The following is a 53,685-nucleotide window of genomic DNA, read 5'->3' as shown; positions in this document are numbered from 1 at the left end:
TTGCCACGCTTGTGGATGTGGCCCGGCATGATGCCGATCTTGCACTCGTCCGGCGTGATGATGCCGGGGCAGTTCGGGCCGATCAGGCGGGTCTTGGAACCGTCCAGGGCGCGCTTGACGCGGACCATGTCCAGCACCGGGATGCCTTCGGTGATGCAGACCACCAGCGGGATTTCGGCGTCGATGGCTTCCAGGATCGCGTCCGCGGCGAAGGGCGGCGGCACGTAGATCACGCTGGCGTTCGCACCGGTCTTCTCCACCGCTTCCGACACGGTGTCGAAGATCGGCAGGTCGAGGTGCTTGGCGCCGCCCTTACCCGGCGTGACGCCGCCGACCATCTTGGTGCCGTAGGCGATGGCCTGCTCGGAGTGGAAGGTGCCCTGGGCTCCGGTGAAGCCCTGGCAGATCACCTTCGTGTTCTTATCGACGAGAACAGCCATGTTACGCGGCCTCCTTCACGGCCTTGACCACCTTCTCGGCGGCATCGGCGAGGTTGTCGGCCGAGAGGATCGGCAGGCCGGATTCGGCCAGGATCTTCTTGCCCAGATCGACGTTGGTGCCTTCCAGGCGCACCACGAGCGGAACGTGCAGGTGCACTTCGCGGGCCGCAGCGACCACGCCCTCGGCGATCACGTCGCAGCGCATGATGCCGCCGAAGATGTTGACCAGGATGCCTTCGACGTTGCTGTCGGACAGGATCAGCTTGAAGGCCGCGGTGACGCGCTCCTTCGTGGCGCCGCCGCCGACGTCGAGGAAGTTGGCCGGCTCGCCGCCATACAGCTTGATGATGTCCATGGTGGCCATCGCCAGACCGGCGCCGTTCACCATGCAGCCGATGTTGCCGTCGAGCTTGACGTAGTTGAGGCTGTGCTTGGCCGCCTCGATCTCCGCCGGGTCTTCCTCGGCCTCGTCACGCAGCTCTTCCACGTCCTTGTGACGGAACAGCGCGTTGTCGTCGAAGTTCATCTTGGCGTCGAGCGCCAGGATGTCGCCCGAACCGGTGACGATCAGCGGGTTGATCTCGACGATGGCGCAGTCCAGGTCCACGAAGGCCTGATAGGCGGCCTGGATGAACTTGGCGGCGGCACCGACCTGCTTGCCTTCCAGGCCCAGCGCGAAGGCGACCTTGCGGGTGTGGTAGCCCTGGATGCCGGTGGCCGGGTCGACGGCGACCTTGACGATCTTCTCCGGCGTGTTGTGGGCGACCTCTTCGATCTCCATGCCGCCTTCGGTCGAGGCCATGATCGTCACGCGGCCGGTGGCGCGGTCGATCAGCATGCCGAGATACAGCTCGCGCTTGATGTCGGCGCCTTCCTCGATATAGAGGCGCTTCACCTCGCGGCCTTCCGCGCCGGTCTGCTTGGTCACGAGGACGTGGTTCAGCATCTCGGACGCGTTCTTGCCGACTTCCTCGATCGACTTGACGACGCGGACGCCGCCCTTGCCCTCGGGGTTGTCCTTGAAGCGTCCGGCGCCGCGGCCGCCGGCATGGATCTGGGACTTCACCACCCAGACCGGACCGCCGAGCTCGCGGGCGACCGTCTCGGCCTCCTGCGGGGTGTAGGCAACGCCGCCGCGGGGAACCGCGACGCCGTACTTCTTCAGCAGGCTTTTCGCCTGGTACTCATGGATGTTCATCGGGCGTCCATCTGTTTTTTGGTTCGGCTGACGAGAACGGGTCGACTGAAGGACAAGACGGGCGCACCACCGGCGCCGCCCCGACCCGGAAAATGGGCCGGGACAGCGCCGGAGAACGCGCAGTCCGCCTTAGGAAGCGGACTTCTCGGCGTCCAGCTTCTTCACGACGTCGACCAGCGTCTTCACCGCGTCGACGGAGTTCTGGAACATCGCCTTCTCTTCGTCGTTCAGCTCGATCTCGATGATCTTCTCGACGCCGCCGGCGCCGATGATCGTCGGGACGCCGACGTAGAGGTCGTCCTGGCCGTACTGGCCGCTCAGGTGGGCGGCGACCGGGAGAACGCGCTTCTGGTCCTTCAGGTAGGACTCGGCCATCTGGATGGCGGACGCGGCCGGGGCGTAGAAGGCCGAACCGGTCTTCAGCAGCTTGACGATCTCGGCGCCGCCGTCACGGGTGCGCTGAACGATGGCGTCCAGCTTCTCCTGCGTGGTCCAGCCCATCTTGACCAGATCGGGCAGCGGGATGCCGGCGACGGTGGAGTAGCGCACCAGCGGGACCATCGTGTCGCCGTGGCCGCCCAGCACGAAGGCGGTGACGTCTTCGACCGAGACGTTGAACTCTTCGGCCAGGAAGTAGCGGAAGCGGGCCGAATCGAGCACGCCGGCCATGCCGACCACGCGCTCCGGCGGCAGGCCGGACGCCTGCTGCAGCACCCACACCATCACGTCGAGCGGGTTGGTGATGACGATGACGAAGGCGTTCGGGGCGTATTTGCCGATGGCCTCGCCGACGGTCTTGCAGACGCCGCTGTTGATGCCGATCAGGTCGTCGCGGCTCATGCCCGGCTTGCGCGGGATGCCGGCGGTGACGATCACGACGTCGGCACCCTCGATGATCGAGTAGTCGTTGCCGCCGGTCAGGCTGGCGTTGAAGCCCTCGACCGGGGAGGTTTCGGCGAGATCCAGCGCCTTGCCGGCCGGCATGCCTTCGGCGATGTCGAACAGGACGACGTCGCCCAGTTCCTTCTGAGCAGCGAGCAGAGCCAGCGTGCCGCCAATCTGGCCGGCACCGACGAGCGCAATCTTCTTGCGAGCCATGGAGCGTTCCCTAAAACGTTTGAGCGTCCCCCATTCAGCGGGAGACTAGAACCGTTGGTCATTCTAACGTCTTAGGGATCCAGCGCCCCGAGATTTCGGAAGCGTAGGTAGCGCGTTTTGTCGCGGAGGGCAAGCATCACCGCAAGCGGGGCATTGCAGCTTTGCGTCGCACCCCCGATGATCCTTTCCAACAGCCGGAGCGTTCGGCTTTATACGTATGGTTCGCGTCCGGTCCTTACCTTGTTCGAATATGGTCGAAGGAGAGCGCTTATGGCCAAGCTCGTGGCCCGTTTCATTCCCGGTCTGACCATGTCGCTGGCGCTCGGCGCCGGCATCGCCGGTGCCCTGGTTGCCGGTGGCGCCCAGGCGCAGACGGTTGGCGATTATGGTGCCGCCATCGCCGCCGCGCCGATCACCGACGCCGCGGCGGAAACCAGCGTCGCCTATTGCCAGCCGCTGACCAACTACGTCTACACCTCGATCGCCGCCGACCAGCGGTCCAGCTGGGTGCTGCCGCTGGTGGCGCTCGACGGCTCGCAGTCGCCGGAGATGGCGGCCAAGCGCGAGGCCTGCCTGAAAGTCCGCCAGCAGGCGCTGATCGCCTTCGATGCCGGCACCGGCGAGCAGATCGTCACCCCGGCCGAGGCGATGGAAGGACCGACCGACCGCGGCCCCTATTACAAGGAGGTCTCGCCCGACACCCCGGTGCCGCAGACCGGCCGCGCCACGCCGCGCCAGCCGATGCCGCGCGGGGGCGTGCAGTAAGGGGGGCTTTTGCCCCCTCCCTCCCACGGCTTCGCCGCGGGTCCCTCCCTTCCCCTCTTCGAGGGAGAGGGAAAGCTCGCAGTACAGCGGCAGTCCCCTCTCCCTCGAAGAGGGGGAGGGCTAGGGAGGGGGCATAACGCGCCTACGGCCCGATGCCGTAGCGTTCCAAATGGCGGGCCATCTCGGCGGGGGACAGCGGGAAGCCGCTGCCCTGCCGGGCGTTCAGTATGGCGCGCGGGTGGATGCCGGCGGCGCGGGCCTGGATCTGCATGGCGCAACGCATCGACAGGCCGGCACGCCAGACCAGCGCGGTGACCGCCTGCGGATCGTGGGAGTCCAGGATCAGTTCCACGACCTCCGGCGCCACGCGGGCGCGGAGCGTCAGCGCCGCCCGAACGAATCCGGCCTCGTTCCACGACATCGCGTCGCCCAGGGCGGTTTCGTCCAGCTTGCCCAGCCGGTGCATGCGGACGGCGCGACGTTCCGGCGACTCGGAGGCTTCCGGGGCTTCGACCCAGTCGATGCGACGGCGGGTGGTGGCGGCGATCTCCGCCACCGTGGCGTCATCGAAATCGGGACGGAGGCGCAGATGCTCCACCACCGCCAGATCGACGAAATCCGCCAGCCGCAACGCCAGCCGGCGGGGCAGGGCGGGGCGGCGGGCCAGCTTCTCCCGCCAGTCGGGATGATGGGCGGATTGCTCCACCAGCGTTTCCAGCGTCGGTTCTGCGATCACCGCCCCGCTGTTGTCCAGCAGGATGCCGGTCGCTTCGGCATGGCCGCTGCCGGCGATGGCGTCGGAGAGGGCGGCACCGATGCTGTGGCGCCGGGCGATGGCCGACAATGCCCAACCGGCTGGGGCGGCGGCGACGATGTCCAGCAGATCCTCATCGCTGAGCGCGGCGCAGCAGCGCAGAACCGGCTCGGCCACCGATTGCTCGACATCGCGTGCCAGCGTCGCCACCACCGACGGGGGCGCGCAGGCGATGTCCTTGATCGCGGTCGCCAGCGCCTCGCGCACGCGGACGATATGGTCGCGGGCCAACTGTTCCAGTGCACGCACGGCGACGGTGCTGACGGTGTCGGCCCCGCCCGGCGGCAGGTCGGGCAACAGGCGGCAGAGCTTGCGGGCCAGCGTGGAGCGAACATCGGCATCGCCCATGCCCGCCAGCCGCGATTCGACCAGCACGTCACCGACCTGACGGGCGACGCTGCGGCCGGGCTGTGCGGGCGGTGGTGTGGTGTCCGGCGAATCGGCGAACAGGTAGTCCATCAACTCGGGCGCGACTCCGCCGTCCGTCTCCGGCGGGAGATCGGGGGAGGGGCGGGGTGGGGAGCGCCGGGCTGTCACCGGACCATGGACCTTCGGTTTGCGCCGCCGCTCGACAGGGGCGAGGGCGGTGGTGGGAGCATCCACGCTATCGAAGCGCCGCCCTAGTTAACGGGTCCCTAATACGGCTACGGTCGAGCCCGTGACATCCTGCGCGCTGGTGGAGGCGGGCATTGCGGATGGAAAAAAAAAGGGCCGCAGCCCGTACGGGCGCGGCCTTTAGTCTAGGGAGGAAACGCACTGCAAAATGCAGTAACGAGGCGGAGTGTACGGTCACAGCCGTGTTAGCGGTACCACGGATTTCGAATTGGTGCGGTGCGATGACCGCATAGCGCGGTATGGAATAAGGCTTGGTTCGCACAGCGGATGGGCGGAAATGCAGTATTCCGCCCATTTCATGAGCAGAGTGGGAGTCGCACGTCAGACGAACGATCAATTTGGAAAATAATAACGTTCGCAATGGTTCGTAAACGAAAAAGGGAGCGCCTTTCGACGCCCCCTTTTCATCCGAATGGAAAGGACGGGATCAGGCCGCCAGCTTCTCGCGGATCAGTGCCTTGGTCTCGTCGATGCCGTAGAGCTGGATGAAGGAGCCCATGCGCGGACCGGTGGTCTGCCCCAGCAGCACCTCGTACAGCGCCTGGAACCACGCCCGCAGTTCGGTGAAGCCGTGCTCCTTGCCAACGGCGAACACCTCGTTCTGGATGGTGTCGGCGCGGGCGTCGGCCGGCAGGCTGTCCAGCTTGGCCAGCAGGTCCTGCAGGGCGGCGCGTTCGGCATCGGTGGGCGCGCGGAACTGCTTGGTCGGCTTCACCTGATCCTGGTAGTAGCGCACGGCATATCCGACCATGCTGTCCAGGAAGGGGCTGTTCTCCGGCGTGGCGTCCGGCGCGTAGCGGCGGATGAAGCCCCACATGGTGTCCTTGGTCTCGGCATTCGCCGCACCCGCCAGATTGAGCAGCAGGTTGAACGACACGTCGGACCGCACAGTCGGCGGCTTGCCGTTGTGGATGTGCCAGGCCGGGTTCTCCAGCTTCTTCGCCGGCTCCTCGCCATGGACCTTGTCGACGAAGGTCAGATATTCGTCGACGGCGCGCGGGATCACGTCGAAGTACAGGCGCTTCGCCGACTTCGGCTTCTGGAACATGTAGAGGGCGAGGCTTTCCTGCGGCGCGTAGGCCAGCCATTCCTCCATCGTCAGGCCGTTGCCCTTCGACTTGGAGATCTTCTGGCCCTTGTCGTCCAGGAACAGCTCGTAGTTGAAGCCTTCCGGCGGGGTGCCGCCGAGGATTTTGCAGATCTTGCCGGCCAGCTCGGCCGAGGGGATCAGATCCTTGCCGTACATCTCGTAATCGACGCCGAGGCCGAACCAGCGCATGCCCCAGTCGGGCTTCCACTGCAGCTTCACATGGCCGCCGGTGACGGGAAGCTCCACCTTCTTGCCGTCCTCGTCCTGGAAGACGATGGTGCCGGCATCGACGTTGCGCTCCAGCATCGGAACCTGCAGCACACGCCCGGTGGAGGGCGAGACCGGCAGGAAGGGGCTGTAGGTCGCCTGACGCTCCGCGCCGAGCGTGGGCAGCATCACCGCCATCACCTCGTCGTAATGGCGCAGGATGCCGAGCAGCGCCTCGTCGAAGCGGCCGGACTTGTACCAGTCGGTGGAGGACTGGAACTCGTACTCGAAGCCGAAGCTGTCGAGGAAGGCGCGCAGCCGGGCGTTGTTGTGGGCGCCGAAGCTGTCATGGGTGCCGAAGGGATCGGGCACCTGGGTCAGCGGCTTGCCCAGGTTGGCCGCCACCATCTCCTTGTTGGGGATGTTGTCGGGAACCTTGCGCAGCCCGTCCATGTCGTCCGAAAAGCAGAACAGCTTGGTCGGAATGTCGCTCATGGTCTGGAAGGCGTGGCGCACCATGCTGGTGCGCGCCACCTCGCCGAAGGTGCCGAGATGCGGCAGGCCCGACGGACCATAGCCGGTCTCGAACAGGACATAGCCTTTGGCGGGCGGCGCTTTCGCGAAGCGCGCGACCAGTTTGCGCGCCTCCTCGAACGGCCATGCCTTCGCCTGCAACGCCAGATCCCGTTCGCCGGTCATCGTCGGACCCTTTCGAAACCAGATAGATAAAGTCAAGGAATGAGGGCAAAGACCCTAGGGCCCGCCGGGCGTGGCGTCAACCGTGGGTGTCTGGCGTGGGGCTCTTGCAGCGTGCCTGCGCGCGGTCCATCCTGCGCCGCCTGCGGGATCGGCTTTGCGGGTATGGGCGGGGTGTCGAGGCGATGAGTTGGCTGTATCTGGCGGTGGCGATCCTGTTCGAGATCGTCGGCACCTCCGCGATGAAGATGTCGGACGGCATGACGCGGCTCGCCCCCGCGGCGGTGGTGGTGCTGTGCTATGGCGTCGCCTTCGTTCTGCTGGCCAAGGCGCTGCGCAGCATCGAGGTCGGCATCGCCTACGCCATCTGGTCGGCGGCGGGAACGGCGGCCATTGCCGCCATCGGCGTGCTGGTGTTCGGGGAATCGTTGACGGTGATGAAGGTGGTGGGCATCGCCCTGATCGTCGCCGGGGTGATCAGCCTGCATGTGGCGAACGGGGCGGCCTGATCACGATAGTTAGGTGTTGACCTAAGTGTTGATCGCCGGTAGGGTGCCCTCATGGATGCGGCACTCGACATGACTTTTCGCGCTCTGGCGGACCCCACGCGCAGGGCAGTTATTCAGGCGCTTGGACGCGGTCCGGCGTCGGTCAGCGATCTTGCGAGACCCTTCGAGATGGCTCTGCCGAGCTTTCTTCAGCATTTGAAGATGCTGGAGGACAGCGGACTCGTGGAAACGCGGAAGGTCGGTCGGGTGCGCACCTGCACGCTGAAGCCGGAGGCGCTGGCGGCGGCGGAAAGCTGGCTTGAAGCCCAGCGCAACCTCTGGACCAAGCGGCTCGACCAACTGGACGGCCTGGTGCTGGATCTGAACAAACGGGAGGAAGGGACCCCATGACCGCTTACAGCGCAACGGACTTCAATCCGCAGCTCGACCTTGAACTGAAGCGTGAGGTCGCGGTTCCGCCGAAGCTCGTCTGGCGGGCCTGGACCGAACCGGAACTTCTGATGAAGTGGTTCACCCCCGCACCCTGGCGGACCACCGCCTGCGAGATCGACCTGCGGCCCGGCGGCAAGTTCCGCACGGTGATGGAGGGGCCGAATGGCGAGAGGAACGACAGCACCGGCTGCTTCCTGGCCGTGGAGCCCGAACGGCTGCTGGTCTTCACCGATGCGCTGGGTCCGGGGTTCCGTCCCACCGGCGGCGGATTCATGACCGCGTCGGTGACCATAGAGCCGACGGCCGGCGGCACGCTCTATACCGCCATCGCCTTCCACAAGGACGAGGCGGCCAAGACACAGCATGAGGAGATGGGCTTCCACCAGGGGTGGGGGACCGCGCTCGACCAGCTTGTCGCGCTGGTGAAGGGACTGTAAGGGGACTGCCCGTTCAGGCCCCGACCCTGAACGGGTTCACCTGCCGGGCGGCGCGTTCCACCGCGTCGGCCGGGCCGGGGCGGCCGAGGAAATAGCCCTGGGCGATGTCGCAGTTCAGTTGGCGCAGGGCCTCCAGCGTTTCGGCATCCTCCACGCCCTCCGCCACGGCGGTCAGGTTCAGGCCGTGGGCCATCTGGATGACGGCGGCGGTGATCTTGGCGCTGTCGTGGCTGCGGGTGAGGTCGGCGACGAAGCTGCGGTCGATCTTCAACTTGTCCACCGCTAGGCGGCCGATATAGGACAGGTTGGAATAGCCGGTGCCGAAATCGTCGATCGACACCTGCACGCCCATCGCCTTGATCCGGCGCAAATTGTCCATCACCACGTCGGTGTTCTGGATCAGCATCGATTCGGTCAGCTCGAGTTCCAGCAGCAGCGGGTCCAGGCCGCTGTCGGCCAGCGCCCCGGTGACGGTGCGGACGAGGTCGCTGCGCTGGAGCTGCAGGGCCGACAGGTTGACCGCGACCGACAGCGACAGGCCGCGGGCGTGCCATGCCGCCGCCTGCCGGCAGGCTTCCGCCAGAACCCAGGCGCCGATGGGGACGATCAGGCCGCTGTCCTCGGCGATGGGGATGAAGGCGCCGGGCGGGACCATGCCCTTTTCCGGATGGTTCCAGCGCAGGAGAGCCTCCGCACCGACGACGGCGCCGGTCTCCAGGCTGACCTGCGGCTGGTAATGGACCAGGAACTCCCCCCGTTCCAGCGCGCGGCGCAGGCCGCTGCGGGTGGACAGATGGGCGACCGCTTCGGCGTTCATCGCCTCGGCATAGAAGCGGTGGGTGTCGCGGCCGGCGGCCTTGGCGTGGTGCAGGGCGGTGTCGGCGTTCTTCAGCAGGGTGGCGAAGTCCTTGCCGTCGGCCGGAGCCAGCGCGACGCCGGAGGATAGGGTGACGGTCAGCTCGTGCCCGTCGATCTGGAAGGGGGCCGCCATGGTCTCGTGCAGGGAGGCGACCGTCTCCACCACCGCGTCGGCGTCGGGCAGGCCGGACAGCAGCAGGATGAACTCGTCGCCGCCGCTGCGGCTGACCGTGTCGGTATCGCGCACCGCGGCCTTCAGCCGTTCCGCCGTGGCGCGCAGCAGGGCATCGCCCACGGCGTGGCCCAGGCTGTCGTTCACCGTCTTGAAGCGGTCGAGCCCGCAGGCGACCAGCGCCACCAGCCGGCCGCTGCGTTCCGCCCGCGCCAGCGCCTGTTCGGTCCGGTCCTGCAGCAGCAGCCGGTTGGGCAGCAGGGTCAGCACGTCGTGGCGCGCCAGATACTCCACCCGTTCCTGCGCCGCCTTGCGCTCGGTGATGTCGCGGGCGACGACCAGCAGGCGGCGGTCGTTGCCGTCCACCGTGGCGCGCCGCATGCTGACCTCCACCCAGAACAGGGTGCCGTCCAGCCGGCGGGCATGCCATTCGAACAGCTGCGGTTCGCCGCCGGACGCTTTGCGGATCCAGGCCGCCGCCTCGTCCCGCGTATAGGGCGGAACGCCGGAGCTGAGCATCCCGACATGGATGTCCGTCAGTGGCGTGTCGCCGATGCGGTACATCTCCGCCATCCGGCGGTTGACCTCCAGGATGGCGCCGCTGTCGATGTCGTGGATGAAGATGGCGTCGGTGACGCTGTCGAAGATGGTGCGGACGCGCTCCTCGCTGGCGGTCAGGGCGGCGACTGCGGTGCGCAGGCTCTCCGTCTTGTTTTCCACCTGACGGCGCAGCAGCAGCACCCAGACCAGTGCGCCGATGCCCAGCACCGCGACCCCAGCCAGCAGCTTGAGCAGCAGATCGATCAGTCCGGGGCTCACCCCGCCCAGGCTGCGGCCGATCCAGCGCTGCTCGATCGCCTTGCGTTCCTCCGGGGCGATGCGGGCGAAGCCGTCGGTGATGAGGCGATGAAGCGCCACGTCGCCCTTGCGGACCGCCCAGTGCAGTTCGCCGGTGTAGAGCGGATCGGTGTAGCGGAAGCGCCCCTGCACCCCGCGCTTGGTCATGTAGTAGGTGGCCGACGGATCGTCCATGCAGAAGACCCGCGTCTCCTGCCGGGCGGCGGCATCCACCATCGCTTCGAAGCCGGGATAACGCTGGAAGGCGGTGATGCCCTGGTCGGTCAGCCATTCGACGCAGAAATCGCCGTCCTTGACCCCGACGGTGAAGGCGCGCAGCGACTCCACCCCGATGATCCCGCTGAGGTCGCTGCTGAACCAGATCGGCACGTCGACGCGGGCGTAGGGGGTGGAGAAGTCGTAGAGCGCATCGCGCGCGCCGTTGCGGAAGATGGTCTCGATCACGTCGGCGGCGCCGGTGTCGACCGCCTGCCGCGCCAGATTCCAGTCGCTCGGCATCATCCGCACCGCGATGCCGGTCTTTTGCGACCACAGCGCCCACAGGTCCTTCACGATTCCGACATGGGTGCCGTCGGCGTTGCGGAAGCTGTAGGGCGGGTAATTGTCATCCAACGCCACCCGGACCTCGGCCGGCCGCGGTCCCGCCTCCGGCGCCGGCATGGCACGCGGTGGCGAGTTGATCGCCACGGCCGGGCCGCCGACCAGCATCGGCAGCAGCAGGACCGCAAGCAGGCGCAGGGCGACCAGCCCGCCGGCAAGGCACCGGCCCCCCAGGTGCCGGCTCCCGAAGGGCCGGCCCGCAGATCGTCCATGATGGGCGGCCCGCGGATCGAGGCTCATCCTCGGGTTCCAGTGCGGATGGCGGGCGGGAGGCGGTGGACGGACATTGACATCGCTCTGGCCGGGGGCTCTTGCCGGGGGCGCACGTGGCGATGGCGCAACCGGGCGCCGTCATCCGGTGGCCACCGCCCCGCTCTCCCCATCTCGCCGGAGAGGGTAGCCCGTTCGCCCAGCCTCGGCAACGGGGGGTTCTCCTTACCCCGTGACAAACACCCGCTTCGAGGGAAGGCGTTGTCAGGTGGGGCGGTCGGGGGATTGAGCCGCGTCAGACGTGTCCTTCGACCGGGCGCGCAGGGCGTCGCGGATTTCCTCCAGCAGCTGCTCCTGCCGCGGCGGCGTCTTCGGCACTTCCCTGTGCAGGATGTGCAGCCGGTTGACCTGCCGGACGATCATGAACAGGGCGCCCGACACGATCAGGAAATTGATGCAGGCGTTGATGAAACGGCCGTAGTTGATGGTGGCGACGCCTGCCGCCTCGGCCGCCTGGAGCGAATCGTAATGGCCGCCGGACAGGCTGAAGAAATAGTTGGAGAAATCAATGCCGCCCATGAGCCAGCCGATCGGCGGCATCAGGATGTCCTTGACCAGGGAATTGACGATTCCCGTAAAGGCGGCGCCGATGATGATGCCGACGGCCAGCTCCACGACATTGCCGCGGCTGATGAATTTCTTGAACTCTTCCAACATGGCGTTCCGTTTCCCTGTAGTGACTCAGGGGAAACGGGGTGGGGAGGGGTTGGTTTCAATGGGAGGCTTTTGCCCCCTCCCTAACCCTCCCCCGCTCGCAAGAGCGGGAGGGTGGGGGCACCCGCAAGGCCCCCCGCCGATTACCCCTTACGCCATGCGCCCGTGGCAGTGCTTGAACTTCTTGCCGGAGCCGCAGGGGCAGGCGGCGTTGCGCGGAGTGTTTTCCATCACCTCCGGCGGCAGCGGCTGGTCTTCCGGCGTGCCGGCGAGCGACGAGGCGCGGACCATGCCGTCCGGCAGGGCTTCGCCTTCGCCAGTACCCATGGCGCCAGCTCCCATGCCCGCCATGGCCAGCGCCGGGTCCATGCGGCCCTCGTGCATCTCCTGCATCTGGCGGGCGAACAGTTCCTCCTGCGACGGGGCCATGCGGATTTCGACATGCATCAGGATGGTGGTGACCTGCTCGCGCAGCGCCATCAGCATGGTGTCGAACAGTTCGAAGGCCTCGCGCTTGTATTCGTTCAGCGGATCCTTCTGGGCATAGGCGCGCAGGTTGATGCCCTGGCGCAGGTGGTCGAGCTGGAGGAGGTGGTCCTTCCATTCCTGGTCCAGGATCTGGAGCAGGATGCTCTTCTCCACATGCCGCATCGTCTCGGCGCCATAGGCCTCCTCCTTCTCCGCATATTTGCGGTCGGCGGCCTCGCGCACGCGCTCCTCGATCTCCGGCTCGGCGATGCCCTCTTCCTTGGCCCACTCGTGAACCGGCAGGTCCATGCCCAGCACGCGGTTGACCGCCTCGTGCAGGCCGTCGATGTCCCACTGCTCGGAGTAGCTGTTGGCCGGAATGGCGGTCGACACCATGTTGGCGATGATCTGGTGGCGCATCTCGCGGATTTCCTCCGCGATGTCCTCGCTCTCCATCACCTCGTGGCGCTGCTCGTAGACGACCTTGCGCTGGTCGTTCATGACGTTGTCGAACTTCAGCAGGTTCTTGCGGACCTCGAAGTGGTGCGCCTCGACCTTCTGCTGCGCCTTTTCCAGCGCCTTGTTGATCCAGGGATGGATGATCGCCTCGCCTTCCTTCAGGCCGAGACGCTGCAGCATGCTGTCCATCCGCTCCGACCCGAAGATGCGCATCAGGTCGTCTTCCAGCGACAGGAAGAACTTCGAGGTGCCGGGGTCGCCCTGGCGGCCGGAGCGGCCGCGCAGCTGGTTGTCGATGCGGCGGCTTTCGTGGCGCTCGGTGCCGACGACATAGAGGCCGCCGGCCTGCTTGACCTTCTCTCGCGCCTCGGCGATCTCGGCTTCGATCTGCTTGATCCGGGCCTCGCGCTCCGGGCCTTCGGGCACATCGGCCAGTTCGACCTCGATCCGCATCTGGAGGTTGCCGCCCAGCTGGATGTCGGTGCCGCGGCCGGCCATGTTGGTGGCGACCGTCACCGCCCCGGCGCGGCCGGCCTGGGCCACGATGTAGGCTTCCTGTTCGTGGTGGCGGGCGTTCAGGACGTTGTGCGGGATGCCGCGCTTGGTCAGAAGTTCCGCCAGCAGCTCCGACTTCTCGATCGAGGTGGTGCCGACCAGCACCGGCTGGCCGCGCTTGCGCGCGTCCTCGATCAGGTCGATCATCGCGTGGTACTTTTCGGTCGCGGTGCGATAGACCTCGTCGTCATGGTCGATGCGCTTGACCGGGACGTTGGTCGGGATGTCGACCACCTCCAGCCCGTAGATCTCGCCGAACTCCGCCGCCTCGGTCAGCGCGGTGCCGGTCATGCCGGCCAGCTTCGGATAGATGCGGAAATAATTCTGGAAGGTGATGGAGGCCAGCGTCTGGTTCTCGCGCTGGATCGTCACCTTCTCCTTGGCTTCCAGTGCCTGGTGCAGGCCTTCGGAGAAGCGGCGGCCTTCCATCATGCGGCCGGTGAACTCGTCGATGATGACGACCTTGTCGTCCTTGACGATGTAGTCCTTGTCGCGCTGGAACAGCATATGGGCGCGCAGCGCCTGCTGCGAATGGTGGACCAGCGCCACGTTCTGGATGTCGTAGAGCCCGCCGGTCTTCAGCAGCCCGGCCTGGCCCAGCAGCTGCTCCATATGCTCCTGGCCGGCTTCGGTGAAGCTGACGGTGCGGTGCTTCTCGTCCTTCTCGTAATCCTCGGGCACCAGCATCGGGATCAGCCGGTCGACCTGGACATACATCTCGGACGAGTCGGTGGACGGGCCGGAGATGATCAGCGGCGTGCGCGCCTCGTCGATCAGGATCGAGTCGACCTCGTCGACGATGGCGTAGTTGAAGGGCCGCTGGACCAGTTCCTCCAGCCGGAACTTCATGTTGTCGCGCAGATAGTCGAAGCCGAACTCGTTGTTCGTGCCGTAGGTGATGTCGGCGGCGTAGGCGGCGCGGCGCTCGTCGTCGTCCAGTCCGTGGACGATGCAGCCGGTGGTCAGGCCGAGGAAGCCGTAGACCCGCGCCATCCAGCCGCTGTCGCGCGAGGCGAGATAGTCGTTCACGGTGACGACGTGAACGCCCTTGCCTTCCAGCGCGTTCAGGTAGACGGCCAGGGTGGCGACCAGCGTCTTGCCTTCGCCGGTGCGCATCTCCGCGATCTTGCCGCTGTGCAGCACCATGCCGCCCATCAGCTGCACGTCGAAATGGCGCTGGCCCAGCACGCGCTTGGCCGCCTCGCGCACGGTGGCGAAGGCGTCGGGCAGGATGTCGTCCAGCGTCTCGCCCTTGGCCAGCCGGTCGCGCAGCCAGTCGGTGCGTCCCTTCAGCTGGTCGTCCGACAGCGCGGCGACCGACGGCTCCAGCGCGTTGATCTGAGCCACGGTCTTGTGCAGCGCCTTGACCGCGCGCGTGTTGGCGGTGCCGAAAATCTTGCGGGCGAGAGCGCCGAACATGAAAACCTCGGGAGTAAAGCGGAATGCGGGCCAGTCTATCGACGGGTCTCACATAGGACTATGGCAAGGCCCTGTCAACGAGACCGGGCAGGTGGAGCCTCCCTGCGGCATTCCGCGAAGCGGGCAGGGCCGGCGCCATTCCCGGCTCGGGTGCCCGCTGCGGGCATGACGGAACCATGAAATCGCATCCAGAAAGCGGGAAGGCGGCTGACGGGAGGGGGCGAGGCTGGTATTGCCGGACGCGGGGCACAGGTCGTTGGAGAGGCCCATGGCCGCCGGATCCGCAGCGGGATCCCAAGCGCACCCCTTGCCCCGCGCGGGCTAGCCATGCTTAATCCCCTGCGGAATCGGGCGCGGAGCGGCGGATGGCTCCGATGCCGCAGGCCATGCGAACCGGGCTCCGACCCATCGGCCGCCCTCTTGTCGCAAAGCATCCGCCGGAAGGAAACAGACACGCCATGGTTCAACGAGTGTTCCGCACCGCGCTCCTGTCGGTTGCCGCCTGTGGCATCGCGCTGGCCGCCAATGCCCAGACGCCGGCTCCCGCCACCCCTGTGCCGGCCACGCCGGCCCCGGCCGCCTCGGCTCCGGCCACGCCTGCCGCTCCGGCCGATCCGGTGGTCGCCCGCGTCAACGGCGAGGAGCTGCACAAGTCGGACGTCTCCCGCATGGTCTCGCAGCTGCCGCCCCAGGTGCAGCAGATGCCGATCGAGATGATCTATCCGGCGGTCATCGACCAGCTGGTCAGCGGCAAGCTGGTCTCCTCGGCCGGCTACAAGGCCGGTCTGGCCGATTCGGCCGAGGTCAAGGACGAGATCAAGCGCGCCGAGGAGCGCGCGGTGCAGCGCGCCTACATCCAGAAGGAGATCAAGGCCCGCATCACCCCCGACACGATGCAGAAGGCCTATCAGGATTTCCTGAAGGAGAACCCGGCGCAGGAGGAGGTCAAGGCCGCCCACATCCTGGTCGAGAAGGAAGACGAGGCCAAGGCCATCATCGCCCAGCTGAAGAAGGGCGGCGATTTCGCCAAGCTGGCCAAGGAGAAATCCAAGGATGCCGCCGCGGCGGCCCAGGGCGGCGACCTCGGCTACTTCACCAAGGACGCGATGGTCGAGCCCTTCGCCAACGCCGCCTTCGCCATGAAGCCGGGCGAGATCAGCAAGGAGCCGGTCAAGACCCAGTTCGGCTATCACATCATCAAGGTCGAGGATAAGCGCACCCAGCCGCAGCCGACGCTCGACGAAGTGAAGCCGCAGCTGGAGCAGACGCTGTCGAAGGACATCGTCACCGCGCTGGTCGAGGAACTGCGCGGCAAGGCGACGATCGAGACCTTCCAGCTGGACGGCTCGCCGATGCCGAAGGAAGAGCCGGCCGCCGCCCCGGCGACCCCGGCCCCGGCCACTCCCGCCGCTCCGGCGGAGCCGGCGAAGAAGTAAGGGGGACGGGGGCGCCGTATTGCCCCCACCCTAACCCTCCCCCGCTGGGCGGGGGAGGGGACTGCCGCCGCTCTTCCGCATCAGCGCCTACTCCCTCCCCCGCCCAGCTCTCGCACAAAGCTCCGCTTTGTGCTGACGCGGCAGGCGGACCGGAGGTCCGCTGAGAGCGGGGGAGGGTCGGGGTGGGGGCAAGAGTCCGCGCTCCGACAAGCAACAATCACCACACCACCACTCCCCACCACGGGAATCCCCTCCATGGCCACGACCCTCTCCCCCTTGGCTCCCGCCAGCTTCCCGACGCTGCCGCCCATCGCGGGCGTGCGCATCGCCACGGCGAACAGCGGCATCCGATACAAGGGCCGCGACGATCTGCTGCTGGCCGTGCTGGATCCCGGCACCAGCGTGGCGGGCGTGCTGACCCGGTCGCTGACCTGCTCGGCCCCGGTGATCTGGTGCCGCGACAGCCTGCCCAAGGGTTCGGCCCGCGCCGTGGTGGTGAATGCCGGCAACGCCAACGCCTTCACCGGCAAGGCGGGCGACGCCACCGTGCAGGCGACCGTCAGCGCCGCCGCCGAACTGGCCGGCTGCGCCCCGGACGAGGTCTACATCGCCTCGACCGGCGTGATCGGCATCCCGCTGGCCGCCGACTCCATCGGCAAATGCCTGGCGCCGATGGCGCCGAGCCTCGCCGCCGATTCGGCCGCGTGGGAAAAGGCCGCCCGCGCCATCATGACCACCGACACCTTCCCGAAGGGCGCGGTGCGCACCGCCACCATCGGCGGCACCACGGTGACCATCGCCGGCTTCGCCAAGGGCTCCGGCATGATCGCGCCGGACATGGCGACGATGCTGGGCTTCGTCTTCACCGACGCCGCCATTGCCGCCACCGCGCTGCAGGACATGCTGTCGGAATTCACCGAGCGCACCTTCAACGCCATCACGGTGGACGGCGACACCTCCACCAGCGACACGCTGCTGCTGTTCGCCACCGGCAAGGCGGGCAACGCCCCGGTGTCGAGCGCCGATGCCGCCGAGCTGGCGGAGTTCCGCGCCGCTCTGGAGGATCTGCTGCTCGATCTGGCGCTGCAGGTGGTGCGTGACGGCGAGGGGGCGACCAAGTTCATCGCCATCACCGTGCGCGGCGCCGACAGCGATGCCGCCGCCAAGCGGATCGGCATGACGGTGGCGAACTCGCCGCTGGTCAAGACCGCGGTCGCCGGCGAGGACGCCAACTGGGGCCGCATCGTCGCCGCCATCGGCCGTGCCGGCGAGCGCGCCGACCGCGACCTCATCAAGATCACCGTCGGCGGCACCCTGATCTGCGCCGACGGGATGGAAGTCCCCGGCTATGACGAGACGCCGGTCGCCAATCACATGAAGGGCAAGGAGATCGACATCGACATCGACCTGGGCCTGGGCAAGGGCACGGCGAAGGTGTGGACCTGCGACCTGACGCACGGCTACATCGACATCAACGGCAGCTATCGGAGCTGACCGCCATCGGAGTCGAGTGATGACCGCCTGTTTCGATCCCAGTTCCACCCCCGCGCCCGGCTCGCTGCCGGTGCTGCTGGTCGTCGCGGTGGCACTCGTCGATGCCGACGGGCGCGTGCTGCTGGCCCAGCGCCCGCCCGGCAAGTCGCTGGCGGGGCTGTGGGAATTTCCCGGCGGCAAGGTGCATGCCGACGAGACGCCGGAGGCAGCGTTGGTGCGCGAACTGAAGGAGGAGTTGGGCATCGACACGGCGGCCAGCTGCCTTGCCCCCTTCACCTTCGCGTCCCACAGCTACGAGAGCTTCCATCTGCTGATGCCGCTCTATGTCTGCCGGGTGTGGGAGGGCGACGTGATGGCACAGGAGGGGCAGAAACTCGCCTGGGTCTACCCGAACCGGATGGGCGATTACCCGATGCCGCCGGCCGACGTGCCGCTTGTGGCGATGCTGCGGGATCTGCTGTAGGAGCCAATACCGCGCGTTGAAAATCGGGCCGCGCGGCTGTATATTTTTCGGAGGTGGCCGGCGGGTGCTGCTACACCCGCCGGCACGCTCCCGATGCTTAGCGGTGGATCAGGCGGATTTCGATCCGCCATCTCCGCCACCGGAGCACCAGGAAGAACGGCATTTTGCTCATGCCACCTTCCTCCTTCTGAAACGGCGGATGGACCACCCATCCGCCGTTTTCAGTTTACACGCGGACGATGAGCGGTCGCCACCTTTTCACACCAATGTGTGGTGGAGCCGGCGAGGGTCCGACCTTTGTTCCCGGGTGTGGCCCTTTGCGGCTTTGCCCCGGGGGCGATCTGTGCCACATGATGGGGCGTTGAGACGACAAGCCGGATCTCCGGCACCACTTTCCTGAACCGCATCGGCGTGGATTCGTTGTTTTCCTACAGCAACCGGGATGCGTCGGACGATGCCCCCGGTCAACGGCCGGCCACGGCGCTCGACGCGCTGCGGACGGTGTTCGGCTACGACTCCTTCCGCGGCCAGCAGGCCGACATCATCGACCATGTGGTGCGCGGCGGCGACGCGCTGGTGCTGATGCCGACCGGCGGCGGCAAGTCGCTGTGCTACCAGATCCCGGCGCTGGTGCGCGACGGGGTGACGGTGGTGGTCTCCCCCCTGATCGCCCTGATGCGCGATCAGGTGACGGCGTTGCGGGAGCTTGGCGTGCGCGCCGCCTTCCTCAACTCCTCCCTCGGACCGGCGGAGGCGCGGGAGGTGGAGCGGGCGATGGTGCAGGGCGAGATCGACCTCGTCTATGTCGCGCCGGAACGGCTGGTGACGCCGCGCTTTCTCGACCTGCTCGACCGCACCCGGCTGGCGCTGTTCGCGCTGGACGAGGCGCATTGCGTGTCGCAGTGGGGGCATGATTTCCGCCCCGAATATCTGCAGCTGTCGATCCTGCACGAACGCCACCCGATGGTGCCGCGCATCGCGCTGACCGCCACCGCCGACGTGCAGACCCGCGCCGAGATCAAGGACAAGCTGGGCCTGACCGACGCCCGCGTCTTCCTGTCCAGCTTCGACCGGCCCAACATCACCTACCGCGTGGTGCCGAAGAAGAGCGAGCGTCAGCAGATGCTGGCCTTCCTGCGCGAAAACCACCCGGAAGACGCCGGCATCGTCTATTGCATGTCGCGCAACAAGGTGGAGGAGGTCGCCGCCTGGCTGAACCAACAAGGTCGCGAGGCTCTGCCCTACCATGCCGGGCTGCCGGCCGACGTGCGCGAGGCCAACCAGGACCGCTTCATCAAGAGCGAGGGTCTGGTGATGGTCGCCACGGTGGCCTTCGGCATGGGCATCGACAAGCCGAACGTCCGCTTCGTCTGCCACCTCGACCCGCCCAAGAGCCTGGAAGCCTATTACCAGGAGACCGGCCGCGCCGGCCGCGACGGCCTGCCCGCCAATGCCTGGATGGCCTACGGCATGGCCGACGTGGTGATGCTGCGCCAGATGCTGGAGCAGTCGGAGGCCGGCGACAGCCACCGCCGTGTGGAGCGCGGCAAGCTGGAGGCCCTGCTGGGCTTCTGCGAGACGCCGGACTGTCGCCGTCAAGTGCTGCTGAACTATTTCAATGAGACCTTGCCGGAGCCCTGCGGCAACTGCGACACCTGTCTGGACCCGGTCGAGACCTGGGACGGCACCGTCGCCGCGCAGAAGGCGCTGTCGGCGGTCTACCGCACCGGTCAGCGCTATGGCGCCGGGCATCTGATCGACGTGCTGGTCGGCAACGCCACCGAGAAGGTCGTGCAGCAACAGCATGACCGGCTGAAGACCTTCGCCGTCGGCAAGGATTTGTCGAAGGTCGAATGGCAGTCGGTCTACCGCCAGCTGGTGGCGACCGGGCTGCTGACCGTCGATCTGGAGGGCTATGGCGGCTTCCGCCTGACCGATGCCGGCGTCGCCGTCATCAAGGGCCAGCGCGTGGTGAAGCTGCGCAAGGATCCGGTGCTGGAGCGCCGCCGCGGCGTCCACGACGCGCTGCGGCGCCACACCGCGCGGGGCGGGTCGGTCGGCGGCGGATCGAGTGGGGAGGGCGTGTCGCGCTCCGGCGCCCGCGGTGCGCTGTCGGCGGCGGATGATGCCCTGTGGCATGCGCTGAAGGACTGCCGCACGGCGCTGGCGAAGGCGCAGAGCGTACCGCCCTATGTGATCTTTCACGACAGCACGCTGCTGGAGATGGTGGCCCAGCGCCCCCGCGACCACGCCGCCTTCGCCCATCTGCCGGGGGTCGGTGGGCGCAAGCTGGAACGCTACGCCGACGCCTTCCTGGAGGTGATCCGGCAGCACGGGTGAGGCGTTCGGGTGCATGGCAGGGATGAGTGCGGGCGGTCGATTTTTCCGAAATTCACCGCTTGCATCCCACGAAGCACCTCGCTATGTTCCGCGCCACAACGACGCCGCAGTAGCTCAGGGGTAGAGCAACTGATTCGTAATCAGTAGGTCCGGGGTTCAAATCCCTGTTGCGGCACCAGTTTCTTCAAGGGCTCGGCAAGCAATTGCCGGGCCCTTGATCGTTTCTGGTCTTGGATCCCCAAGGGGGTTGCTGACGGTGACGCTTGCCGGCGGTCCTATGGAGAGAAGACCACCGGTGTGATCCGCACCGCCATGTCGAGCGCAACTCCGGAGCGAAGGATTCTCAGGACCGCTATGGCGCCCACGCTTGCATCGCGGATCATGGATTGCAGATCCTCAGGCGACGATACCATGCGGCCGTTGGCTTCGATGATGGCGTCACCCGGCAAGGCTCCGGCGCGCGCGGCGGGGGAGCCGGGTACGACCTGCTGCACCACAAGAGCGGCGCCGCCGGGCACCACATAGAGGCCCAGTCCCGGACGGGCCGATCCGCGCTGCAAGGTTCCGGATTCCGCAGGGAACCGTGAGCCAAAATCGGGTGCCGCAGCGACGGCGGTGTCGGCGCCCAACATCCGCGCGACCGCCGCATCGGCGATTTCCATGGGGATTGCGAAGCCCAGCGTGGAACCGCCTGGAGCGGTTTGAACCGCCGCCGTGTTGATCCCGACGACTTCCCCGCGACAGCTCAGCAATGGACCGCCGGAATTGCCGGGACGCAGCGGCACCGTCGTCTCCACCATTCCCATCATGTGACGGTTCGGCGCTGTGATGACTTCGCGGCCGAAGCCGTTGACGATGCCCGTGCTCAAGGTGGTTCCCTGGCCGAACGGGTTGCCGATCGCCAGCACGGCGTCACCCGGCTGCAGAGTGGCGGCCGATGCGCGCGGTGCTGCCGGGGGAAGGGGGCCGTCGACCGACAGCACCGCCAGATCCTGGTCGGGTGAACGGGCCACGACCCGGGCCGCGCGACGCTCGCCGCTGGCCAGTGTGACGGTGTGCTGGTCCCCGACGGTTGCGACATGGTCGTTGGTGACGATGTGGCCGTCGCTGTCCCAGATGACCCCCGTTCCGAAGGCGGGTTGTCCGCCGAATGTCCGGATCGTGATCTTCACCGTCGATGCGGTGCTTGCCGGCAATACCCGGAAGCCGGTCGGATCGCAGCCGGCGAGAGCCGGTTGGAGCGTCAACAGGGAAAGGGCGATGGCCGTCGCCAGTGCAGCAAGTCTTTGCATAGCGAGTACCTCCTCGGAAGCAGCCAAACAAAAACGATGCCAACTGACGGCAGTTGACCGGACAAAGAGAAATCTCAAGGATGCCAGTGAGGAGTTGCCTCTTCCGATAACGCCGTGCTCTTGGACAATGAATAGCGCCGGCATTTTTTGCCGGGAGCCAGGACATTTATTCCCAGCCATCCGTAATTGGTTCGGTGGGCATTTTCTGCAAGGCGGCAAGCGCAAGGCGATCGGGGTAAAGCCTATGGCGGGCAACAATCCGCAATCGATCCAACCAATTTGCCGATAATTTTATATGTCCGCTCTGTAATTGCTTCTGATGATTTTAGAGTGTTTAAAAGCCTTCCCACAAAACCAGCAATCGTGGATTATTCTATCCATAAGTGGTGGCCCGAAGGGGGCAGCCTGCAATAAACGGCTAACGAAGGATTAACCAATGCGCACGCCAGTCATTGTCGCTCTTTTCCTGGCCGCTGGTCTGGCGGGTTGTACGACCACGAACGGTTCGACCGTTGCCGGCGTTGCCGTTACTGCCACTCCGGTGGTTGCTACCCAGGTTATGTCCGCTCAGGTGGTTTCCACGCCGGTGATGGCGACACCGGTCGTCTCGGCTCCGATGGTCGCAAGCCCGGTCTTGGCGGCACCGGTTGTATCTACCCCGGTCGTGTCCGCTCCTGTGATGGCTGCTCCTGTGATGGCCACGCCGGTGATGGCCGCGCCGGTGATGGCGGCCCCCGTCGTCTCCGCTCCGGTGATTTCGGCGCCCGTCATGGCGACTTCGGTGGTTTCCACTCCGATGATGGCCGCCCCCGTGGTGAGCGCGCCGGTCGCCGGTTCGCCGGTCTATTACGTGCGCTGAACGTCCGCGGCTGCAGATAGGAGGCTGAGATGATGAAAGCGCTCGCTTGCGCAACATTGCTGGTCGCCGGCATGGCCGGTGCGGCACAGGCTCAGGTCGTCTATTACGGAACGCCGGTGGTTGCGACGACTTCGGTCGTTACCGCTCCCACAGTGACGACCTTCGTCGTCGCGCCGACCGCGATGATCGCATCCCCGATCGTTGCTGCTCCGGTGGTCAGCACGCCCATGGTCGCGCCGACGGTGGTTGCTTCTCCCGTGGTGGCCGCCCCCGTGGTGGCGGCGCCGGTCGTTGCAGCGCCTGTCGTCGCTGCTCCGGTGGTCGCGATGCCTACCTACATGGTTCCGACCTATGCGGCGCCGGTTTACCGTGTCCGTTAGGCAGGATAAGGGAGGCTCGTGATGCGCTTGCCCATATGCACCGCCGCAACCCTGTTCGCCATTGCTGCCGCTTGGCCGGCCCAGGCGCAGGTGACCTATTACGGCACTCCCGTCGTTGCGGGACCGATGATGGGGGTGCTTATGGCCGCTCCGGTGGTGGCTGCGCCCGTCGTTGCCCCGGTGATGGCTGCTCCGGTGGTGGCGGGGCCGGTGGCTTACGCGACCAGCCCGTCGGTCCGTGGGTTCTACCAGGTGAAGCAGGGTGGACGGCTTGAAACGGTCGCCCGGAAGGTCGGCGTTTCCCTGGCGGATTTGGTCCGCCTGAACCCGTTGCTCGATCCGCAGGAGCGGCTGGTGCCCGGCACTCTGGTCGCCCTGCCGGTTCCGTAAGCCGGAATCTCCCAGCTGCCAATGTTCGGAAACGCAGATCTCCGTACCGGTTTGCAGGCGGTGGGCAAAGCGGTGGTTCTGGCGGCGGTGCTAGTCACCGCCGCCTGCACTGCCACCCGCGAACCGTCACCCGCGGGCGTTATCGAGCCGTCCTATGTCTTCGCCATCGGAGCCAACAAAAGCGACGTGCTGGGCATGTTGGGAGTTCCGCAGGCAGGGCCTCGGTTCGACCGTTACAGCAACCTGACCGAGGTGACCTACAGCTATCCGTTCCGCGCCGTGCAGGCCGAATCCCGGCTGAAGGACGGAACGACGCGAGTTGAGATGGTCGACACCATTCATTTCTTCTTCAACCAGAAAAATCTGGTCGAGCGCATGGCCTTTCGGACCGACCGTTATTATCCGAGCTTCACCGATTTTCCCGTTCACAAGGTCACCATCCTGCCCCGGCTGATCGACCGGCAGGGGCGTGTCCGCCCGGTCGCCGACGCTTCGCATTCCACGCGGCAGGCGGAGGGCTGAGACGGCATGGCGACTGGTAACGGGAGAAAGCGCCGAGGCTCCGCGCACACTCCGGATAAGGAGACAGAATCGTCAGCCCCGCCGGGCGGCCGGACCCCTCCGAAGCCGGTGGAAGTTGCTGTCACCAGAGAGGCGTCCGTGGACGATCCGTTGCCGGAGCGCCGTACCGGCGAAGATGGGCTGTCCGGTGCTGACGGACAGGAGCGGTCATACCGAGGTAAACGGCGCTTGGCGGTGCTGGCCGTGATCGGGCTGACGGTTGCCGGGCTGGCAGGGGTATTGGCGTATCAGATGGCTTTGGGTGACGCCGTTGGACTTTGGAGCCGGTTGTCGGTCGCCCAGAAGGATGGAGCGCCACCGGCTCGGTCGTCCGACGTGGCTGCGCATGGCGTCGCGGCGGACGTCCTGATGACCGACATTCCGAATCCGCCCGAAGCATCGGTCACGCATGCGGGCTCCACGGTGATGCGGTTACCGGCAGAGTCGCCTTCGGTTCCGCCATCCCCGGTGCCGGCGGCATTGCCACAGCCACAGCCACAGCCATTGCCACCACCATTGCCGCAGCCGGCATCGTCGCCTGAACGGAGCGGGTCGAAGCATCCGCCCGCCCGTTTGGCAGTCGCGTCTCCAATTCCGCAAAGGAAGCCGAAACCGGTGCCTTCGAAGGCGGCAGGTACACCGGTCATGGCGGTGCCGACCGTTGCGGCGGCTCCCGCTGGTGCTGCGGTCGTGCTGACGGTCGGGCAATCCACGGTGGGGGGCACGCTGCGTGTTCTGGGGCCCGGCTCATCCGACCGGTTTTGGCCCGATCGCACGCGGGAGATCGCTTACCGCTTCGGCCGACCCCGCATCCTTGTGGAGGGCATGGCCGCGACCGGGGTCACGCTGTGGTTCGATCCGCAGGGCGTACTGGCCGCAGCCCGTTTCCAGGAACCGGAACTCGGCCTGCTTGGGAACTCCAGCAGCGTGGCAGTGCTGCCGGCGATGATGGCGGGATACTGAAACCGCCGGCACGGCTTTCCGGCCTGCACACGTGAAACGGGCGCCGCATCCCCGACACGGCGCCCGCCACTCTCCCACAATACCCTCGACCTCACTCCACCGCGTAGGGCGGCTTCGTGTACCCCGCCGGCGAGAGCGTGAAGATCTCCGCCCCGTCCGCGGTGACGCCGATGGAATGCTCGAACTGGGCGGACAGCGACTTGTCCTTGGTCACGGCGGTCCAGCCGTCGCCCAGGATCTTCACGTCGGGGCGGCCGGTGTTGATCATCGGCTCGATGGTGAAGATCATGCCTTCCTTCAACACCAGCCCCTCGCCCGGCTTGCCGTAATGCAGGACCGACGGCGGCTCGTGGAAGACGCGGCCGACGCCGTGGCCGCAGAAATCGCGCACCACCGAGAAGCGGTGGGACTCGGCGAAGGTCTGGATGGCGTGGCCGATGTCGCCCAGCGTGGCGCCCGGCTTCACCGCGGCGATGCCGATCATCAGCGCGTCATAGGTGACGTCGACCAGCTTGCGCGCCTTCACGCCGACATCGCCGCACAGATACATGCGGCTGCTGTCGCCGTACCAGCCGTCGACGATCGGCGTGACGTCGATGTTCAGGATGTCGCCGTCGACCAGCCGCTTGTCGCCGGGGATGCCGTGGCAGACGACATGGTTGACCGAGATGCAGTTGGCGCGCGGGAAACCGCGATAGCCCAGCGGGGCGGGGATGCCGCCATGGTCGCGGATGAACTGCTCCAGCAGGCGGTCGAGCTCGCCGGTGGTGACGCCCGGCTGCACATAGGGGACGATGTAGTCCAGAGCCAGCGCGGCCAGCCGGCCGGCCTTGCGCATGCCTTCGAATCCCTCCGGACCATGAAGACGGACGCGGTTGGATTCGACGTGATCCTGTTCCAAGACGAAAGCCCCTATGCCAAGTAACCGAAAGCCCGATGCCGAAACCCGCCGCGGCACTAAAGCCGGATCGGCAGCGGCCGGTCCAATTCAATCGATTCGGGCGTGATCGCGCAAGACCAACACAGCGCCTCCACCCCCGAATCCAGCGCGCGGCGCAGGCCGTCATGATAAGTCGGATCGAGATCGGCCGCCGTGCGGAAATGGGTGCAGTCGCCGCGCTGGACAAGGTAGAGCATGACCGCCCTGCAGCCCTGGGCCACCATCGCCGCCATCTCCTCAAGATGCTTGGCGCCGCGGGCGGTGACGCAGTCCGGGAACTCGGCGGCGTCACCATGGGGGCCGTCGGGGCGGCGCAGATGGACGTTCTTGACCTCGACATAAGTCGGCGGCCGGGCGCCGGGCTTGGTTGAGTCGTCCTCCAGCAGCACGTCGATTCGGCTGTTGCGGCCGTATTTCACTTCGCGCCGCAGCCGGTCGTAGCCGGCCAACTCGGGGATGGTGCCGGCGGCGATCGCGGCGGCGACCAGCGCGTTGGGATGGCCGGTGTTGACGCCGACCAACCCCTCGCCCCAGGGGGCGGCGGCCTCCACCAGCTCCAGCGTGTAGGCCAGCTTGCGTTTTGGGTTGTCGGAGCGTGACAGCCAGACGGCGGAACCGGGAAAGTCCAGCCCGATCATGCTGCCTGAGTTGGGGACATGCGCCGTCACCTCCACCCCGTCCAGCAGGGCGTCGGCCCCGTCCAACCGGACATCGGCAAGAAACCGCTTGTAGCGGCGGATCAGGCGGCCTTGAAGAAGGGGGGTGGGAAAGCGCATCTTGGCGGCGACGCTACCCTTGGCCTTCCCGCTCGACAAGAGCGTTCCACGGAGACCCCCACCGCCATGACGTCCGAAACCGCCGCCACCCCGACCGCCGCAAATCCCACTGCCGCCGTCCTGGTGATCGGCAACGAGATCCTGTCGGGCCGCACCAAGGACGCCAACCTCGGCCACATCGCAGAGAAGCTGACGGAGATCGGCGTGCGGCTGCGCGAGGCCCGCGTGGTGCCGGATGTGGAGGAGGAGGTCGTCGCTGCGGTCAACGCCCTGCGCGCCCGCTACACCTATGTCTTCACCACCGGCGGCATCGGTCCGACCCACGACGACATCACCGCCGCCTGCGTCGCCAAGGCTTTCGGCGTGGCGCTGGAGCGCAACCCGGAAGCCGTTGGCCGGCTGGAGCGCCATTACGCCGCCGGCCAGCTGAACGAGGCGCGGCTGCGCATGGCCAATGTCCCGGCCGGCGGCATCCTGATCGACAACCCGATCAGCCAGGCGCCGGGCTTCCAGATCGGCAACGTCTTCGTCATGGCCGGCGTGCCAAACATCATGCGGGCGATGCTGGACGGCATTCTGCCGCGGCTGGCCGGTGGCCCGGCGCTGCATGCCCGCACGGTGGCCTGCGAGTTGGGGGAGGGGGTGATCGCCGCCGATCTGTCGGCCCTGCAGGATCGCCATCCGAATCTCGAGATCGGCAGCTATCCTTACTTCCGCAACGGCTTCTTCGGCGTCAGCCTGGTTCTGCGCGGCACCGACGAGGTGGAGGTGGCGGCGGCGGCCGATGAACTGGCGGCCATCATCAGCCGACTGGGCGGCACGCCGACCATCACCGTTGGTACAAAAGGGTAATGCGCCGCTATGACAGGAGCTATGTCGGCGGATCGATTGTCCCGGACCGATTCGGTCCTACATTAGCCTCTTACCATTCAGCCCTGTGTCTGCCGGGAGGCTCCGCCATGAAGAGCTTTGAGAAAGCGGCGTTGCTGTTCCTTCTGCGCCATCTGGCCGCAGGCGTCGCCGGTGCGGTGGTATTGGCGAGCGGTCTTTTGTGGTTCGATGTCGCCAAGCTGGCGACGCTGATCGGCAGCAGCGAATACGGGATCACCGCGACCGTCATGCTCTATGCCGGCCTGATGCTGACCTTCGGCAGCGTGTCGATGGGAATCGGCATCATGACGATGAACGAGGACACCCGTCCCTGAAGCTCTCCGGAGCATTTTGCAGACTGGCCGTTCGGAACGGCTGCGCTCAGAAGTTGGCGCCGAACGGCCCGAAGCGGTCATAAATCCACACGAGCGCCACGATCGCCGCCAGCCAGAGTGCTGCATTGCGCAGCACGACCCCGCGGTTCCGGCGAAGGGCCGCAGGCACCACCAGAACGGCCACCATCAGAAGCGCCACCAGCGACAGCCAGTTCGTCTCGCTCACGCCGCGTCCTCCCTTTCCCCGACCCTATCCAGGGCCTGTCCCGCAGTTGCGCTTCCTTCGATATGGGAATGCCTGCGGTTTTGCGAAGGCCCCTTGACCCGCAGCCCCGCGATTGTCTAAGTCATGACCACGGAACGGTGCGTTGCATAACATAGTATGCAATCTGCACGGGCAGAGCGGCGCCGCTCCGTCGACATGAGCTTTGCCGTCATGATCCGGTCGCCTGACCGGCCTATGAAGGCGGAGTCCGGGGCGCGGGCGTGGCGAAACCGGTAGACGCAAGGGACTTAAAATCCCTCACCCTTAGGTATGCGGGTTCGAGTCCCGCCGCCCGCACCAACTTCTTCACAGTAACTCCTTCAGTCCGGCCTTCGTCCATACTGACACTCACCGTTCCACGGAACCGCCGGCATTGACCCAGGCGGCAAAGCCGCCGCGCAGGCGGTTGATGGTGCCGGTGTGGCCGGCGGCCACCATGCGCTCGGCGGCGGGGCCGCAGCGCATGCCGCCCTGGCAATGGAAAACCAGATGCTTGGCCGGGTCGGTCGGTACCCGCGACGGGTCGAAAGAGGACAGCGGGTTCAGGATGGCGCTGGGAATATGGCCGGCGGCATGTTCATGGGCTTCGCGGACATCGACGATCACCGCTTCGCCGTTGGCCTGCCACCCGATGACGGTCGCCGCGTCGATCTGGCGGATGGGAGCGGCGCCGCCCCGGTCGGTCGACGGGGCGGCGGGGATCAGGCGGCGGAACAGCGTGCAAAGGGACATGGTCGGGATGCCTTGAATAGGGATGGTCGGTCGGGCCGGGCGGACGCCAGGAAAACCCTTGACCATAAAATTAGTAATTTCTAATTTAGTGTCAATGAGTGCGTCCATCCTGATCCCGGGGCTGCGGCCCGCCGCCAAGCTGATGAAGGCGCTGTCCAACGAGGCGCGCCTGCTGATCCTGTGCGAACTGGGGCAGGGGGAGCGCAGCGTCGGCCAACTGGGCGAGATCGTCGGGCTCAGCCAGTCGGCCCTGTCGCAGCATCTGGCGCGCTTGCGCGCCGACGGGCTGGTCCGCACGCGGCGACGGTCGCAGACGATCTTCTACTCGATCGCCAGCCGGGAAGTGACGGCTGTCATAGAGGTGTTGGCCGACCTGTTCTGCCACACGCCGGACTCGTCCGGTGCGCGCGCGCCGTCCTGCGGTGCCGCCGTGACCGATGCCGTGACCGATTCGGTGTCGGATGAGGGGACGGCGGACTGCCGTTCTGGACCGGAAGGCCGGTCGGAATAAGGTGGTGCGGGCGGTCGGACTCGAACCGACACTCCTTGCGGAACCGGATTTTGAGTCCGGCGCGTCTACCAATTTCACCACGCCCGCAGCGACGCCTCTTCTAACGCAACAGTCCGGAAACGGAAAGTGCAAAAGAACGGTGTTCGTCGCCAAGCTGATTCCCCGCCGGCCGGCTTCGGGGACGTTGCCATGCCCGTGCTTATTCCCCGGCGGCGGCGCAGTCCCTGCCATGCCGTCGCAGGGGCGGTGCGCGCGTCGCGGACGGCTGGTCGAACGGTCGCGCACGCGCTACCTTGTCGGCCATGACGACCGAGCCCCTCATGTCCCGCATCTTCGACGATCCCCGCATTGCCGCGCTGCTGCTGGCGTTGGCCAGCGCCGGCGTGCTGCTGTCGGCCCTGTTCTTCCAGTTCGTGCTGGATTACCAACCCTGCGTCCTCTGCATCATGCAGCGCTGGCCCTATGTGGCGGTGATGGTGTTCGGGCTGGTGACCTGGCTGTTCCGCCGCTGGAAGGGGTTGGGCGACGCGCTGCTGGTGGCGAGCGGATTTGCCCTGCTGGCCGGCGCCGGCATCGCCGCCTATCATGTCGGGGTGGAGCAGCATTGGTGGGCCGGCACCTCGTCCTGCGGCGGCTCGGCTCCGGCGAATTCGCTGGAGGCGCTGCGGGCGCAGGTGATGGCGGCACCGGTCACCCGCTGTGACGAAGTGGCCTGGTCGCTGTTCGGCATTTCCATGGCGGGCTACAATGTGGCGATCTCGCTGGCGCTGGCGGCCTACGCCTTCGTCGCGGCGCGCGCCGCCTACATCCGCACCCCGGTGTCGAGGACTGCACTGTGAGCGAAACGACTTCTCCGACCGCCATCCCCCGCCATGGCGCGCTGCCCGGCGATCTGCCGCGGCGCGAGCGGCTGGCCCGCATCGTCCGCGTCGACCATGCCGGCGAGTATGGCGCCAAGCGCATCTATGAGGGCCAGATCGCCGTCATCGGCAAGGGCCGGCACGGCAAGACCCTGCGCCACATGGCGGAGCAGGAGTTGGTCCATCTGCAGTATTTCGAAAAGCAGCTGAACCGGCGCCGCGTGCGGCCGACCCTGTTGCAGCCGCTGTGGCATGTCACCGGCTTCCTGCTGGGGGCCGGCACCGCGATCCTCGGCGAGCGCGCGGCGATGGCCTGCACCGTCGCCGTCGAAGAGGTGATCGAGGAGCATTACGAGGCGCAGTTGAAGCACCTCGGCCCTGACGAGCAGGAGCTTGCCGACAGCATCCGCAAGTTCCAGGCGGAGGAGGTCGAGCACCGCGACATCGGCATCGTCAACGAGGCGGAGCGCGCGGCCGGCTATCCGGTGCTGACTGCGGCGATCAAGGCCGGAACGCGTGCGGTGATCTGGGTGGCCGAGCGGGTCTGAGGGAAACGCGGGTTCGAGGGGGCGGTCGCCCCCTTTCTCCCGTAAAGGACCTTACGCCCCTTCCGCCACCACGCGCTGGTAGGCCGGCAGGGTCAGGAACTCGGTGAAGTCCTCGCGCGCGACCAGATCGCGGAACAGGGCGGCGGCATCGGCGTAGCGGCCCTTGGCGTAGGCGTCGGCGCCGACACGGTCCTTCCAGGCGGACAGCTCCTCTGCGATCACGCGGTCGACGAGGTCGAGGGTGACGGGCTGTCCGTCGTCCAGCGCCGTGCCGGTGTGGACCCACTGCCAGACCTGGGTGCGGCTGATCTCCGCGGTGGCGGCGTCCTCCATCAGGTTGAACAGCGGGACGCAGCCCTGGCCGCGCAGCCATGCCTCGATATAGCCGATGCCGACCGCCACGTTGTTGCGCAGGCCGGCCTCCGTCTTCGGCCCGGCGGGGACCGCCAGCAGGTCGGCGGCGGTGACGCTCACGTCGGTGCGCTTGCGGGCGATCTGGTTGGGCGTGGTCATGTAGGCGTCGAACACCTCGCGCGCCACCGGCACCAGACCGGGATGGGCGACCCAGGTGCCGTCATGGCCGTTGGACGCCTCGCGCTCCTTGTCGGCCCGCACGCGGGAGAAGGCGACCTCGTTGGCCTGGAGGTCGTCCTTGACCGGGATGAAGGCGGCCATGCCGCCGATGGCCGGGGCGCCGCGGCGGTGGCAGGTCTTGATCGCCAGTTGGCTGTAGGCCGACAGGAAGGGGGTGGCCATCGTCACCTCGGCCCGGTCGGGCATGACGGCGGCGGAATCTTTCCGGAACTTCTTGATGAAGCTGAAGATATAGTCCCAGCGCCCGCAGTTCAGGCCAGCAGAATGCTCGCGCAGCTCATAGAGGATCTCGTCCATCTCGAAGGCGGCGAGGATGGTCTCGATCAGCACCGTCGCCTTGATCGAGCCGTGAGGCAGGTGGAGATATTCCTCCGCCACCAGGAAGACCTCGCGCCACAGCCGCGCCTCGAAATGGCTTTCCAGCTTGGGCAGGTAGAAATAGGGGCCGCTGCCGCGGGCCAGAAGCTCCTTGGCATTGTGGAAGACATGCAGACCGAAGTCGAACAGCGCGCCCGACATCGGCTCGCCTTCCATCAGCACATGGCTCTCGTCCAGATGCCAGCCGCGCGGGCGAACCTTCAGGACGGCCGTCTGATCGCTGAGGCGGTATTTCTTCCCGCTGACCGGATCCTCGTGGGAAATGGTCCGGCGCACGGCGTCGCGGATGTTGATCTGCCCCTCGACCAGATTGGTCCAGGTCGGGCAGGTCGCATCCTCGTAATCGGCCATGAAGACCTTGGCGCCGCTGTTCAGCGCGTTGATGACCATCTTGCGGTCGACCGGCCCGGTGATCTCCACCCGGCGGTCGAGCAGGTCGACGGGCAGCGGGCCGATGGTCCAGTCGGCTTCGCGGATGGCGCGGGTTTCCGGCAGGAAGTCCGGCTTGTGGCCCTGGTCGAGCAGCGCCTGGCGCTTGGTCCGCACGTCCAGCAGCCGCAGCCGTTCCGGCCCGAAGCGACCCTCCAGCTCCGCCAGGAAGGCCATCGCCTCCGGCGTCAGGATCTCCTCGAAACCGGGCTTCATCGGACCGCGGATCTCAAGGCTGGGCATGCTGGTGGCCATCGTGCTGCTCCCCTTCCCGTATCGTGACGAACCGCTCTCTCGACGGTTGAGCGACCGGTATAGCACGGTACGGGCGCAACCTGGGGACGGCCTATGGTCGCAGAGGGGGTGGCGGGATCAGCCCGTGCTTCTTCAGCATGCCGCGAAGCTGGTGGTAGCCGAGCCCCAGCGCCTCGGCGGTCTGGCGCTGGTTGAAGCGGTTCCGCTCCAGGGCCTCGCGCAGCTTGGCAGCCTCGAAGGCGCGGACCTGATCGAGGATGCCGCCGTCGAAGGTCGGGAGGGCGAGCGAAGGCTTGTCCGCGACGGGGGACGGAGCGGGCCGGGCGGTCGGCGCCGCGGCCGGGCGCCAGGGCGAGTCGAAGGGGTCGAGGATGATGCGGTCCAGCGGCTCGTCGGTCTCGGCCGCGGCGACCGAGCGCTCCACCGCATTGCGCAGTTCGCGCACGTTGCCGGGCCAGTCATGGGCGCGCAGCCGGTCGAGCGCGGCGGCGGTGAAGCCGGAAAACAGCGACCGTTGCAGTTCGCGCACCATTCCCAGGGCGAAATGCTCGGCCAGCGGCGGGATGTCCTCGGGCCGGGCGCGCAAGGGCGGCAGGGTCACCACGTCGAAGGCCAGCCGGTCCAGCAGGTCGGCGCGGAAGCGGCCCGCCGCGGCCAGCGCCGGCAGGTCGGCATTCGTGGCGCCCACCACCCGCACGTCGACGGTGGCGGTGCGGCCGCCGACCCGCTCGATCTCGCCATACTCAACGGCGCGCAGCAGCTTTTCCTGAACGGCGGGGGAGGCGGTGGCGATTTCATCCAGGAACAGGGTGCCGCCGTCGGCCTGCTCGATCCGGCCGATCTGCCGGCGGGTGGCGCCGGTGAAGGCCCCGGCCTCATGCCCGAACAGCTCCGAATCGAGCAGCGATTCGGGCAGCGCGGCGCAGTTCACTTTGACGAAGGGGCGGTCCCACCGTTGCGACAGGTAGTGCAGGCGAGCGGCGATCAGCTCCTTGCCGGTCCCGCGCTCCCCGATCACCAGCACCGGCCGCTCCAGCGGCGCCACCCGCGAGACATGGGACAGCGTCGCCAGAAAGGCCGGCGATTCGCCGAGCAGGGAGGGCGGGGCGGCTTGCATCGCGTATTTCTTCACATATTCGCCTGCCAGGCGATCGTATCGTTTATACGGCGATATGGCAACCCGGGCGCCATATGCTGTTCAGAGCGGAAAATCCAGGCAAGGCAACGACTTAAGACCATTCCGGCCGACTTGGCACGCCGGTTGCGATAGTAGCGGCATGGCAAGGAGGTCAAGCATGAGCGACTTCAGCGATTTCCGCCGCCGCTATGGTGGCGACCGCTTCAACACCGCGCAGAGCCGCCCGACGATGCGGCGCGTGCGCAACTATCTCGCCACCCGGCCGGTCGAAAGCTGGCTGTTCTTCTTCGCCGGCATCGTTGCCGGCGCCATCATCGGCTGACACACGGGACACCGACCATGAGCATCTTTTCGCGCCTGACCGACATCGTGCAGTCGAACCTGAATTCCCTGCTCGACCGCGCCGAGGAGCCGGAGAAGCTGATCCGCCTGATCATCCAGGAAATGGAAGACACGCTGGTCGAGGTGCGCTCCTCCACCGTCAAGATCATCGCGGAGAAGAAGGAGATCGAACGCCGCGTCGCCGACCTCCACCGCGAGCGCGACGAGTGGGACCGCAAGGCCGAGGTGGCGCTGACCCGCGACCGCGAGGATCTGGCCAAGGGCGCCCTGATGGCCAAGTCCAAGGTCGCCGAGCAGGCCGACGCGCTGGCCGAACAGCTGGTGCAGGTCGAAGCCGCGCTGTCCAAGGCCAACGAGGACATCGGCCGCCTGCAGGCCAAGCTGACCGACGCCAAGACCCGCGAGAAGGCGCTGGTCGCCCGCACCCAGACGGCCAGCAACCGCGTCAAGGTCCGCACCGTCCTGCATGACGAGCGCATCAACGACGCCCTGTCGCGCTTCGAGCAGGTCGAACGCAACCTGGACGAGATGGAGGGCCGGGTCGAGGCCTACGACGTCGGCCGCACCAAGAGCCTGACCGAAGAGATCGCGGAACTCGAAGCCTCCCACAAGGTCGAGGAGGATCTGGCCGCGCTGAAGGCCCGCATCGCGGCCCGCCGCAACGGCTGACCGTGATTTGGTGCCGGGGTGGGGCGGTGACGCCCCGCCCACTCCCCTCACGACAATAAGAAGGCCCGACGACCATGGGGTTCCTGGGTTTCGTCCTCGCGGTGCTGTTCATGGTGGTGGTGGCGCCGGTCTGGATCGTCTTCCACTACATCACCAAATGGCGGGCGCAGCGCGGACTCACCGCGCAGGACGAACGGCTGTTGGCCGAGTTGTGGGAGATCTCCAACCGGCTGGAGACCCGCGTCCATGCGCTGGAGCGTGTGCTGGATGCCGAGGCGCCGAACTGGCGCAACAAGGTGTGAGTGTCGCCGCTGATGCCCCCACCCCAACCCTCCCCCGCTGGGCGGGGGAGGGGGCAAGTGCTTAGGTGGGGGAGTGGCGGCAGTCCCTCCCCCGCCCAGCGGGGGAGGTTAGGTGGGGGCATTCGAAGCCGACACCTCTCAACCCGAAACTGCCAACCCGAAACTCAACGAAAGGAACGAGCCCGCCATGGACCGCACGTCCTTCTACGACTCGCCGAATCCGCATCGGCTCTATCGCGATCCGCAGCGCGGGGTGCTGGGCGGGGTGTGCACGGGCGTCGCCGATTATTTCGGCGTGCAGCCGATGGTCGTCCGGCTGGCGATGCTGTTCGCCCTGTTCTTCTTTTCGGTGCCGCTGGTGATCGCCTATGTGATCGCTCTGCTGGTGCTGCCGGTGCGTCCGGCGCAGCTGTATCGCGATGCCGAGGAGGAGGCGTTCTGGCGGACGGTGTCGACCAAGCCCGACCGGACGCTCGCCGGCCTGACCCAGCGCTTCCGCGACATGGACAAGCGGATCGTCGGGATGGAGGCCTACGTCGCCTCCAAGGAGTTCGAACTGAACCGCGCGATCCGCGACCTGGACCGCTGAGCATTCCGGTGCTGTCTTCCCGATAGGAAACTTCCCATCGGGAAACGGCCCGTTCGGAATTTCCCTGAACCGGTGACGCCGACGCGATGACGTCAGCGGCGCTGACGGCGCCGGTCGCGGACGCGGATCGGAATCGGTTTGGGGGTGGGCATCGTGGCGATCAGACCGGCCAACGCCGCAGCCGTCGCCACCGCACCACCGAGCAGAACGAGATCCATCATAGGCCCTCCACCATCGAGATCGCCGCGTTCACCCACATGGTGAAGCAGATGGTTACAACATGGTAGCGAAAAGAGAGGCTGACAACATCTCTCCCATCGGGGCAGCCCCCACTAGACTTCGGCATCGAACACCTGCCGCCCCACCCCGGCCTTGATCCAAATCACGGGCTGGGCCGTTATTGGTCGAAGGAACAGGGTGCGATCTTTTCCAAATGGGAAGGACCAGCGCCTTTGTCGAATCCCCGCCCAGTGACGGAGCCCCGCCCCGATGTCCGACAGCAGCCTTCACCAAAGCCCGCCGCGCAGGCGCAAATCCCTGATCCGTGGCGCCCTGATGCTGAACGGAGCGTCGGTGGTGGTGACGGCGCTGCTGTTCGTCCTGCTGCTGTCGCTGGTGGCGCCGCCGATGGGCGTCAATGCGCCGGGCGCGCGGATGGCGCTGTGGGCGCGGCTGGCGGTCTGGCCGGCGCTGGTGCTGTTCGGCATGGTCGTCGGCGTCATGGCGATGCGTGGGCGCACCCAGGCCTTCAACCCGGTCGAGGATCCTGAATCGCGCGGCCAGCGCGTGGCTCAGCGGGTGCTGGCCAACAGTGTGGAGCAATCCGCCATCTTCGTGCCGGCGCTGGCCGCCCTGGTCGCCACCCTGCCGCAGCCCTCGCTGGGAGCGGCGGTCGTGGCGACCGGGCTGTTCGTACTGGGGCGGCTGCTGTTCTGGGTGGGCTATCTGGTTCACCCCTTCGCGCGGGCACCGGGCATGGCGATGACGCTGACCGTCAATCTGATCGTGCTGGGCTGGGCCGTTCTGCTGCAACTGGGCGGGATGCAGCCCGGCTGACGGCCTTCTCGGCAGGAGGAGCGCTCGCCGGCGCTGCGGTCTTCGCCAGATGCAGCCAGCGGCGGTAGGCCTCCACGCTCACCGGTGCGCGGTGCTTCAGTCCGATGCGGAGGATCTGCGGCAGGGCCAGCAGAACCTTCAGGTCGGTCATGCGCGGTCCGTGGCGCAGGTTCTTCCAGCTGTTGCCGGCCCAACTGCGCGCCAGCCGCCACGCCATCAGCGAGGACGGGCAGCGCGCCACCTCGCGGATCAGGTCGTTGCGGTGGTTGTAGAAGCGCTCCATCCCCGGCTTGCGTCCCTTCTCGCTCTTGTCGTGGTAGACCATCACGTCGGGAAGGGCCACGACGCGGTAACCAGCGCCGACAAGCCGCAGGCAACGGTCCTTCTCCTCCCCCTGGCGGTAGAGTTCGGGCATGTAGAGGCCGACCTGCTCGACGGCGCTGCGCCGCAGCAGATGGCCGCAGCCGACATACCAGGGCACATCGAAGGGCGCGGCGCCCTTGGGGAAATAGACCAGCCCGTCGCGCGTCTCGATGTTGCAGGCGACGGCGGCGACCTCCGGGTTCTCTTCCAGATAGGCGACGCAGCGGGCCAGCCCGTCGGGATCCTCGAACCAGCTGTCGTCGTCGACCGACAGGATGCAGTCGCCGGTGGTGTTCACGAAGCCGAAGTTGCGGGCCAGGATCAGCCCGCCGTTGTGCGGCTGGCGGACATAGCGGACGGTGGGAAACTCCGCCCGCATCATCGCGCCGGTGCCGTCGCTGGAGCCGTCGTCGATGACGATGATCTCCATCGGCGGGGCGGTCTGGTTCATCAGCCGGGTCAGCGCGATGCGCAGCTCCGGCCCGCGGTTGTAGGTGGCGATGACGGCGCTGACGGTCAGCGTCATGACGGCTCCCTTCGGACAAGATTGGGCGGCGCCACCACCGGACGCAGCGGGTCGTCCTCCAGGATCCCCCAGGCCCGCAACGCGCGGGTCAGCCCGATCCACAGCAGGATCGGCAGCAGCGAGAAGAAGCCGAACTTCACGATGGTGATGTTGCCGTCGCGGAACCATTGCAGGCACAGCGGCAGGAAGGCGCAGTAGAACAGCACGGCGTAGCGGTTGCGGAACCCGTCGGTCCAGAACCAGCGGTGCAGCCGCCCCAGGATCAGGCCGACAACCACCATGGTGACGATCATGCCGATCCAGCCGGCGCTCATCCAGCCGTCGCCCGGCAGCGAGGTGGTCAGGTTGTAGAAGACGCCGTAGTCGTTCAGGTCCACCCATTTCACCGGTGCGCCGACCGGCTTGTCCGGCCACAGCAGGCGCGGGATCGGTTCGGTGAACAGCTGCAGATACTGGGTGAACCAGGTGTAGGTGGCCGACTGCTTCGGTACTACCCACAGGATGTAGGCGAGGAAGTCGAAGTTGGCCAAATCCTGGCCCGCCAGCGCGTCGATCGCCCGGCCGCCGCCGCTGCCGCCGTTGAACCTCAGCAGGACCGAGGGCGGCGCATCGCCGGCCAGCACGTCGCGGAAGGCGTCGCGGTTGTTGCCCAGCAGTGTGAACAGCCCCAGCACCGGAACCGCGGCCAGCGCATGCCACAGCCGGAACCATTTGGTGCGCGTGCGGTACAGCATCAGCAGCACCAGACCCAGGATGCCCATGATGATCGCCCAGCGGCCCCAGCCCAGATAGGCGCGGTAGGCGACGAAGCCGGCGAAGGGGAGGAAGGACAGCGGGTGGAACCGGCAGATCCAGATCAGCCCCAGCGTCAGCGGCAGGCCCATCGAATGGGCTTCGGCGATGTAGCCGGTGGTGTTGGTGTAGATCGGCTGCCCGGTCAGCGGATCGCGTTCCATCTGAACGTCGCCGGTGCCGTCGAAGCTGGCGCCGCCCTGGCGCTGGATCGCCGAATAGACGGCGAGAGGACCCAGCAGCGCCGCGGTGGTCAGGAAGGCCACCACGTCGACGCGGTCGAAGGTGAAGGACGGTGCCGGCTCCCCGTTCGGGGTCCAGTCGGGACGGACCATCCCGGCCCAGGTGCAGGCGGCGGCGAAGGCGACCAGCCCGACCGAACTGACCACCAGCGTCATGACGAATTGCTGCTCGCTTGGCCAGAAGCCCATGAACAGCCAGACGTCGTTGAAATTCTGCGTGTGGACCAGGATCGGCCGCATGACGAAGACCAGAGCATGGAAGATCAGGTACAGCGTCAGCGGATGGAACATCGATGCGCTGCCGGTGCTGAGGAACACCGCGGTCACCAGCACCAGCACCAGGACCTGCGCGATCAGCGCCATTTCGATCATCGGCAAACAGTCCCCGGTTGTAGGCTTCGCTTCCAAGCCCGTCCTGAACGGGGTGCTCCGCGGGCAAGCGGGTACGACCGGCCGGCCGGGCTAGGATGAAAAGCCAGCCTATACGTCCCGTCCCGGCCGGGCAGGGGTGCAGAGGGCGTGGCCCCTTCGCACCCGCACACCCCCTTCGCGCTTTTGCCGGTCCGGCGGGCCTGGGTCAGTCTCCCCCTTCGGCGGAAGGTCCGTCGCAACGGAGGAGCTTTCTTCATGCCCCGTTTCCACCCCGAGTCCTGGAGTTGTGCAGCCCGCATCCTGGTGATCTGCGCGGTCCTGCTGCCTGCCGCCGGATGGGGACCGGCTATCGCCGCGGAGACGACCTTCTATGTGTCGCCGACCGGAAACGACCGCTGGTCGGGCCGGCTGCCACAGCCGTCGGCGGACGGGCGCGACGGCCCCTTCGCCACCCCGGCCCGTGCGCTGGCCGCCGCCAAGGGGGACGGGCCGGCGACGGTGCGGCTGCGTGGTGGCACCTACCGGCTGGCGGCGCCGCTGGTGGTGGACAACTCGCTGACGGGGCTGCGGCTGACGGCGGTGGAGGGCGAGCAGCCGGTTCTGTCGGGCGGCGAGGTTGTGGGCGGCGCGCAGATGGCGAACGGCCTGCTGTCGGCGCCGCTGGCGCGCGATCCGGGGCTGGACGTCTCCATCGGTGGCCCCGGCGACGGACAGCGGCTGGACGCCGCGCGCAGCGGCGACTTTGAGCCCGGCGACCCGCGCAGCGGCTGGTTCCCGGCCAAGGCGATGCAGTCCAACGCCAAGAGTCCCAATTCCAAGAGTCCGGGATCCAAGCGGCAGATGCAGTTGCCACCGGGTGTGCTGAAGGCCGCTTGGGCCGGGCCGGGGGTGCGGGCGCAGGCGCTGGACCGCGAACGGCTGTCCGACGATCTGCTGGGCGTGGCCTCCGCCGATCCGAACGGGCTGCTGGGCTTCGCCGCCGATGGGCAGTATCCGTACCGCGACGGCTCCACCGTGCGGCTGCTCGGCCATCCCGATTTCCTGACGCGGCCGGGCGAGTTCGCCTGGGACGCCAAAGCCAAACGGTTGCTGGTGAAGCCGCCGACCGGGTTCGACAGCGGGCGGGCGGAGCTGGTGGTGGCGAGGACGGCCAACCTGCTGCGGCTGGACAACGCCCGCAACGTGACGGTGGAGGGGCTGACCTTCACCGACGTGCCGTGGGACGGCAGCGCCGTGCTGGCGAAGGGGGGCAGCGGCCTGCGCATCGCTGGTAACCGCTTCGCCCTGGTCGGCACCGCGGTGACGCTGGACGGCGCCACGCGCAGCGAGGTGTCGGGCAACCGGATGGAGCATCTCGGCCGCTCCGGCATCTTTCTGGCGCCCGGCAGCAGCGACAACCGCGTCCTCGCCAACCGCATCAGCGACGTGGGCGAGGTGCGGTTCTTCGGCGGCGGGGTGATGGCGGCGGGCATCCGCAACACGCTGATCGCCCACAACGACATCCGGCGGGCGGCGCGCTACGGCATCTCGGTGAAGAACTGGAATCCGCAGACGGTGAACAGCGACAACGTCATCGAATTCAACCGCATCCGCGACACCGCGCGCCAGACCGCCGATGCCGGCGCCATCGAGATGCTGGGCCGCAGCGGCAACGACACCCGCAGCATCGTCCGCTTCAACGACATCCGCGACACCGGCGGCCTCGCCACCGATGCGCAGGGGCGCTGGCTGGTCCGCTACAAGGGGTTCGGCATCTATCTGGACGACATGACCAGCGGCGTGACGGTGCAGGGCAACCTGCTGGAGAACACCGGCGCCGCGGCGATCTTCCTGCATGGCGGCGACAACAACCGGGTGTCCGACAACATCACCCTGATGACCGACCGCAAGGATCGCTTCCTGCGGCTGGAATGGGTGCCCAGCGCCGGCAGGAACGGCCTGATGCACGGCAATGTCGCCAATGACAACGTGGTGGCCGGACCGTCGCCGAAGGAGCAGGTCGTCGTCAGCCTGACCGGCGGCGAATACCGGATCGAGAACACGCAACTGGAGAATGCGGCTCCCGTCGCGGAAGCTGCCGGTATTGGCAGCGCCGCCAGGGCGGCTGCGCCACCGGCAGGCGGGCGCCTGCTGGACCGTCTGCTGGCGATGAAGGAACTGCCGCTGGACCGCGTCGGGCCGGAGGGAATGCGGCAGTAAAAAACCCTCTCCTGTCGCGAAATCCCCCTCTTCCCCCGGGGAGAGGGTCGGGGTGAGGGGGATGCACAAGGGTGGATTTTCAAGAATCCTCGCCGTGCGACCCCCTCACCCTAACCCTCTCCCCGGGGGGGAGAGGGGATTTTGGGGGGAGAGGGGGGCTTTCAGCGAACTATCCCCTACGCCGTAGCCGGACGGGCCAGCGCCGGGGGGATGTCGGTCGGTTCCATTACCGGGACCGCGACCGTCGGGGCCTTCCAGGTCAGGCTGTCGAAGGCGCCGCAATGGCCGCACAGCCCGCCCCAGTTGTGGCTGACCGCCCCGCAGGAGTTACAGGTCCACACCGGGTCTTCCGGCGCGTCGGCGGCCCTGGCCAGCCAATCCTTCGCCGCGTCCTCGTCATGGCGCTCGCTGCGGTCCAGCTCGGCCATCAGGCGGTAGGTGCGGCGGGACGGGCCGATCTCCATGGCGCGGTTCAGGTGCTGGCGCGCCTCGCCCCACAGCTGGGCCTCGATGGCGGCCTGGGCGACGGCGAGGTGCGATTCCGCCGAGTCCGGGGCCTGACGCACCAGCTTCTGGAACAGACGGACGCGGGCCAGCGGGTCGTAGCTGGACACCAGGCCACGGTAGATCTCGGCCAGTTCGGGATGCGGCGACTGGCGCCACGCCCGTTCCACCACCTTGGCGGCCGGCTTCGGACGGTCGGCGGCGATCTGCAGACGGGCGAGACGCACGGCGGCGGGGACGAAGCCCGGCATCATGTCGTGCGCGGCCTGGGCGTGCGATAGGGCGGAGTCGGCACGACCGCGGCGCTCCGCCTCGAAGCTGCGCTCCAGCAGCAGGACGGCGCGGTGGCGGCGGCCTTCCTCGGTCGGGATGGCCCCGGCCTGGATCGCCTGCTGCAAGGTGCCTTCGGCGGCGGCCCAGTCACCGGCCTGCGCCTCCAGGTCATAGAGCGTGCCGAGCAGCCAGGGCGTGTTGGGCTGAAGCCCGCGCGCCTTGCGGGCGAGGTTCAGCGCCTCCACCCGGTCGCCCGACTTGATCGCCTGGGTCAGCAGCCCGCGCATGCCGAGGAAGGCCGTTTCCGGCCGCTCCAGCATCGCTTCGAAATACTGCTTGGCGGCGCGCTCGTCGCCCTGCAGCTGGGCTGCCTGGGCCGACAGCAGCATGGTCAGCGGCGGCTCGTTCAGCAGCCCGTCGGCCTTGCGCGCCATCTTGCGCGCGGTCGGCGCGTCGCCGGCGGCGATGGCCACCATACCCTGGGTCAGGGCGCGGTAGCCGCGTTCGCGGCGGCGGACACGGCTGTGGCGGCGGATGCGCTGCGGCGTGCGGATCAGCCCGCGGATCAGGCGGTAGCCCAGCGCCGCGATGCCCAGCGCCGCCAGCGTGACCAGCAGGGCGACCCAGAAGGGCGCCTCGACGGAATAGCCCAGCCAATGGACGCTGACGGTGCCGGGGCGGTCGGCGAGCCAGATCGCGGCGGCGATGACGACCGCGACCTTCAGAAGGAACCAGAGGGCGCGGATCATTGGGCCGTCCCCTTCCCGCCGGCGGCGGTGGTCATCAGGGCGATGGCGCGGTCGTTCAGCTGGCGCGCGGCCTGATCGGCGGCCAGACGCGCCTTGGCGTCGGTCAGCCACGGGGCGGCGGTCTGCGCGGCCGGACCCTGCAGGGTCGACAGCTCCTCCACCGCCTTGGCGAGGTTGCCCTCGTTCAGCGCGGCCTCGGCGCGGGCGACGACGGCGTCGCTGGTGGTGCCGACGACCCCGCCGCCTTCACGGCGGACGGTGACCAGGGTGGACAGCTTGCCCACCGCGGAGTCGATCCAGCTGTTGCCCTCGCCACGGATGTCGGCGCGGACGATCTCGCCGGCCAGCGGCTCGAACCGGTCGGTCAGCTGGGCGCGGGTCGGAATGCCCTTGGCGGCATAGGGCGCCACGGCGTCGAGCGGCTGGGTCACGCCGGCATCGGCGATGTTGAGCGCGCGGACCGCCTGCAGATCCTGCTGGAACGGCTGGCCGCCCGACAGCGAGGCACGCAGCTGGCCGGCGGCGAGCACCAGCGCCTGGGCGGCGGTGGCGGCGTCCTGGCGCTGCGTCACCGCCTGGTTGACGCTGGTGACCTGCTGCTTCAGCGAGTCGACCTCGCCGCGCAGCTCCTGCGCCGCCTGGGCGTTGCCGGCGGAAGCGGAGACCTTCTGCTCCAGCGCGGCCAGCCGGTCGGCCAGCGCCTTCTGGGCGTCGGCGACGCCGGTGTCGGGCGCTGCGGCGGCCGGGCGCTTCTCCAGCGCGTCGATCCGCTCGGTCAGCGCCGCGAGGCCGGCGGCGGCGTCACCGTTGCCGTTATTGCCGGGCGCGGCGGCCGGGCGCTGCTCCAGCTTGCCGACGCGGTCGACGAGCTGCTGGATCTGGGCGCGGAGCGCCGGGTCGGCCGGGGCGGCGGCGGAAGATTGGACCGGGGCGGGGGCGGCCGGCGACGGCCAGCCGGGCAGGGCCGGACCCCACCAGGGCGCCGACAGGGCAGCGGCACCGACCAGCAGGGCGACCACCGACAGCGCGGTGGCGAAGCCGCTGCCGGAGCGCGGCTCGTCGATATAGGACGGCGTCGGGGCGATGGTCGGACGGGCCGGCTCGGACTCGCTGCGGCTGTAGCCGGCGCTGCCCGTGGTGCCGGACGGCGTCCAGGTGGAGGCCGTCGTCTTCGGCGCGTCGGATGCGGTGTCCGGCTTGGCGGCGTCCGACTTGAACGGATCGGCCTTCGCGTCTTGCGCCTTCTCCGTTTCGGACTTCTCCGTTTCGGACAGGCTGTCCGTGGCGCCGATCGGCGTGGCCGGCGGAATCAGGGCGTCGGAGGACTGCAGCTCGTTCACCGGGCCGGCGGTCGTCCCAAGGCCGGACGCCGGGGCCGGCGTGTCGGAGCCGGGGATGGTGTCGGCGGGGGAGGCTGTCGGTACCGGCTCCACAATCGGATCCACCACCGGAACCGCGTCGGCGGGGGGGATGACGGCGGCCGATGCCGCGTCGGTCGGCCGGTCTTCGCTGGGGGTGGCGGCGTCCAGGTCGGCGTCGTCCAGCTTGATGCGGTGCTTGGCAGCGGCGGTGCGCAGGTCGGCATGGCGGGCCAGCGGGATCGCGCCGCGCTTCTTCCAGCCCTGCACCGTCGTCACCGGGGTGTCCAGCTTGTGGGCCATGGGGCGGATGCCGCCGAAACGTTCGACGATGCGGTCGACCGCCGCATTGCCGGTGCTGGCGCCGTCGCCGTCACGGTCGGTGCCGGGGCGTTCGGAGCCTGGACGAGAGGTCATGGGCTGTACCTTCGGTTCGCTGTTGTTCGTCTTAACGTCACAGCCCCCTGACCGGTCCCCCTCGTCCCCCGTACGGCTGACGTACCCACCCGGAAGGATCCCGGGGTGTAAGCCGTACGGCCGGACCGCGCCGGAGTTACCCGGCGACCGGCAACAGATCGAGCAGGGCGTCCTGCTCCGGTCTGGCCGCCACCCGTACGTTTCGCCACGGCGTCACTCCCTCGTCGCCGTACGCACGGGCAGCCTCCGCGACCGCGGGGCTGAGGCAGAACGCATCGACCGTACGACAACAGTCGACCAGCCCCGCCTCGGCCAGCAGCCTAACAAAGGAAACCGCGGTACGGGGAGAGAAAAACAACACGCCGTCGAGTGCCGACGTACGCAAAAATGTCGCGGTATCGTCCGACAGGGTTAGCGCGGGTACGGCATCGTACATCACGCTGCGCCGCACCATGAAGCCGGAGCCTCCCAGCAACCCGCCAAGGTCGCCCGCCACCTTGCTTCCCGCCACGTGCAGAAGCGTACCGGCGGACGGGTCGCGCAAACTGCGGACGCGGTTGGCCAGCGCGTACACGTCGCCCGACGCGCTGTCGACCTGCCCGAAGCCGGCCGCCCGCGCCGCCCGCGCCGTGGCGTCACCGACGGCGTGCACCGGACGGTCGCGTCGGTTCGTACGTTTGGAGTAGGCGCGTACGCCGTTCGCGCTGGTGAACAGCAGGGCCTGTACGTCGGACAGGTCCGGTTCAGGACCGTCGAGCCAGACCATCGACAGCATGGGTTCGATCGCGGCGTCGAAGCCGAGCGCTTCCAGCCGGCGGACCAGCGGTTGGGCATCCTCCGCCGGACGCGTCACGAGAAGACGCGTACGGTGGGGCGGGGACGAGGGGTCGGGCTGTTTTCCCGTCATGCGGAAAACTCGGCCGGGGTGGGGATCAGTGCGGCGCGGGGGCGAAGAAATCGGGCGGCAGCTGCGCCCGGATCTCGGCTCCGGCGTCGGCACCCAGCGACTCGGCGTCAGCCGCCTTGCCGCGGCGCTCGGCCCGGAAGATGGTCCGGCCGTCATGGGACAGCACCTTGGCGCGCAGATGCAGGTCGTCGCCGTCGAGCACCGCCAGCGCGGCGATCGGGGTGCGGCAGGAGCCGTCCAGCGCAGCCAGCAGCGCGCGTTCCGCCGTGACGCGGACCATGGTCTCCGCGCAGTTCAGCGGGGCCAGCAAGGCGCGGGTGGCGTCGTCGTCGCTGCGGATCTCGATGCCGATGGCACCCTGGGCGACCGCGGGCAGCATGGTTTCCGGCTCCAGCACTGCAGTGATGCGGTCGGTCAGGCCGAGGCGGCGCAGGCCGGCCAACGCCAGCAGGGTGGCATCGACCTCGCCGGCGTCCAGCTTGGACAGGCGGGTCTGCACGTTGCCGCGCAGGGGGAAAATTTTCAGGTCGGGACGCAGTTCCAGCACCTGGGCCTGACGGCGCAGGCCGGCGGTGCCGACCACCGACCCGGCGGGCAGGTCGGCCAGACCGCTGCCGGAGCGGGCGAAGAAGGCGTCGCGCGGATCCTCGCGCGGCAGCAGGGTGGCGATCTCCAGCCCGTCGGGAAGCTGGGTCGGCACGTCCTTCATCGAATGGACGGCAAGGTCGGCGCGGCCGTCGAACAGCGCCTCCTCCAGCTCCTTGGTGAACAGGCCCTTGCCGCCCGCTTCCGCCAGGGTGCGGTCGAGGATGCGGTCGCCGGTGGTCTTGAAGACGACGATCTCGATGGCGCCGGGGGCGGCCAGATGCGGATGGGCGGCGATCAGGCGGTCGCGGGTTTCATGGGCCTGCGCCAGCGCCAGCGGGCTGCCGCGCGTCCCGATACGGAGCGGGTGGGTCGTCATAGGGCGTGTTCTAGGGGATCCGCGCAGCTTTGCAAGGATTCGTCTGCCCCTCATACATAAGATTGAGGCTGATCAAATTTCACGCGCCCGCATTCCCGCGCCCGCGTGTGCGCAACTCCATCCTGTACCCGGACCGCCAAGGCGGCTAGTTTGGCGCGATGATCGTTCTTGGAATTGAAACGAGCTGCGACGAGACGGCCGCCGCAATCGTCACCGACGCGCGCGAGATCCGCGCCGACGTCGTGCTGTCGCAACTGGACGACCACACGCCTTATGGCGGCGTCGTCCCGGAAATCGCCGCCCGCGCCCATCTGGAACATCTGGACGGGCTGATCCGCCGCGCGATGGCGGAGGCCGGGATCGGCTTCGGCGACCTCGATGCGGTGGCGGCCACCGGCGGGCCGGGGCTGATCGGCGGCGTCATCGTCGGCGTGATGACCGCCAAGGCCATCGCCGCGGCGCGCAACCTGCCCTTCGTCGCCGTCAACCATCTGGAAGGCCACGCGCTGACCGCGCGGCTGACCGACGATGTCGCCTTTCCCTACCTGCTGCTGCTGGTGTCGGGTGGCCATTGCCAGCTGCTGGCGGTGGAGGGGGTCGGGCGCTACCGCCGGCTCGGCACCACCATCGACGACGCGGTGGGCGAGGCCTTCGACAAGACCGCCAAGCTGCTGGGGCTGGGCTATCCCGGCGGGCCGCTGGTGGAGAAAGCGGCGGCGCGCGCCACCAACCCGGCGCGCTTCGAGCTGCCGCGGCCGATGCTGGGGCGTCCGGGCTGCGACTTTTCCTTCTCCGGGCTGAAGACCGCGGTGCGGCGGCATGTGGAGGAGTTGGGCGGCGTGCTGACGGACGCCGACCGCGACGACCTCGCCGCCGCCTTCCAGGCGACGGTGGCGGAGGTGCTGGCCGACCGCTGCGCCCGCGCCATCCGCCGCTTCAAGGAGGATCATCCGCAGGGCGGCGCCCTGGTGGTCGCCGGCGGTGTCGCCGCCAACAAGGCGATCCGCAGCCGGCTGGCGACCCTGGCGGAAAAGCAGCGCATGCCGTTCGTCGCCCCGCCGCTGCGCCTGTGCACCGACAACGCGGCGATGATCGCCTGGGCCGGGATCGAGCGCTTCCGGCTGGGCGAGAGCGATCCGCTGAACTTCGCTCCCCGCCCGCGCTGGCCGCTGGATCCGAGCGCCGCGCCGGTGATCGGGCGCGCGGGAGTGGGTGCGGGGGTGAAGGCGTGAGACGCATCCTTGTATTCTCTCTCTCCCCGGTGATGTCCCCTCTCCCCCCCGGGGAGAGGGTTAGGGTGAGGGGGATGCGCGGCGTGGCTCTGTTCGATGCGCGACGCTGCTGCATTTCTTCTAAATCCTCCCCATGCATCCCCCTCACCCCGACCCTCTCCCCGGGGGGGAGAGGGAGGGTGGGGCGTGATCGCTTTGGTGATCGTTTCATTAGCGTGAGTGAATCGCCATGAGTGCCGTGCCCCCCTCCTCCCTTCACCGCATCGGCGTCGTCGGCGGCGGCGCCTGGGGGACGGCGCTGGCGCTGGCGGCGTTGCGCGCCGGGCGGGAGACGCTGCTGTGGGCGCGCGAGCCGGCGGTGGTGGAGGCGATGAGCATCCGGCGCGAGAACCGCGACTACCTGCCCGGCGTGCCGCTGCCCGACGCGTTGCGGGTCACCGGCGATCTGGCCGATCTCGGCGATTGCGACGCGGTGCTGCTGGTGTCGCCGGCCCAGCATGCGCGCAGCGTCACCGCACGGATGGCGCCGCTGCTGAAGTCGGGCGCGCCGGTGGTCGTCTGCGCCAAGGGGATCGAGCTGGACAGCCACGCGCTGATGAGCGAGGCGGTCGCCGCGTCCCTGCCGGGCGGCAATCCGGTGGCGATCCTGTCCGGCCCGACCTTCGCGGCGGAGGTGGCGCGCGGGCTGCCCACGGCGGTGACGCTGGCCTGCGCCGACGAGGCGCTGGGCACGGCGCTGGTCGCCGCGTTGGGCAGCCGCACCTTCCGGCCCTACCGCTCGGACGACGTCGTCGGCTCGCAGATCGGCGGGGCGGTGAAGAATGTGCTGGCCATCGCCTGCGGCGTGGTCGAGGGGCGGCGGCTGGGCGACAATGCCCGCGCCGCGCTGATCACCCGCGGGCTGGCGGAGATCACCCGGCTGGCGCTGGCGCTCGGCGGACGGGCGGAGACGCTGATGGGGCTGTCGGGCCTGGGCGATTTGACGCTGACCTGCTCCAGTCTGCAGTCGCGCAACATGTCGCTGGGGGCGGCGCTGGGCGAGGGCAAGGCGCTGGCCGAGATCCTGGCGGTGCGCCGGTCGGTGGCGGAAGGCGTCTACACCGCCGCCGCGGTGGTCGGGCTGGCGGCGAAGCTGGGCGTCGACATGCCGATCTGCGCCGCGGTCGACGCCATCTTGAACCGCGGCGCCGGGCTGGACGAGACCATCGACGGGCTGCTGTCGCGCCCCTTCCGCGGAGAGGGCGTTTAGGAGACGGCCTTCTCGGTCCAGCCGGCGGCGCGCACCGAGGGCGCGTGGGTGCGGCTGACCGGCACCAGCAGGCCGTTGGTCAGCCGCAGCGACAGCTTGCCGTCCGGCTTGCGCTCCACCGCCGCGACGGCGGAGGCGGCGACCCAATAGGAGCGGTGGACCTGCCGCCCGTCGATGCCCGCCAGTTCCGCCACCGCGTCGCGCATCCGCATCAGGATCAGGTCGCTGCCCAGCGCGGTGTGGACGCGGACGTAATGGTCCTCCATCTCCAGCGCCAGCAGGTCGCGGCCCAGCCTGGACGGGATGCGGTCGAGGAACGGGGCGAGGCGTGGCGTGGCCGGTCTGCCGTCAATGGAGGACTCGGGCGGGGCAGGCGGTCGGTGCCCGACGATGCCTTGCTCCCGCAACTCCAGCCACACCGGCAGGGCCGCCACCAGGGTGGTGATGACCAGCACATAGCCGAACAGTTCGGCCAGCCCGGCGGGGGTGAGGAAATCCTGGCCGCGCAGCCGGTTTTCCAACAGGGCGACCACCAGGGTCTGCAGCACGCCGACGGTCAGGAACGCCGCGGCCAGCATCAGCGGCCATGTGCGCTCCAGATTCGGCAGGACGCGGCGGGCGACCTGCACCACCAGTTCGAACATCGACCAGCCGGTGGTGATCAGCCCGCCCCAATAGGCAAGCCGCGAGAGAAAACCCATCTCCCGAAATGTGCCGAACGGTCCCAGCAGAGCCAATGCTAGGATGGAGCCCGCCAGCAGCGGCAGGTGCCGGCGCAGCATGCGCCGCCCATAAGGGGCGGATGGGGTGGAGGCGGCGCCGTCCGGCATGGTTGCGTCACGCATCGCGCGGTGCCCGGCCGGCCGGGGATCGCCAGGAAGGATCGGGAAATGAAGGCATGCCGTTGGTTCGCGCGTAGGTTTGCAAGCCGTTGGTTCGCAAGGATGACCGCCCCGGTGACGCTGCTGGTGCTGGCAACCGCGGGTACGGCCGCCGCCGGGGAGCTTCGCGCAACCGTCCGCAACGTCAAGCCCAATCAGGGCAAGGTGATGATCGCGCTGTTCGACAGTGCCGAGGCGCAGGCGGCGAAGGCGCCGCGCGCCGGCTATTTCGCCGCGGCGGTGGGGACGGATCTGGTCGCGGTCTTCCCCGACCTGCCGGCCGGGCGCTATGGGCTGATCGCCTTCCAGGACCTGGACAACAACGGGGAACTCGCCACCGGGCTGTTCGGCATCCCCGCCGAACCGCACGGCTTCAGCCGCTCCGCCCGCGGCAGCTTCGGCCCGCCGAGCTTCGACGACTATGCGGTGCCTGTCGGCGCGTCGGGCGTGGCGACGACGGAGATCAGGCTGGTGGAGTAGGGCGCCTCACCCCCGCGGACAGCCTTCCTCGCGCCAAAGGGCGAGATAGTCCTCCAGGCCGCGGCCGGGGATTTCGTCGAATCGGCGCTCCAGCGCCATCAGGGTCTCCATGCGGTCGATGCGGAAGCTGCGGAACTCCTCGCGCAGTTCGCACCAGGCGCCGAGCGTCCAGACGCGGCCCCAGAAGAACAGGCCCAGCGGCTGGACCGCGCGGGCGGAATGGGTGCCGTCCTCGCGCCGGTAGTCGAACAGCACGACGCGCCTGGCGTTGATGGCGCAGCGCAGCACGTCCATCCGCTCGCGCAAGGGGGCGGGGAAGGAGAAGTCGGGGACGAAGACGCGGCTGTCGGCCAGCTCGCGCCGCCGTGCCTCCGGCACCACCGCCTCCACCTTGTCCAGCGCGCGGGCGGCGGCATCGGCCAAGCCGCCGCCGACCCAGGCGCGGGCGAGGCGGGCGCCGACCACCAGCGCCTCCACCTCCTCCCGGGTGAACATCAGCGGCGGCAGGTCGTAGCCGTCGCGCAGCAGATAGCCGACGCCGGCCTCGCCCTCCACCGGCACGCCGGAGGAGGCGAGGTCGCGCATGTCGCGGTAGACGGTGCGCTCCGACACCTCCAGGCAGCGCGCCAGTTCGGCAGCCGTCACCAGCCGCCCCTTGCGGAGATGCTGGACGATCTGGAACAGGCGGTCGGCGCGGCGCATGGAGGCGGCTCAGGTCGGCAGGGTCAGTGCATCGGGATCAGTGCATCGAATAGAGGCCGACGCGGTTGCCCTCGCTGTCGATGAACTGGGCGAAATAGCCGATTTCGGGGGTGATCAGCGTCTTCGGCACGACGATGGTGGCGCCGGCCTGCTCGGCACGGGCCAGCGGGGCGGACAGGTCGTCGCCGCCGTTCAGGTAGACGGTCGTGCCGTCGGCGCTGGGCTTGCACGACTCGTGCTCGATCAGGCAGCCCTTCACCGCCTCGCCGTCGGCCGGGAAGACAGCCATCTTCATGCCGCTGGGGCAGGGTTCCTGGACCATCTTGGTGGCGAAGACGGCCTCGTAGAAGCGCACGGCACGGGCGAGGTCGGCGGCGGGGATTTCGAACCAGGTGGCGACATGCGGGTTGTTCATGGAACGGGCTCCTGACAAGTGGGGGAGGGATGTTCGTGGTTCGTGCCGGCACTCCCCCTTGATAGCACACCCCCTCCTGACAGCGTGATGTCAGGAGCAATCAGCTGGCTGAATTAAAATGGCCGGTCACTTCAATGAAAGTTGCGGCCCTTGGGGAAGGGGCCGGCCGCGGGCCGGTCTTCGCCGGTCAGTTCGGACAGCCGGTGGGTCAGGTCGATCAGCGATTCCACGCGCAGATGCACCACGCCCTCGTGGTTCTGCACCCGGCCGGTGGCGGCCATCATCCGCGCGGTCATGATCGGGCGGCGGAAGGTCTCGAAGGCGTCGGGCATGACGACGAGGTTGGCGACCCCGGTCTCGTCCTCCAGCGTGATGAAGACGACGCCCTCGGCGCTGCCCGGCCGCTGGCGGACCAGCACCAGCCCGGCGGTGGTCAGGCGCCGGCCGTCGCGCGTCCGGGCCAGCCGCTCCGCCGGGGTGATGCCGGGCAGGCCGTCGCGCAGCAGGGCCAGCGGGTGGGCCTTCAGCGACAGCGACAGGCTGGTGTAGTCCATCACCACATGCTCCCCCAGCGCCATGGCGGGCAGCGGGGCTTCGGGTTCTTCGGACATCGGGCCGTCCAGCCGCGCGAACAGCGGCAGCGGCTGGTCGCCCAGCGCCCGCACCGCCCACAGCGCCGCCCGCCGGTCGAGCCCGACGGAACGGAAGGCGTCGGCCTTGGCGAGCTTTTCCAATGCTGCGACCGGCAGGCGGGCGCGCCGCCACAAATCGTAGGGGTCGCGATAGCCGCCGGCGCGGGAGAGGACGATGGCGTCGGCGTGCGACTCGGTGAAGCCCTTGATGAGGCGGAGGCCGAGGCGGAGGTAGAGGCGCTTCCCCCTCTCCCCCCCGGGGAGAGGGTCGGGGTGAGGGGGATGCGTTTCGAGGATCTCTTCGGCTGCGCCGAACCCCCTCATCCTAACCTTCTCCCCGGGGGGGAGAAGGGACTGAGGCGGCGCCTCGCCCGCAACCTCCACCGCACAATCCCACCCCGACACATTCACATCCGGCGGGAGGACCGTCACGCCATGCTCCCGCGCGTCGCGGACGATCTGGGCGGGGGCGTAGAACCCCATGGGCTGGCTGTTCAGCAGTGCGGCGGCGAAGATGGCGGGGTGGTGGCGCTTGATCCAGGCGGAGACATAGACCAGCCGCGCGAAGCTGGCGGCATGGCTTTCTGGGAAGCCGTATTCGCCGAAGCCCTCGATCTGCTGGAAACAGCGTTCGGCGAAGGCGGGGTCGCAGCCGTTGGCAATCATGCCGGCGATGAACTTGTCGTGGAACAGGCGCACCTGTCCTGTCCTGCGGAACGCGGCCATGGCGCGGCGCAGCTGGTCGGCCTCCTCGGCGGTGAAGCCGGCGCCGACCATGGCGACCTTCATCGCCTGCTCCTGGAACAGCGGCACGCCCAGCGTCTTGTAGAGGACCGGCTTCAGCGCCGGCATCGGGTAGGTGATCTCCTCCGCCCCGCTGCGGCGGCGCAGGTAGGGATGGACCATGCCGCCCTGGATCGGACCGGGGCGGACGATGGCGACCTCGATCACCAGATCGTAGAATTCCCGCGGGCGCAGCCGGGGCAGCATGCTCATCTGCGCGCGGCTTTCGACCTGGAAGACGCCCAGGCTGTCGGCGCGGCAGAGCATGTCGTAGACCGCCGGATCCTCCTTGGGCAGGCTGTCGAGCGTCCAGCGTTGCCCATGCACCTGTTCGATCAGGTCGAAGGCGCGACGGATGCAGGTCAGCATGCCCAGCGCCAGCACGTCGACCTTCAGGATGCCCAGCGCGTCGATGTCGTCCTTGTCCCATTCGATGGTGGTCCGGTCCTCCATCGCGGCATTGGCGACCGGGCAGAGATCGGACAGCGGCCCGCGGGTGATGACGAAGCCGCCGACATGCTGCGACAGGTGGCGGGGAAAGCCGATCAGTTCGTTGGCCAGTTCCAGCGTCCGCTGCAGGCGCGGGTCGTCGGGGTCGAGGCCGAGCGAACGGGCGCGCTCCTCGTCCACGCCCTGGCTGCTCCAGCCCCAGATCGTTCCGGTCAGCCGCGCCACCAGATCGGCCGACAGCCCCATCGCCTTGCCGACCTCGCGCAACGCACTGCGGGCGCGGTAGCGGATGACGGTGGCGGTCAGGCCGGCGCGGGCGCGGCCGTATTTTTTATAGATGTACTGGATCACCTCCTCGCGCCGTTCATGCTCGAAATCGACGTCGATGTCCGGCGGCTCGCCGCGGGCGGCGGAGATGAAGCGCTCGAACAGCAGATCGATTTCAGTCGGATCGACCGAGGTGATGCCCAGGCAATAGCAGACGACGGAGTTGGCGGCGCTGCCGCGCCCCTGGCAGAGGATGCCCTGGCCCTTGGCGAATCGGACGATGTCGTGGACGGTCAGGAAATAGGGGGCGTAGCCCTGGCCGGCGATCAGGGCCAGTTCGCGCTCCACGGTCTGCCGGACCGGATCGGGGATGCCGCCGGGATACTTCCCGGCCGCACCCGCCCAGGTCAGGATTTCCAGCGTCTCCTGCGGATCGCGCCCCTCCGCCACCTCGTCGGGGTACTCGTAGCGCAGCTCGTCCAGCGAGAAGCGGCAGGCCTCGGCGATCTCCAGGCTGCGGGCGACGGCGTCGGGATGGTCGCGGAAC

52 protein-coding genes, 3 tRNA genes and 1 pseudogene (1 of these 56 only partly in view) are annotated in these 53,685 nt (G+C 68.1%); 28 read left to right on the top strand and 28 right to left on the bottom strand.

Features of this window, described 5'->3' with window-relative positions; genetic code table 11:
- The 3 genes and pseudogenes from FZ983_RS29220 to mdh form a co-directional block, all read right to left on the bottom strand.
- Positions 1–440: pseudogene (locus tag FZ983_RS29220) on the bottom strand (succinate--CoA ligase subunit alpha); the annotation flags it as partial.
- 1 nt (position 441) lies between these two features.
- Positions 442–1,638, bottom strand: a complete 1,197-nt coding sequence (gene sucC, locus FZ983_RS29215) for an ADP-forming succinate--CoA ligase subunit beta (RefSeq protein ID WP_149228034.1) — start codon at positions 1,636–1,638, stop codon at positions 442–444.
- Positions 1,639–1,767: 129 nt separating this feature from the next.
- Entirely contained in the window at positions 1,768–2,736 is a 969-nt protein-coding gene (gene mdh / locus FZ983_RS29210; protein ID WP_149228032.1) for a malate dehydrogenase, read from the bottom strand.
- 270 nt (positions 2,737–3,006) lie between these two features.
- Here mdh and FZ983_RS29205 point away from each other — a divergent pair, with 270 nt between their 5' ends.
- A complete protein-coding gene (locus FZ983_RS29205) occupies positions 3,007–3,501 on the top strand; it encodes a hypothetical protein (RefSeq protein ID WP_149228030.1) in 495 nt (164 codons plus the stop codon).
- Positions 3,502–3,643: 142 nt separating this feature from the next.
- Here FZ983_RS29205 and FZ983_RS29200 read toward each other — a convergent pair whose 3' ends face one another.
- Positions 3,644–4,918 carry a DUF2336 domain-containing protein gene (locus FZ983_RS29200; protein WP_247884025.1) on the bottom strand — a complete coding sequence of 425 codons (1,275 nt, stop codon included), beginning with the start codon at positions 4,916–4,918 and terminating at the stop codon, positions 3,644–3,646.
- 439 nt (positions 4,919–5,357) lie between these two features.
- Positions 5,358–6,926 (bottom strand): lysine--tRNA ligase, encoded by a 1,569-nt coding sequence (locus tag FZ983_RS29195; RefSeq protein ID WP_149228028.1) that lies wholly within the window; start codon positions 6,924–6,926, stop codon positions 5,358–5,360.
- A 182-nt stretch (positions 6,927–7,108) separates the two neighbouring features.
- Here FZ983_RS29195 and FZ983_RS29190 point away from each other — a divergent pair, with 182 nt between their 5' ends.
- Genes FZ983_RS29190 through FZ983_RS29180 form a run of 3 tightly spaced genes read left to right on the top strand, consistent with a single transcriptional unit; the run spans position 7,109 to position 8,301 of the window.
- Complete coding sequence (locus FZ983_RS29190) at positions 7,109–7,432, top strand: multidrug efflux SMR transporter (protein WP_149228026.1); 324 nt, start codon at positions 7,109–7,111, stop codon at positions 7,430–7,432.
- Between the two features lie 51 nt (positions 7,433–7,483).
- Complete coding sequence (locus tag FZ983_RS29185) at positions 7,484–7,822, top strand: metalloregulator ArsR/SmtB family transcription factor (protein WP_149228024.1); 339 nt, start codon at positions 7,484–7,486, stop codon at positions 7,820–7,822.
- A complete protein-coding gene (locus tag FZ983_RS29180) occupies positions 7,819–8,301 on the top strand; it encodes an SRPBCC family protein (protein WP_149228022.1) in 483 nt (160 codons plus the stop codon). The genes FZ983_RS29185 and FZ983_RS29180 overlap by 4 nt, the downstream gene beginning before the upstream one ends.
- Before the next feature lie 13 nt (positions 8,302–8,314).
- Here FZ983_RS29180 and FZ983_RS29175 read toward each other — a convergent pair whose 3' ends face one another.
- From FZ983_RS29175 to secA, 3 genes are all read right to left on the bottom strand, one after another.
- Complete coding sequence (locus tag FZ983_RS29175; protein ID WP_149228020.1) at positions 8,315–11,029, bottom strand: EAL domain-containing protein; 2,715 nt, start codon at positions 11,027–11,029, stop codon at positions 8,315–8,317.
- A 234-nt stretch (positions 11,030–11,263) separates the two neighbouring features.
- A complete protein-coding gene (gene mscL, locus FZ983_RS29170; protein ID WP_149228018.1) occupies positions 11,264–11,716 on the bottom strand; it encodes a large conductance mechanosensitive channel protein MscL in 453 nt (150 codons plus the stop codon).
- A gap of 147 nt (positions 11,717–11,863) precedes the next feature.
- On the bottom strand, positions 11,864–14,614 hold the full coding sequence (gene secA / locus FZ983_RS29165) for a preprotein translocase subunit SecA (protein ID WP_149228016.1): 2,751 nt from the start codon (positions 14,612–14,614) through the stop codon (positions 11,864–11,866).
- Between the two features lie 458 nt (positions 14,615–15,072).
- Between secA and FZ983_RS29160 the strand changes: the two genes are divergently transcribed.
- The 5 genes from FZ983_RS29160 to FZ983_RS29140 all read left to right on the top strand — a co-directional run bounded on the left by FZ983_RS29160 (position 15,073) and on the right by FZ983_RS29140 (position 20,525).
- The gene (locus tag FZ983_RS29160) at positions 15,073–16,050 is read left to right on the top strand and encodes a peptidylprolyl isomerase (protein WP_149228013.1); all 978 of its coding nucleotides are present in this window, start codon (positions 15,073–15,075) and stop codon (positions 16,048–16,050) included.
- A gap of 255 nt (positions 16,051–16,305) precedes the next feature.
- Positions 16,306–17,544 (top strand): bifunctional glutamate N-acetyltransferase/amino-acid acetyltransferase ArgJ, encoded by a 1,239-nt coding sequence (argJ, locus tag FZ983_RS29155; RefSeq protein WP_149228011.1) that lies wholly within the window; start codon positions 16,306–16,308, stop codon positions 17,542–17,544.
- Between the two features lie 19 nt (positions 17,545–17,563).
- Positions 17,564–18,007 carry a (deoxy)nucleoside triphosphate pyrophosphohydrolase gene (locus FZ983_RS29150; protein ID WP_149228008.1) on the top strand — a complete coding sequence of 148 codons (444 nt, stop codon included), beginning with the start codon at positions 17,564–17,566 and terminating at the stop codon, positions 18,005–18,007.
- A 411-nt stretch (positions 18,008–18,418) separates the two neighbouring features.
- Positions 18,419–20,347, top strand: coding sequence for a DNA helicase RecQ (gene recQ / locus FZ983_RS29145; protein ID WP_149228006.1), 1,929 nt, complete (start codon positions 18,419–18,421; stop codon positions 20,345–20,347).
- Between the two features lie 103 nt (positions 20,348–20,450).
- Positions 20,451–20,525 (top strand) — tRNA-Thr (locus tag FZ983_RS29140).
- 97 nt (positions 20,526–20,622) lie between these two features.
- On the opposite strand, the gene FZ983_RS29135 is transcribed toward FZ983_RS29140, so the two are convergent.
- On the bottom strand, positions 20,623–21,639 hold the full coding sequence (locus tag FZ983_RS29135) for a trypsin-like peptidase domain-containing protein (protein WP_188092569.1): 1,017 nt from the start codon (positions 21,637–21,639) through the stop codon (positions 20,623–20,625).
- 567 nt (positions 21,640–22,206) lie between these two features.
- Positions 22,207–22,410 (bottom strand): hypothetical protein, encoded by a 204-nt coding sequence (locus FZ983_RS29130; protein ID WP_149228003.1) that lies wholly within the window; start codon positions 22,408–22,410, stop codon positions 22,207–22,209.
- 117 nt (positions 22,411–22,527) lie between these two features.
- On the opposite strand from FZ983_RS29130, the gene FZ983_RS29125 reads away from it, so the two are divergent.
- The 4 genes from FZ983_RS29125 to FZ983_RS29110 all read left to right on the top strand — a co-directional run bounded on the left by FZ983_RS29125 (position 22,528) and on the right by FZ983_RS29110 (position 24,792).
- Positions 22,528–22,878 carry a hypothetical protein gene (locus tag FZ983_RS29125; protein WP_149228001.1) on the top strand — a complete coding sequence of 117 codons (351 nt, stop codon included), beginning with the start codon at positions 22,528–22,530 and terminating at the stop codon, positions 22,876–22,878.
- Positions 22,879–22,899: 21 nt separating this feature from the next.
- Positions 22,900–23,268, top strand: coding sequence for a LysM domain-containing protein (locus FZ983_RS29120; protein ID WP_149227999.1), 369 nt, complete (start codon positions 22,900–22,902; stop codon positions 23,266–23,268).
- A gap of 72 nt (positions 23,269–23,340) precedes the next feature.
- On the top strand, positions 23,341–23,790 hold the full coding sequence (locus FZ983_RS29115) for a hypothetical protein (protein WP_188092568.1): 450 nt from the start codon (positions 23,341–23,343) through the stop codon (positions 23,788–23,790).
- Positions 23,791–23,928: 138 nt separating this feature from the next.
- Positions 23,929–24,792 carry a hypothetical protein gene (locus tag FZ983_RS29110; protein ID WP_149227995.1) on the top strand — a complete coding sequence of 288 codons (864 nt, stop codon included), beginning with the start codon at positions 23,929–23,931 and terminating at the stop codon, positions 24,790–24,792.
- A 91-nt stretch (positions 24,793–24,883) separates the two neighbouring features.
- On the opposite strand, the gene map is transcribed toward FZ983_RS29110, so the two are convergent.
- Both map and sfsA read right to left on the bottom strand, forming a co-directional pair.
- Positions 24,884–25,693 (bottom strand): type I methionyl aminopeptidase, encoded by an 810-nt coding sequence (gene map / locus FZ983_RS29105; RefSeq protein WP_109152245.1) that lies wholly within the window; start codon positions 25,691–25,693, stop codon positions 24,884–24,886.
- 56 nt (positions 25,694–25,749) lie between these two features.
- Positions 25,750–26,508: a DNA/RNA nuclease SfsA gene (gene sfsA / locus FZ983_RS29100; protein ID WP_149228040.1), complete on the bottom strand. Its 759-nt coding sequence runs from the start codon at positions 26,506–26,508 to the stop codon at positions 25,750–25,752.
- 66 nt (positions 26,509–26,574) lie between these two features.
- On the opposite strand from sfsA, the gene FZ983_RS29095 reads away from it, so the two are divergent.
- Together FZ983_RS29095 and FZ983_RS29090 are read left to right on the top strand one after the other, a co-directional pair.
- Positions 26,575–27,360 carry a molybdopterin-binding protein gene (locus tag FZ983_RS29095; protein WP_149227993.1) on the top strand — a complete coding sequence of 262 codons (786 nt, stop codon included), beginning with the start codon at positions 26,575–26,577 and terminating at the stop codon, positions 27,358–27,360.
- Between the two features lie 107 nt (positions 27,361–27,467).
- Positions 27,468–27,713 (top strand): hypothetical protein, encoded by a 246-nt coding sequence (locus FZ983_RS29090; protein ID WP_149227991.1) that lies wholly within the window; start codon positions 27,468–27,470, stop codon positions 27,711–27,713.
- Positions 27,714–27,759: 46 nt separating this feature from the next.
- Here the strand turns inward: FZ983_RS29090 and FZ983_RS29085 are convergent, their stop codons facing one another.
- A complete protein-coding gene (locus FZ983_RS29085; protein ID WP_014246704.1) occupies positions 27,760–27,939 on the bottom strand; it encodes a hypothetical protein in 180 nt (59 codons plus the stop codon).
- A 254-nt stretch (positions 27,940–28,193) separates the two neighbouring features.
- Here FZ983_RS29085 and FZ983_RS29080 point away from each other — a divergent pair.
- Positions 28,194–28,278 (top strand) — tRNA-Leu (locus FZ983_RS29080).
- Between the two features lie 48 nt (positions 28,279–28,326).
- Here the strand turns inward: FZ983_RS29080 and FZ983_RS29075 are convergent.
- Positions 28,327–28,710 carry a rhodanese-like domain-containing protein gene (locus FZ983_RS29075; RefSeq protein WP_149227988.1) on the bottom strand — a complete coding sequence of 128 codons (384 nt, stop codon included), beginning with the start codon at positions 28,708–28,710 and terminating at the stop codon, positions 28,327–28,329.
- Positions 28,711–28,804: 94 nt separating this feature from the next.
- On the opposite strand from FZ983_RS29075, the gene FZ983_RS29070 reads away from it, so the two are divergent.
- Positions 28,805–29,221 carry a metalloregulator ArsR/SmtB family transcription factor gene (locus FZ983_RS29070; protein ID WP_149227986.1) on the top strand — a complete coding sequence of 139 codons (417 nt, stop codon included), beginning with the start codon at positions 28,805–28,807 and terminating at the stop codon, positions 29,219–29,221.
- A gap of 2 nt (positions 29,222–29,223) precedes the next feature.
- Here the strand turns inward: FZ983_RS29070 and FZ983_RS29065 are convergent.
- A tRNA-Leu gene (locus FZ983_RS29065) sits at positions 29,224–29,308 on the bottom strand.
- A 233-nt stretch (positions 29,309–29,541) separates the two neighbouring features.
- On the opposite strand from FZ983_RS29065, the gene FZ983_RS29060 reads away from it, so the two are divergent.
- A complete protein-coding gene (locus tag FZ983_RS29060; RefSeq protein ID WP_149227984.1) occupies positions 29,542–30,060 on the top strand; it encodes a disulfide bond formation protein B in 519 nt (172 codons plus the stop codon).
- Positions 30,057–30,629 carry a demethoxyubiquinone hydroxylase family protein gene (locus tag FZ983_RS29055; RefSeq protein WP_149227981.1) on the top strand — a complete coding sequence of 191 codons (573 nt, stop codon included), beginning with the start codon at positions 30,057–30,059 and terminating at the stop codon, positions 30,627–30,629. The genes FZ983_RS29060 and FZ983_RS29055 overlap by 4 nt, the downstream gene beginning before the upstream one ends.
- Positions 30,630–30,680: 51 nt before the next feature.
- On the opposite strand, the gene aceB is transcribed toward FZ983_RS29055, so the two are convergent.
- Together aceB and pspF are read right to left on the bottom strand one after the other, a co-directional pair.
- A complete protein-coding gene (gene aceB / locus FZ983_RS29050; RefSeq protein WP_149227979.1) occupies positions 30,681–32,285 on the bottom strand; it encodes a malate synthase A in 1,605 nt (534 codons plus the stop codon).
- A 91-nt stretch (positions 32,286–32,376) separates the two neighbouring features.
- On the bottom strand, positions 32,377–33,402 hold the full coding sequence (gene pspF, locus FZ983_RS29045) for a phage shock protein operon transcriptional activator (protein ID WP_149227977.1): 1,026 nt from the start codon (positions 33,400–33,402) through the stop codon (positions 32,377–32,379).
- Positions 33,403–33,580: 178 nt separating this feature from the next.
- Here pspF and FZ983_RS34395 point away from each other — a divergent pair, with 178 nt between their 5' ends.
- From FZ983_RS34395 to pspC, 4 genes are all read left to right on the top strand, one after another.
- Positions 33,581–33,745 (top strand): hypothetical protein, encoded by a 165-nt coding sequence (locus FZ983_RS34395; protein WP_188092567.1) that lies wholly within the window; start codon positions 33,581–33,583, stop codon positions 33,743–33,745.
- A 17-nt stretch (positions 33,746–33,762) separates the two neighbouring features.
- Positions 33,763–34,434 carry a phage shock protein PspA gene (gene pspA, locus FZ983_RS29040; RefSeq protein WP_014246713.1) on the top strand — a complete coding sequence of 224 codons (672 nt, stop codon included), beginning with the start codon at positions 33,763–33,765 and terminating at the stop codon, positions 34,432–34,434.
- Positions 34,435–34,508: 74 nt separating this feature from the next.
- Positions 34,509–34,736, top strand: a complete 228-nt coding sequence (gene pspB, locus FZ983_RS29035) for an envelope stress response membrane protein PspB (RefSeq protein ID WP_014246714.1) — start codon at positions 34,509–34,511, stop codon at positions 34,734–34,736.
- Between the two features lie 187 nt (positions 34,737–34,923).
- Positions 34,924–35,325: an envelope stress response membrane protein PspC gene (gene pspC, locus FZ983_RS29025; RefSeq protein WP_149227975.1), complete on the top strand. Its 402-nt coding sequence runs from the start codon at positions 34,924–34,926 to the stop codon at positions 35,323–35,325.
- A gap of 92 nt (positions 35,326–35,417) precedes the next feature.
- Here the strand turns inward: pspC and FZ983_RS35150 are convergent, their stop codons facing one another.
- Complete coding sequence (locus FZ983_RS35150; RefSeq protein ID WP_256379242.1) at positions 35,418–35,546, bottom strand: hypothetical protein; 129 nt, start codon at positions 35,544–35,546, stop codon at positions 35,418–35,420.
- Between the two features lie 268 nt (positions 35,547–35,814).
- On the opposite strand from FZ983_RS35150, the gene FZ983_RS29020 reads away from it, so the two are divergent.
- Entirely contained in the window at positions 35,815–36,381 is a 567-nt protein-coding gene (locus FZ983_RS29020) for an MAPEG family protein (protein WP_149227973.1), read from the top strand.
- On the opposite strand, the gene FZ983_RS29015 is transcribed toward FZ983_RS29020, so the two are convergent.
- Together FZ983_RS29015 and FZ983_RS29010 are read right to left on the bottom strand one after the other, a co-directional pair.
- The gene (locus FZ983_RS29015) at positions 36,320–37,270 is read right to left on the bottom strand and encodes a glycosyltransferase family A protein (protein WP_149227971.1); all 951 of its coding nucleotides are present in this window, start codon (positions 37,268–37,270) and stop codon (positions 36,320–36,322) included. The genes FZ983_RS29020 and FZ983_RS29015 overlap by 62 nt on opposite strands.
- A complete protein-coding gene (locus FZ983_RS29010; protein ID WP_149227969.1) occupies positions 37,267–38,676 on the bottom strand; it encodes an O-antigen polymerase in 1,410 nt (469 codons plus the stop codon). Before FZ983_RS29010 ends, FZ983_RS29015 begins: the two co-directional genes overlap by 4 nt.
- Positions 38,677–38,931: 255 nt before the next feature.
- Here FZ983_RS29010 and FZ983_RS29005 point away from each other — a divergent pair, with 255 nt between their 5' ends.
- Positions 38,932–40,875 carry a right-handed parallel beta-helix repeat-containing protein gene (locus FZ983_RS29005; protein ID WP_149227967.1) on the top strand — a complete coding sequence of 648 codons (1,944 nt, stop codon included), beginning with the start codon at positions 38,932–38,934 and terminating at the stop codon, positions 40,873–40,875.
- A 176-nt stretch (positions 40,876–41,051) separates the two neighbouring features.
- Here the strand turns inward: FZ983_RS29005 and FZ983_RS29000 are convergent, their stop codons facing one another.
- The 4 genes from FZ983_RS29000 to hemC all read right to left on the bottom strand — a co-directional run bounded on the left by FZ983_RS29000 (position 41,052) and on the right by hemC (position 46,047).
- Entirely contained in the window at positions 41,052–42,401 is a 1,350-nt protein-coding gene (locus FZ983_RS29000) for a heme biosynthesis HemY N-terminal domain-containing protein (protein ID WP_149227965.1), read from the bottom strand.
- Positions 42,398–44,176, bottom strand: a complete 1,779-nt coding sequence (locus FZ983_RS28995; protein WP_149227964.1) for a mitofilin family membrane protein — start codon at positions 44,174–44,176, stop codon at positions 42,398–42,400. Before FZ983_RS28995 ends, FZ983_RS29000 begins: the two co-directional genes overlap by 4 nt.
- A gap of 136 nt (positions 44,177–44,312) precedes the next feature.
- Positions 44,313–45,083: a uroporphyrinogen-III synthase gene (locus FZ983_RS28990; RefSeq protein WP_149227962.1), complete on the bottom strand. Its 771-nt coding sequence runs from the start codon at positions 45,081–45,083 to the stop codon at positions 44,313–44,315.
- 25 nt (positions 45,084–45,108) lie between these two features.
- A complete protein-coding gene (gene hemC / locus FZ983_RS28985) occupies positions 45,109–46,047 on the bottom strand; it encodes a hydroxymethylbilane synthase (protein WP_149227960.1) in 939 nt (312 codons plus the stop codon).
- A 158-nt stretch (positions 46,048–46,205) separates the two neighbouring features.
- Between hemC and tsaD the strand changes: the two genes are divergently transcribed.
- Positions 46,206–47,279 carry a tRNA (adenosine(37)-N6)-threonylcarbamoyltransferase complex transferase subunit TsaD gene (gene tsaD, locus FZ983_RS28980; RefSeq protein ID WP_149227958.1) on the top strand — a complete coding sequence of 358 codons (1,074 nt, stop codon included), beginning with the start codon at positions 46,206–46,208 and terminating at the stop codon, positions 47,277–47,279.
- A gap of 229 nt (positions 47,280–47,508) precedes the next feature.
- On the top strand, positions 47,509–48,528 hold the full coding sequence (locus FZ983_RS28975; RefSeq protein WP_149227955.1) for an NAD(P)H-dependent glycerol-3-phosphate dehydrogenase: 1,020 nt from the start codon (positions 47,509–47,511) through the stop codon (positions 48,526–48,528).
- Here the strand turns inward: FZ983_RS28975 and FZ983_RS28970 are convergent.
- The gene (locus FZ983_RS28970) at positions 48,525–49,373 is read right to left on the bottom strand and encodes a LytTR family DNA-binding domain-containing protein (protein WP_149227953.1); all 849 of its coding nucleotides are present in this window, start codon (positions 49,371–49,373) and stop codon (positions 48,525–48,527) included. The genes FZ983_RS28975 and FZ983_RS28970 overlap by 4 nt on opposite strands.
- 99 nt (positions 49,374–49,472) lie before the next feature.
- Between FZ983_RS28970 and FZ983_RS28965 the strand changes: the two genes are divergently transcribed.
- Positions 49,473–49,889 carry a DUF2141 domain-containing protein gene (locus tag FZ983_RS28965; RefSeq protein WP_149227951.1) on the top strand — a complete coding sequence of 139 codons (417 nt, stop codon included), beginning with the start codon at positions 49,473–49,475 and terminating at the stop codon, positions 49,887–49,889.
- A gap of 6 nt (positions 49,890–49,895) precedes the next feature.
- Here the strand turns inward: FZ983_RS28965 and FZ983_RS28960 are convergent, their stop codons facing one another.
- The 3 genes from FZ983_RS28960 to FZ983_RS28950 form a co-directional block, all read right to left on the bottom strand.
- A complete protein-coding gene (locus FZ983_RS28960) occupies positions 49,896–50,591 on the bottom strand; it encodes a YafY family protein (protein WP_149227949.1) in 696 nt (231 codons plus the stop codon).
- A gap of 37 nt (positions 50,592–50,628) precedes the next feature.
- On the bottom strand, positions 50,629–51,006 hold the full coding sequence (locus FZ983_RS28955; protein WP_149227947.1) for a VOC family protein: 378 nt from the start codon (positions 51,004–51,006) through the stop codon (positions 50,629–50,631).
- 131 nt (positions 51,007–51,137) lie between these two features.
- On the bottom strand, positions 51,138–53,685 hold the 3' portion of the coding sequence (locus tag FZ983_RS28950; RefSeq protein WP_149227945.1) for an error-prone DNA polymerase. Its footprint extends 695 nt past the window's final position; the window shows 2,548 of its 3,243 coding nt (coding positions 696–3,243); its start codon lies beyond the right edge, outside the window; it ends in the stop codon at positions 51,138–51,140.

Origin of the sequence: Azospirillum sp. B21 (assembly GCF_008364825.1) — a bacterium.
Taxonomy (GTDB): Bacteria; Pseudomonadota; Alphaproteobacteria; order Azospirillales; family Azospirillaceae; genus Azospirillum.
The sequence above is the reverse complement of the archived record's forward strand: the minus strand, read 5'-3'. Positions and strand labels throughout refer to the sequence as shown.

Coding starts and splice junctions, on each gene's coding strand:
- FZ983_RS28955 (WP_149227947.1), bottom strand. CDS start 51,006: ATGAACAACCCGCATGTCGCCACCTGGTTCGAAATCCCCGCCGCCGAC.
- FZ983_RS29075 (WP_149227988.1), bottom strand. CDS start 28,710: ATGTCCCTTTGCACGCTGTTCCGCCGCCTGATCCCCGCCGCCCCGTCG.
- FZ983_RS29000 (WP_149227965.1), bottom strand. CDS start 42,401: ATGATCCGCGCCCTCTGGTTCCTTCTGAAGGTCGCGGTCGTCATCGCC.
- FZ983_RS29135 (WP_188092569.1), bottom strand. CDS start 21,639: ATGCAAAGACTTGCTGCACTGGCGACGGCCATCGCCCTTTCCCTGTTG.
- FZ983_RS29060 (WP_149227984.1), top strand. CDS start 29,542: ATGTCCCGCATCTTCGACGATCCCCGCATTGCCGCGCTGCTGCTGGCG.
- FZ983_RS29190 (WP_149228026.1), top strand. CDS start 7,109: ATGAGTTGGCTGTATCTGGCGGTGGCGATCCTGTTCGAGATCGTCGGC.
- FZ983_RS29005 (WP_149227967.1), top strand. CDS start 38,932: ATGCCCCGTTTCCACCCCGAGTCCTGGAGTTGTGCAGCCCGCATCCTG.
- aceB (WP_149227979.1), bottom strand. CDS start 32,285: ATGGCCACCAGCATGCCCAGCCTTGAGATCCGCGGTCCGATGAAGCCC.
- FZ983_RS29195 (WP_149228028.1), bottom strand. CDS start 6,926: ATGACCGGCGAACGGGATCTGGCGTTGCAGGCGAAGGCATGGCCGTTC.
- sucC (WP_149228034.1), bottom strand. CDS start 1,638: ATGAACATCCATGAGTACCAGGCGAAAAGCCTGCTGAAGAAGTACGGC.
- sfsA (WP_149228040.1), bottom strand. CDS start 26,508: ATGCGCTTTCCCACCCCCCTTCTTCAAGGCCGCCTGATCCGCCGCTAC.
- FZ983_RS29180 (WP_149228022.1), top strand. CDS start 7,819: ATGACCGCTTACAGCGCAACGGACTTCAATCCGCAGCTCGACCTTGAA.
- FZ983_RS29205 (WP_149228030.1), top strand. CDS start 3,007: ATGGCCAAGCTCGTGGCCCGTTTCATTCCCGGTCTGACCATGTCGCTG.
- FZ983_RS29015 (WP_149227971.1), bottom strand. CDS start 37,270: ATGACGCTGACCGTCAGCGCCGTCATCGCCACCTACAACCGCGGGCCG.
- FZ983_RS29095 (WP_149227993.1), top strand. CDS start 26,575: ATGACGTCCGAAACCGCCGCCACCCCGACCGCCGCAAATCCCACTGCC.
- hemC (WP_149227960.1), bottom strand. CDS start 46,047: ATGACGACCCACCCGCTCCGTATCGGGACGCGCGGCAGCCCGCTGGCG.
- pspA (WP_014246713.1), top strand. CDS start 33,763: ATGAGCATCTTTTCGCGCCTGACCGACATCGTGCAGTCGAACCTGAAT.
- FZ983_RS28990 (WP_149227962.1), bottom strand. CDS start 45,083: ATGACGGGAAAACAGCCCGACCCCTCGTCCCCGCCCCACCGTACGCGT.
- FZ983_RS28965 (WP_149227951.1), top strand. CDS start 49,473: ATGACCGCCCCGGTGACGCTGCTGGTGCTGGCAACCGCGGGTACGGCC.
- FZ983_RS29160 (WP_149228013.1), top strand. CDS start 15,073: ATGGTTCAACGAGTGTTCCGCACCGCGCTCCTGTCGGTTGCCGCCTGT.
- mdh (WP_149228032.1), bottom strand. CDS start 2,736: ATGGCTCGCAAGAAGATTGCGCTCGTCGGTGCCGGCCAGATTGGCGGC.
- FZ983_RS29020 (WP_149227973.1), top strand. CDS start 35,815: ATGTCCGACAGCAGCCTTCACCAAAGCCCGCCGCGCAGGCGCAAATCC.
- pspF (WP_149227977.1), bottom strand. CDS start 33,402: ATGCAAGCCGCCCCGCCCTCCCTGCTCGGCGAATCGCCGGCCTTTCTG.
- FZ983_RS29150 (WP_149228008.1), top strand. CDS start 17,564: ATGACCGCCTGTTTCGATCCCAGTTCCACCCCCGCGCCCGGCTCGCTG.
- FZ983_RS29125 (WP_149228001.1), top strand. CDS start 22,528: ATGATGAAAGCGCTCGCTTGCGCAACATTGCTGGTCGCCGGCATGGCC.
- FZ983_RS29010 (WP_149227969.1), bottom strand. CDS start 38,676: ATGATCGAAATGGCGCTGATCGCGCAGGTCCTGGTGCTGGTGCTGGTG.
- FZ983_RS35150 (WP_256379242.1), bottom strand. CDS start 35,546: ATGATGGATCTCGTTCTGCTCGGTGGTGCGGTGGCGACGGCTGCGGCG.
- secA (WP_149228016.1), bottom strand. CDS start 14,614: ATGTTCGGCGCTCTCGCCCGCAAGATTTTCGGCACCGCCAACACGCGC.
- FZ983_RS29175 (WP_149228020.1), bottom strand. CDS start 11,029: ATGAGCCTCGATCCGCGGGCCGCCCATCATGGACGATCTGCGGGCCGG.
- FZ983_RS29185 (WP_149228024.1), top strand. CDS start 7,484: ATGGATGCGGCACTCGACATGACTTTTCGCGCTCTGGCGGACCCCACG.
- FZ983_RS28970 (WP_149227953.1), bottom strand. CDS start 49,373: ATGCGTGACGCAACCATGCCGGACGGCGCCGCCTCCACCCCATCCGCC.
- tsaD (WP_149227958.1), top strand. CDS start 46,206: ATGATCGTTCTTGGAATTGAAACGAGCTGCGACGAGACGGCCGCCGCA.
- FZ983_RS29120 (WP_149227999.1), top strand. CDS start 22,900: ATGCGCTTGCCCATATGCACCGCCGCAACCCTGTTCGCCATTGCTGCC.
- mscL (WP_149228018.1), bottom strand. CDS start 11,716: ATGTTGGAAGAGTTCAAGAAATTCATCAGCCGCGGCAATGTCGTGGAG.
- FZ983_RS28975 (WP_149227955.1), top strand. CDS start 47,509: ATGAGTGCCGTGCCCCCCTCCTCCCTTCACCGCATCGGCGTCGTCGGC.
- FZ983_RS29090 (WP_149227991.1), top strand. CDS start 27,468: ATGAAGAGCTTTGAGAAAGCGGCGTTGCTGTTCCTTCTGCGCCATCTG.
- pspC (WP_149227975.1), top strand. CDS start 34,924: ATGGACCGCACGTCCTTCTACGACTCGCCGAATCCGCATCGGCTCTAT.
- FZ983_RS29130 (WP_149228003.1), bottom strand. CDS start 22,410: ATGACGGGCGCCGAAATCACCGGAGCGGAGACGACGGGGGCCGCCATC.
- FZ983_RS28960 (WP_149227949.1), bottom strand. CDS start 50,591: ATGCGCCGCGCCGACCGCCTGTTCCAGATCGTCCAGCATCTCCGCAAG.
- FZ983_RS29070 (WP_149227986.1), top strand. CDS start 28,805: ATGAGTGCGTCCATCCTGATCCCGGGGCTGCGGCCCGCCGCCAAGCTG.
- argJ (WP_149228011.1), top strand. CDS start 16,306: ATGGCCACGACCCTCTCCCCCTTGGCTCCCGCCAGCTTCCCGACGCTG.
- FZ983_RS28995 (WP_149227964.1), bottom strand. CDS start 44,176: ATGACCTCTCGTCCAGGCTCCGAACGCCCCGGCACCGACCGTGACGGC.
- pspB (WP_014246714.1), top strand. CDS start 34,509: ATGGGGTTCCTGGGTTTCGTCCTCGCGGTGCTGTTCATGGTGGTGGTG.
- FZ983_RS34395 (WP_188092567.1), top strand. CDS start 33,581: ATGAGCGACTTCAGCGATTTCCGCCGCCGCTATGGTGGCGACCGCTTC.